We start from the raw sequence: 53677 nt of genomic DNA, 5'->3' as shown, positions 1-53677 counted from the left end.
GGTAATTTTCTACCAAGAAAGCCACGCTTGAGATAGCTCCTGAAGCGATTCCCTCAGTAGCCTTGCCTATCTCGTTGAGCATATTGTCAAAGTTATCCTCCAAGTTGGACAGCTGACCGCTTAGGGTTTTGCTCTGCTCTGCCATTAGGTTATAGAATAGCCCGCCCTCGTCTGTCATACCCTTGATAACGGCTTGCACTTCAGCAAAGCCTATCTTTCCTGCTGAAACCATGTCTTTAATCTCGGTTTCACTCTTACCCACGACCTTACTCAATTCGGCAATGATAGGAATACCTGCATTCATGAACTGATACAAGTCATTCGTCATTAGCTTGCCTTGTGCTTTGACTTGCCCGTATACGTGAATGAGTTGTCCCATAGGTACCCCTAATCCCGCAGCTACATCACCCATACGGCGGAGGGTCTCGGTTACTTCCTCGGCAGGAACCTGAAAAGCAAGCAAACGCTTAGCCCCTTCAGATACTTCTTGTAGTCCAAAGGGGGTTTTAGCTGCTAAATCAGTCATTTGTGCCATTAGAGCATTGGCTTTCTCTTTGCTCTTTAGCATGGTGCCAAAGGCAATTTCAAGCTGTTGAAACTGGGAGCGGACGGCTATCACTTGTTTTATAAAGGCAGAGGCTCCCTGAAAGGTGAAATAAGCAGTTGCCCCTTTGATGAGGTTCTGCCATACTTGCGCCTGCTTCTCTCCCTCTTCTTGGGTTTTCTTGGTTAAGCTCTCAAATTGCTTTTTGATAGCTTCTATCTTTTCCTTAATATCGCTCTGGTCTGCGCTTATTTTAAAGAGCAACGCTCCGTCATTTGTTTGCATAATATTAATGATTAGTGGTTAGTGATTAATGATTAGCTGCCATAGTCTAACAGCTAATCGCTAACCACTACTGAAGTGCTTTTAATTTTGAAAGAAAACCCGCAAAGTCCGTTTGTGTTTCCTTTTTAGGGTCTTCCTTTTTGTCTTTCTTGTCATTATCATACGAGGGTATCACTGAGCTATATAACATTACATTGGCATAACTCATATTCAGGACATACTCAAAGGTCAGTCTGTACTGCTTGGCAAACGAACCTACGAGCCCCCAGATACTATCGTTTCGTTCTCCACTTCCTTCGTTGGCTTTGTGATCATCATTCCTTTGAGGGAAGTGGAAATGACGAAAAAAGAGCGTATATCCATTTGTCCTAATGCCTTAAAAAAGGCTTCGGAGAGTTCAGATATAGGGGCTTTGGTGAGCTTTTGGGCTAATACCTCCCCTTGGGTAATATGCTTCTTTCGTTTCCAAAACTGCCAAAAAGGCGGGTGTGCTGTCTCTGTGAAGCGGTTACCTAAGAGAATAACAGCCACAGCCCATGCTATATTCTCATAATCTTCCGCCTTATGAACAATAGAGCCGAATATATGCTTCTCATCAATAGTATCGGCGGGTATCTTGCTGATGTACTTTGAAGCCCTTACCAGTGTAATAATAGAGGGCGGAGCGACTTTATACGCTTCGCCCCCAATGATTATTGTGGTTGGTTCTTCAAGTAGTGTTTGTGCTACTTTCTCTTCCATGGGTTATGCTACTATTTCTGATGAAAAATATCCCTTACCACCATTGAGCATAGTGATTTCAATTTCTATATCGTAACCACTCTCCTCATTATAGACAAGTGTCCCTGTCATAGTACAGTAGAATATATCTACCTTTTCAGCCCCTGACATCTTAGGAATGATAGATACTGAAAACTTCTTAGTGGAAACAAAAGACTTGATAATAATTTTGTCTCCTACTTCTTCAATGTCCCAAATCTCAGAAAGCAAATCCTTTTTAATATTCTTAACAGTGAGTTTTGCCTTGTAGGTAGGCTCTCCTTTCATTTGGTCAATGACTTTTCCGCCAATAGCGGTGTATTTGTACTCCTTTCCGTCTTCTTTTTCAATGGAGTAGCTACCTTCCTTGACAATTCCTAATGTCTTAAGGACTGTACCCATGGCGCCTCCTGCTCCTGGTGCTCCATACTTAAATTCTACTTCGCCCCAAGCGGTGCCGTTACTATTTGTATATGCCATGATATAAAAGATTAATTGTTAATGATTAATGATTAATTGCCTACGGGTGCTACCCGTTAAAGGTGTTATATCTGAATTTTACTTTTGCGTTGATGAAAAACTGCTTTATATCCGTCTCCTCAAAGGTCTGTATCATCTGATGAAGCTCTAATCTGTAATTGCGTAGATCCGTTTTTGCTTCCTCTATGATTGGCATTAAAGCCTGCTCGATAGTATCACACCTTACAAAGTTTTTCCTATACTGATTATCATTGTTCTTTACCAAGGGGACAAAGATATTGATGTTAATTACCCCCGTTTGGTATTGCCCATCTAACCCAGTAAGGAACGATATTACACAATCCTCTTTTTGTGAGTTCAAAGGACGTACCCCTGAGCGGTATGTTTGCCCATTGATAAGCGGGTTTATCTTATCCTTAAAGTACTTATATAGGTCGGCTTCTATTTGTGAGGCTGTCTTTTTCATTGAGATAATGCTTTTAAGAGTTTCGGAACTTTCCGCTCGGCTAAGAGTTCAGCTGATGTTAGTACATTGTAGTTGCGGGCTTCTACATAGCTTGCGTACTTCATTCCTGCAACCACGACAAGTACAAACCTTTTTGGATATTGAGATATTACCTTATTGATGAATGCTTCACCCTCTTTTTGTCCGCTTTTTCCTCCTTCTGTCCCTCTTTCAGTAGGGGCAAACCCTCCCTTTTCAATAGGTTTGCCGTCTTTCAATACAATATACCCAATGGACGAACGGAGGTTGCCCGTTTGGTCTTGATAACTACCATATTCACGAGCTTCATTGATACACTTTTCACCTACAAAGCGTAGGATACGAACGATTTTCTCTTCGTATTTGGCTATCTTTTCTTGAAGCATACGCTCTATATCTGCGGGTGTGAATTGTGGTGTTATCATACGAATATACGGCAATGGAAATAATCAGTGGAAAAACGAATTACCTGCTTTTCAAGGCGAATATTACCCTCGGTATCTACTACCTGAACCGTGGTGCCTGCTGTTATGGTAGGCGTTCCTTTCGGGGCATAGATAGTAGCAGTACAATCAAAGATTTGCCCATCTGTTTTACTTATCTTTTGTCCTGCTCCTGCTATCTCATCACGACATGCGCCTACTTCCTCCCAAGTTATAGGGTCTGTGGGGTAGGTAGGTATGCCGTCTTCATTGATAGTTGGCTGTTGGGACACTTTTTTTCTAAGCAAATAAGGGTATATTTTCATCTTTAAAACATATTGGTAATATCTCTTACAGTGGCTTTTTCCTCTAACAAATTGACCCTACCGAGCTGTCTACAAAGCAAATTGTAAAAGGCAGTAATAGCCGATTTGTCATAAGAAAAGGATAAACCACCTTCAGAAAAGGATACTGGGCGTAATAAGAGCTCAGGAATGAGATTGTAGAAAAACAATTTTGTCTTTCTCTCGTTCTCCTCGTTGAACTCATCAGAAAGCCCCAATCCTACTCGCTGCATTTCTGCAATGAGTAGGGTCGTGGGGTATTCTACATTCCAGAGTTTGAGTTTTTCATCTATGTACGCTTGCGCTGTCATTAGAACTTCGTTTTGATGATTAGTTTGCGCTTAGTGTCGTTCAATACAGGAGTAGCGAAAGCCGTTGCTTTGGTAGATACCGATATAGGATCTTGATGTCCAAAGGTTTTTACCAAAATGAAGTTATCCTTAATAGATTTGCTCATCACATCGGCAAAGTCCATTGTGAACTCTGGAGTAGTGGTATATTGAGTGTTACCCAATTGAGCAGAGTTAGATAATAGGATATTTCCTTCTTCCCAACCACTGGCCACGGTTACCTCTCCGTTTTTACCTTCCACACTGACATAAGACTCCCACACCTTGATAATAGGCAATCCACGTTCTGCAAGCTCGGCGTTAAGTTGTTCCAAACGCACATCAGGCAAAATGGTAGTAGCATTAATAGGAACGCCCAACACAAAGGCGCGGGTATTTTTGTTCTTCAATACCTGATTGAGGGTAGCGCGGGTCATAGTGATAGTAGTATAGCTATACCCCTTGCCTTTGGCCTCCTCTTGGTATTTCTCAATCTCTTCTACTGGGTTCGCATCGGCATCCGTCCATTTCTTGAGTGCGTTTTGCGTTTTTACCTTGAAATCTACTGTTACATTCACCACTCCGTTATTGTTTGCGGTAGTAGTCTTATATTTACCAGTAGACACAAGTTGTTTAGCCATCCACTCCATACGAGCATTTACCCCATCAATACAGAATTGAGGGTCTTCATATATCTTATCGATAAGTTGCGCTTTAATACCTGCATTGGTAGGATATGCAGCTACCGAATTACGGAGTTGCTGAATGGTAAGGAGATCCTTTTCGTTCAAATCACGAGCGATTTCTACTTTTGGTATTTCGCCTTTGCTATTTTCCACGAACTCACGACTTTTGCGTGGTGCTTTTGAGCCAATAGCCACGATGTCTGCCATTATTTTAGCTCCAACAGTCCCCTCCATACTTGAGAAAGTAAGGTTAGGATTGAACAACAATGGGAAAAAGTCACGATAAAGCAACGCTCCCAAAGGATAGGCTTGAATAATAGCATTCATATTAGCCTGAGAGAACTCAGGAATAATGTTGTTTGCATTGATATTCATCTGCTTTTAGTTTTTAAGGTTATTAAATAAATGAAATACGAGGCAAGGCTGTACGCAAGAAAGCTACCCCTGCCTTTTCTTTGTCAGGTAGTGCCTCTTTGCGGGCTGTTCCTGCCATTACGACAGCCACCAAAGGAATATCGTCAATAACCACATCGTGAGCAGTAAGTCCTACAGCTCCTGCGGTATTGGCAGCTGATAGGGTCTCATTGACGATTTTAAAAGTGCCATCGGTGTCAGGCATTACAAGCGTACCCGCAGGGATAACCCCATCGGTAAAGCGTGCCTTGGCTGTGGTAGGGTCTATATATACCCCTCCTGGATAGGTAACATCCAATTGGTCAAATACGACTATTTGGCGACCTGCTTTGTCTGAAATTTTAACTTCGTTCATGGGTTTTACTCTTTTTTGAATTTTTCGTTGATATAGGCTTGTACATCAGCTGATACACCGTTAGCATCTGTGCCTCCCCCAAACACATTGCCTGAATGAGAGGAAAGCCCTGTATTGGCCTGGGTCTGCAAAAACGCTTGTTCATCGGCTTTTAGTTCACTGACAAAGGCATCCATTTCGGTATCGTCTTTGAAAGTACGCCCTAAGTGATGCTTGTAGAACGGTTCCGATACCCCCTGCGCTTTGAGTTGGCCGAGGAAACGCTCCTTAGCGGTTTGTTGTTGCTTTTCTGCTTGAAAGGCAGCAATGGTCTCATTTTGTTTATTGACAGCTTCCAAAAGACCCTTTGCCCACTCTGGCATTTCGTTAGGTTTAGGTTCAGTGTGTGGAGTAGGAGGATTTGGATTAGATTTAGCCCTCATTTCTTCGAGTTCTTTCTCTAATTTCTTGCGAGCTTCCTCTGCCTTTGTAAGGCTGGTACGCCCTTTGTCTGCTACTGATTGCAATAGCTTGACTTCTTCCTCTACGCCCTTGACTGCGTTTTCTATTTCCGTATCGTCTTTAACCGCAGCCGCTAATCGGGTAGCGATTGCTTTTAAAACTGATTCCTCTAACCCCAAGTGCGCATACTTGGTTTTGAGAGCTTGTAGGATTTTTTCCATAAGATGTACAATATTTGTTTTACCGCAAAGGTACGCAAGGGCTTGTAAATAAGCGCTATAGTGATTTGTGTAAAGTTTGTATTTTCTTTGTGTTTTTTTTGTTTTTTGTTTGTCTTTTTCTATTAAGAAAAGTTTAACTACATCAAAGAGTAAAAAAATAATGATTTTCATTGCGCAATGAAAAATAATGCATATCTTTGCAGTGTCAAAAAGAAAGAAGTATAACAAATAAAATTCAAAAAAATGAGAACTATTACAATTAAGGACATCTATAATGATGTAAGTTACATTAACCCAAGTGTATCTACTATTAGTTCAATAGGTGATTACATAGAAGAGAGTAACAGACAGGTTGCTCAATCAGAGAGAAATAGAATATCAGAATATTTACCACAAGGTTCATTAGCTCATAAGATCATCACTGAGAACTTAAATGATTTCTTCTCAGATAAGCAACTATGGGTAATAGCATACGAATTACAAAAGAATGAAGCGTATGTAACCAATCTTTCTAATGAGATAGAGAGAAGAGAGCAGGCAGCAGAGCGCAAGGCAGCAGCAAGTAAGGCTAAGTTATCAGCCAATAAAGAGGGCAGCCAAGAAGTGCTTGACTTTGTGAAGTCAAACAAGAAGCTATTAAAAGACTATTATGTTTTTTTAAAATCAAACAAAAAGTACTCAAAAGAGTTTTATTCTAAGAAATTCACTTTTGAAAGCGCAAAAGAATTTATCAATAAAGTATAACAACTAAAATTCAAGAATAATGAAATTAGATTTTTACACAACAAAAAGCTACACTTACATTGTAGCTGATAATGTTACTTTTAGAAAGAGAGAGCAAGGTTACCCACGAGTTAATGAGGTACCATTTGAAAGGGTAGAATCACAGAACTTTACATCTCTCCCTATATTCAGTATTGATATAGAAGGAGATGTTACCGAGCAGAACATAATTGAAGCTTATACTAAGTATTGCGAGTTCTGCAAAAATGCACACCAAGAGAAAAAAAAGCAGAACGAGCAAGCCAAACAAAGCCTTGAAGCCGATTTTCGTGTACTCGAAAACGAAATTAAAGAGGGCAAAGTTTTTGATGCAAATCTAGAGAATATCAGAAGAATATTATTGTATCTCAATTCTATGAATTGGGGGGTATGGCAACTCCCTAAGATGACATGTGGGTATAGTGCTCATCAGTACGATTGCGACGGGCATCAAGCATCTACAATAACACTTGACAAACCTATTGATTATTATGGTGAGAAAGTCAGTAAGTTCAAAGTCGGGGGGGGTAGATTACATTTGACAAAATATAAATTTGTTTAACATCAGGCAATTTTTATGAATACAGACGACATTTTTAGTCAAAAATATGAGGTAGCCAACATGGTTATACCTAAGTTCTTATTAGCGTGCAATCCCATTGTACCTAATTATGACCTTACCTACATATATTCCCCTCATTATATGAGCCTAATAATGGTAATAGAGGAGAACAGCGAGATTGTAAGGCTCAATGATACCTACAGAGCCATGCCCCAGCGGTTATATGTGTATGATATGTTGGAGCAATTTAGATTAGTGGTTGTTCAGAATAACGTAATAAGCACAGGGGGTATATACGCCCCTATTATATCTGTTGAGCAATTCATAGAGGATGCGTGGCAATGGTACAAGGAATATCTTGATTGGGAACTAACACAAATGCAAGGATTATGACAGCACAAGAAAAAGTACTCTATATCATTGAGCTATTAGAGCTATCAGATAGGCAGGTTGCGGCTGCCATAGGTAAGGCCTTATCTACTACTACCCATAAAAGGTTACAATTAGGTCGCAATAAATTCACAGATGAAGATTTGGTAAACCTCAAGAATTATTACCTTGAAAAGTTGAAACAGATAGAAAATGTATAATAAAAAAGCCCTCACTACGAGGGCTTACTTATTTACCGAAATAACTTCAATCTCCACAAGAGCAAGGCAATCACCCCTATCAGCAAAATGCCAATAATAAGGGTAAAGGGAATTGTTCTAACTTCTTTCTGCACCCGCTTAGTGGCTTGTGTATATTGGCTTTGTATCTCGGATTTTTGGCTTATCTTATTGTCTATATAAAGAGTAGTATCAGCTTGTTGCAAGCTCTTAGAAAGGTTGTCTATGGTTTTAAGGGTAACCTTTCCGCCCTGTACTCTTATGGTCTCCTTGTCGCCGTCCCTGATACGATAATATACTACTTCCTTGGCGTTACCTACGCTGTCCTTATCACTTTCAAGGGTGATTTCATAGGTTTGGGACTGCTGAATGTCAAAAGTGCTTACCTTTTGGGCTTTTTCTACTCGTGTGGAGCTGTCTTTTACCTCCTTCCTTTCGCTCTTTTGCTCTTCTCTGTGCTCGGTTCGGTTTGATTTCTTGCTCCTGCAACCGAAAAGCACCATAAGAGCTAAGAGTAAGTACAATTTCTTTCTCATACATTGCTTTGACTTTTTTTGATTGATTTTTCAAGCCACATAAGACCTTCTTCCAACTTCGTAATAACAAGGGATAGTTCTCTTGTACGTGGCAATTGTTCTACTTTAACGAGTAGGTTTTCATACTCTTTTTTTAATTCATTTACTTCTGTCATAATTAACAATTTACAATTAGATATTTTGGTACTCCTCCTTTGCATTGAAGCAAGGACAAGCCTTTTTTACTCCTGCAAAGTCTCGGTGCCCTTGTATTACGGCATCAGGATATAGCGCTCTTAGTTCTTTGAGGAGCTTGCCGAGTGCTTCCTTTTGAGCTTTTGTTCGGGTGTCTTTAGGTTGGAGAGTATTCTTGTCGATTCCACCTATGTAACAGATCCCTATACTGTCCTTGTTGTGCCCCTCCACGTGAGCGGGTATCTTGTCGACATCACGCCCAAGCTCTACTGTGCCGTCCAAGAGGATTACATAGTTGTAGCCTATCTCATTGAATCCTCGCTGGCGATGCCATAGGTCTATGTCTTTCGCATTGTGCGAACGCCCATCAGGCGTAGCTGAACAATGGATAACGAGGTAATGAATGGTACGTTTGCTTTTTTTCATGATGGTTTGGTTTTAAATATTAATAAAAATCGCTAAAATACCCGTCTTTCGCTCGCTTTCAAGGGCTACGGGCTTGTAGGTTTTGATAAAATTAAGCTGTGTTTGGTTCATGGTCTTCTGTTTTAGGATTGTCACTTTCTTTCATATAGTCGGATATAGCCTTAACTACGACTTCTAAATTGTCTCTATTGACTACAATTTTACTAATGGTTTGCCCTGCTTGGTCTAATCTCACCTTGTCTTCTGCTTTCTCGTATATACTTTTGACCTCGATAAGGCAAAGGGCTATAGCGCCTATAAGGGTGATAAAAGGAAATAGCCATAGGGAATATTGGTAGTAGGCTTCCAAATACCAAATCGTACTCATCTGCATACAATCCACTATTGAGAGGGCAATCAGTACATTGTAATACTGGGCGAGCTTGCTCACGGTGCGCTTATAGCCGTAGGAAGTGCGCATAACTCCCATTCGATGAGCCTTACGAACACCGCTCCACAAGTCCGCCAAGATCATAACAAGTACTAAAGTGTAGATACCAAAGAGTATCCATAGGGTTACAAATATTTTTTCCATTTACTTTCTGTTATTAATTATTTTTAAAATAAGCGGTGAACCACCATATACCCCTTACCTTGAGGTAGTCGAGGTTGCTTTGGTTAGCATAGGCTTCCCTTTCAAAGATGATATTGCGGTAAGCCTTATCCCAATTGCGATAGCGTATCAGCTTGATAAGAAAATCAAGGAAATACCAAATGGCAAAGAGGAGTATCAGGGTCTCTACCTGCTGTCGCAAGTGAATACGTTCGTGGTTGATAAGCTCTTTATCGTACTTATCACTATCGTTACGAACGAAGATGAAAGGATATAGGGTGATTGCCCTATACCCTTTTGGCACGAGAAACCTATTTTTCCTTACCATTGTCTTTTGGTTTTTCGTTGCTTTCTCCTTTGATTAGGCCTAAACAAACATCGTAAATATGTCTGTACAGCTCAATATCCGAGGGTTGAGAGTTGGAGTTGTTTATGTTAAAACTACTCTCGGTTACTGTCCCTTGAATGGGAACACCATAAGGATTATCCACGCCCTTACGAGAGGCTGTGAATGTTATCACATAAGGGTTTTGTCCTTTCTCAAATTCGTAGGAGTACATCACGATTGTGCCTTGTACTTCTTCTTGCGCATTGATACGCGTTGTTTGTTGAATGATTTGCATTTTATAAAGTTTTTGAGTTGTTGATTTTTAGTTAGTTTAATGACTTGGGTATATATATTCTTGGTCTTTATTACTATCCCTATAGATAATTCTATGCTTTATAGGGGTATTTTTTCCAGCTGGATATACCCAAAATCCTATGAAATAATATCCATATGTTGTAAATTCAAGTACTTTCATGTCATATTCTCTGCTATATTGCCGCTTCCAAACACACATCCCTCCTATATCCATAAAACACCCATAGTCATCATGTAGGTCATAAAAATTATATTTTTTCCCTATATAGTCTGAGTTTATAGTAAATCCTCCTATCAGGCCACTTGTAGCATTGATTTGACCCGTAAAACTCCCACTTGTAGCATTAACCTCTCCTGATATATTCGCCTTAGTAGCATATACGGTTCCGTCTTGTAACACCATAAAAGGGGCGTCATACCTACCACCAAACTCACTACCTGCCCAAAAGCGTACTTCATTAGTAGCATTTCCTACCCCAGTGATACCCGCTTGTGTGCCCAATGTGTTACCTACAATCATCGTACCAGTGGCTACCACATTGCCTGCTATCTGTGTATCATCAAGGAAAGCAGTCTTTTGGTTAAGTTTGCCGATACGCTGGTCTGTGTTAGCCTTATTCTGATTTTCTAAGGCTTCAATTCGTGCAGCGTTTTGTCTGATAATCTCTAAATCGGAGTTGATATTAGCGATTTGGTTTTCTACATCCTCAGGAGCAGGAGACCAGTCAGTAGGTTTATTGCCACGTTCGAGTTTGATATTTCTTACCCATAGTTTAGATGTTACATTACCCAAATCACTACCATTGTTATCAATGCGAATGTGTCCTCTTGGTGTTAAATTAGGGTCTGTAGTAAAAGTCATTATTTCTCTCCTCCATTCACCATTTGTATTTGGAATATCTCTATTCCTAACGAAAGATGTGTTTTCGTTTATAAAAAACATTTCTACACTTCTAACATTTTCACTTTTGTATTCCAAAGACAATGTATAAGTAGTATTCTTTTCCAAAGTACCTCCCACTATATCATAATAGATATAATCTTCTACCATACCCCTATACTCTTTATAGCGCTCATTCTTACTATTAAGAATGAGATTACGACCCCCAATATCTAATTCATTCACCTTTTGTTGGGCAAATGTTTTAGCTTGTTGCAAATTCAATTGAAGTTGTAATATACGAGCTTGTTGCTCTGCTGTTAACGCTATACCCGCTCGTCTATTTGCCTCTGCTATGGCTTGTGCTTTAGTTAATTCTGATTGTGCTCGTGCATAAGCTTCATTAGCATTTTTAGCTATAGCAATAGCTTGCTCGCGAGCTTGTTGTTCTTTTTGTATTAAGGATTCTAAGTCTTCAGGAGCGGGAGACCAATCAGTAGAAATATTTCCTTTTTCAAGTTTAACAAACCTTACCCATAGTTTAGATGTTACATTACCCAAATCACTACCATTGTTATCAATGCGAATATATCCTTTTGGTGACTTGTCATTCGTGGTAAAAGTGAATGATTCTTTTTTCCATTCACCATTTGTATTTGGTACGCTTTTATTAGGTGCTTGTGAATAATCATTAGCAATAAAAAACAAATCTACACCTCGTAAATCTTGACTCTTGTATTCTAATGTTAGCGTATATGTGGTATTCTTTTCTAATGTTCCTCCTGCTAATTGATAAATAATATAATCTTCTGAAATACCTTTATACTCTTTATATCGTTCCTCTTTACTATTGAGAATTAAGTTCCGCCCCCCTACTCGTATATTGTTCGTCTGCTCATTAGAGTACTGCTTTAACCTATTCTCCAATGACTGCAAATCAGGATTAACGAGCTGTTTAAACTCTAATTTGTTGCTGTCTGAGATTTGGAGGTGTGCGTTTATCTCTATTCGGTCGTCGTAGAGTGCTATAAACTGCTGTCCGTTACCTGAAGCTATACGATTGGTTACCATTTGCCCACCTGTAATCTCGGTAAAGCCATTGAATTGAGCTATTCCTCGCTCTCCGTCGTACTCTGAATTGACTGTGGCATATAGGAAGTGGTAATAACCGGCTTCTTGCTCCATGCCAATCTTGGTTTCGGAGAGGACAAATTCGGCTGTCTCTATAGCCTTATTGGCCTTGATGTAGAGGTAATAGCTCTTTGCCTTATCGTCCAACCTGCCTGATACAAAGGAGGAAACATACCAATACTTATAATCAGCGGCGGAGTGGCTTGGTTTGATGTCAGTGGTGCCAATGGTGTAATGCTTAATCCAACCACTGCCTGCATTGATTTGCTTGTTGTTCCTATCAAAATACAAGGTATGAGGTACGGTGATAGGGTTGGTCTTATTGGCAACAAAAGCAAATTGTCCTGCCTTGTTACCTACTAGGGCCATCATCGTTTGCACTGTGGCAGGAATGATACTTTGGGTATATTCAGGAAAGGCTTCTTCTACCTGCTTGATCGTCTCTAAGGCATTGCGCCAACTGCGTTTGGTTAGTGATTGTGTCTGTTTGTTCATCTCCCCAAAATACACCTCTTGATTTTGGAGTTTGCGTATTTCAGAGGAAAAGGATTGCCCTTGTACCTTGTTGGATAACTCTATTTGAGGGCTGTATGGGTTATTAACATACTCTTTAAGCCCTACGATACGAATAGCCACAGGGGTACGCTGAAACTCATTGTCTGAAAAGTTGATATATCCCCCCATTTTAAGCCGCCCACCTACATTGACCCATCGCTTTTTTGCCCATATTCCGTCCAAATCACCAGTAAAGGTAAATAGGTCTGCTCGGTTTTCATACAGATACTTACACGCTTCCTTCATCATCTCCCAACTGGCGCCCGTCTTAGTGTTATCATCACAAATATAGGCAGCAGGTAAGTGCATGTTATATACAGAATATTGGTCTCCTATAGCAGGTTTAAATATATCATTAGGCATGGTCGTGCCGTCCTCTTCCTTGGGGACTATCTCAAAACGGCGTGTGCTATGGTTGTAGCCGCTGCCATGCTCGTAACGGCTAATCTCAAACTCACGCCCTGATAACATACCGCTTTCAAAGTATATCACCATTTTTTCTCCCTTGATTTGGAGGTCTGCAAAGTTCAGCGCTTGAGGTATGGAGGTGTCGGCAAAGTCGTAGAAGTGTTTATCTCTATCCACTTCAAATATGGCCGATATAGTCCCTTTGCGACTTGGGTATATATGGGAAAGGTCAAGGCTTTGTTCGTTAATAAAGCCGTTATTTTGGGCGTTTTTGATAGCTATAGACAGCCCTTTGTCGTCTGAAACAAAGGTTACCCCCTCATATACGTACTCTTGTGATTTGGGTAACAATAATTCCTTGTTACCATACTTAGAGCGGTCAATATTGCGTTCCCCTCCTTGTACATAGAGGCGGGTAATACGACTTTGCTCGGTAGTACGGCTTACACCTGTCTTAAAGCCTTTGCCTTTGCCGTATTGGAGCGGCAAGGGATTGTCTTTGAAATATTCTACCTTGTGGAGGTGTATGGTCTTACCTATAATCTCGTATTCTGTCTCAAAAGCCTTAGCTATCATGTCCAAGGCCTCCAAGCAGTTGTTATGGTTATAGCTGATAAGTTTCTCATTAGCTTCAATCGTGGTGCCTACCTGCCAACCGCTATCTATCATATTAAGGCAATCTACCAATATCTGAATATGGTAGCGAGGAGATGCTGTGAAAGGAAATTTGAGGGTCTTATCATTTGGATTACGAAACTTGTAATTCTTCAGGTTTGCCCCCTCACTGTCCATGGTAAGGGTATATTCAAAGTGTCTGCTGTTATGCTTCACTACTTTAGCAGGCTGATTGAGTGTATAGCGTTCCCCTTGAAACTCACACCATGCCCCAGTAGGGATTTCGGTGTAAGTAGATAGGGCAAAGTATAGGTTCAGCGTATGCTCCCCCATAATGGATCGGTATCTGTAGCTCTCATCAGTGGGGAGGACGTCTATATAGGTGCTGTTAAAGTGTAGTTGCATAGTTGTCAGATTTCAAGGCAAAGGTACGTTTTGGAGCAAAAATACACTCTATTACAGTTTGTTTATTCTTTGTATTTTCTTTGTGTATTTTTTATATTATCACCAAGTAAAGGGTAAATTCTACCCTCAAAGTGTCTTTTGTGAGTATCACTTCTTTTACATTGGCCTTTTGATAGATAGCCTTAAAGGTACTACCCAAAGCATTAATGGTACGTTCTCCTCGCAGAGAAAGGTTGTATAATAGTGCTTCATACAATTCCCAAAAGCGATTGATAGGCTGTTTGATATAGCAAAGAAGCTCAAGGGTGCGTTCCTTAAACACGTTGGGATATTCGGCATATTGTACCCCCGCAATGGTGCTACTGGTAGTGGTTAGGTGCTCTTTGACCTCGTAGCTCTTTAGTAGGTTGCTTTCGTTCTCCTCCAATAGGTAAATACCATACTTGGATAGGTCTATGGTGTCAATCGTAAAACCTGAAGAGGGCAAGGTGTCATTAGGGGCAATATAGGTATAACCTTGCAAGGGGGTATCATTCGCAAAAGTAGCCTCATAGGTGATATAACCTTGTTCTTTCTTTGCTTTTCTCACTCCAACAAAGCGCAATCGGAAAGACTTGCCCAGCTCCTCAAAGTGAAAATCATTATAGGTTTGAGCAGATAGAAAGGTTATAAAGGTATCGTATTGGTCGCTTTTGGTAACAAAAGACAAGGATATAGAGAGGTTGTCCAATTGAGGATCGTCTGTGTCGTACTCTTTGCCGTAATACTCTGCCCAGTCATTGGAGGGTAGTTTCTTGAGAGGAGGAAAACAAAGCAGATCCTTGTAATTACCCTCTAAAAGGTAGGTATGATAAGTAGTTTGTATGTCAATAGTGTTAATTTTCATTTCTTTATTGCTTTTTTATTTTCCTCGATAAAATAAGGCTTTGTTTTCCAATTCTTGAACCTATCTTTGTTATCTGTTACCCATTGCTTATAATTACTTGGCACATCACCCACATAATTAGAGGAGCTTTCAGGAGGTAGGGTTTCATCGGCTTTGAGTTCTTTGATAAGTTCTTCGTCAGTCTTAAGAATAGTAATAATATGACACTTACAGCCTACATGCCAGCCGTGAAAGTGAAAAGATTTCGGATATTTACCCTTGAGCTGGTCGCACATGTCATATACTTTGTGCTGTGGTGATAGACGTACCTCGAAGCCTACAATATCAGGGTTTTGCTGTATACGTAACCAATCAGCGGACTTATAGGCTACATTGATTTCATTACTGGCAAGGCGCAAAGCATTTTTGTAGGCGCTTCTATAAACTCCTTGCCCAGGGTGATAGTTTTGCGCGTTCTTGCTTAGTACTAGGTTGCCGTATTTGTCCCTTACCCTGCGAAATAGAGCCGTTGGGTTGTTCAAAAGGTTGCGTACCTCACGGCTTAGCTGGACAGCACTTTTGCCCTCCTCCAAGGAAACAGATAAGGCAAGCTCTATTTCACTTTGTGCTTTTTTAGCAATATCCCATACCCGATTGGAGACTGTAAAATCTTTAATCTTACGCGTTTTGAATGTTTCAAGGGCTTCTAAGTTCTGATATTTGGTTAGTCCTTCCCTTAGTAGCTTATCCTGCTTGAGGTTCGCAAAAGCCCATTCTTTGGTAATGCCTTGCTTTATGATTTGGTCTAATTGGTTGCTGAAATTAGCTAATTCCTTTTCAAAGGCTTTTCCTTTCTTGGTAGTTGCAAAGGCAAATAGGGTGCTTGTTACAAGCTCTCGGAAATCTGTTTTGAGAGCCAAGGACACAGAAAAGCCTACCCACTGATAGAATAATCGTTCTATCTGTTGTAGGTAGTCTATTAGGTGCTTTCTATGTTGCTCATCGTAGTTCATTAGATACTTGCTTCATTGAGGCTGCTATTTTCCTCGTCTTTGATTTGCTGTAATTGGGCTTCAGGGTCTGTAATGCCAAAGCGTTGCATGGCTTCTCGTTGAGAGAGTAGCGGTTTTCCTCCATTGGCTTCCATAAGGGTACGTATCATCTCGGTATCATCGTCAATATCAAATGGGGTGATGATAGGGGTGATGTCTATGGTTTTGAGTTCTTTCTCAAAGGGGATATACATCTTGGAAAGGAAAGCCAAAATGATATTGATACGCCTTTGTAGAGCAGGGATAAATATAGCTTCGTTATCCTTTACCTTGAGGTGAGCGGGTAGCCATGCGAGTTTGCGCCCTACTCCTGACAGCATATTGCCTTTGCCTGCATAGAACTCATCGGAAAGGTCTGGAGTATGGGTGAACTCGTGTATATCACGCCTATTCATACTCATTTCACGGTCAAAATTTTCATTAGCATTAGGAGGTACCACGAATTGTACATTACCCCCGTCCTTGACTTCATAGACCTTGCCCCCTGTATTATTGACAGCCATTTTACCCTCTACCTTTCCTGCGATCATTAGTATAGGCTCTCCGAACTTCTTGTTACTTTCAGAAAAATAGGTGCGCTGTACCTCGGCTATCTCTATGAGGTGCTGTACAGCATTCCATTCTGTTTCTTCTTGACGATAGAGTACTACTGGTATTTTGCCAATTATATTAGGTTTTACCTCTGTGGTAGTGGTGCCGTTCTCTGTGGTAAAAGCGTATATCTCATCAGCGGTGAAGCCTTGGAATATGGTTTTTTTATTGTCCTTGGTAGTGCTTTCAATAGCAAAAGAGATAAGGTTGTCATTATCATCAAAGCGTGGATATAGCTTGTACTTGAGCGGGGATAGCACCTTATGGCGCAATAGGTATTGAGTAGGTACGCCATACTGTTCGTTAGGCTGCTCCTCCAAATACCAAAGCTCGGCTACAAGGGTGTAGCGCTTGACCTCTGTACAAATAGCACTATCAGAGAAGCTCATTTTGTTAGCTTTGATAACCTCTTGAAAAGCAGCAAAGAGCGGACTATCCTCTGCGGTATATTTGTAGGGGATAGCCGTTTGAAACATGGTAGCGATTTCAACGATACGCTTTTGATAAGGTAGTCCTATACGATTGAGGGAACGAGTACGCTTTTCAAATCGTGGTTTTTTCTGACTATCTAATAAGGGGTTACCTACCTCGTCCGTAAGAGGTATTACGATTTCAGGATCTGGGAACTTATGCTTATTGGTGAATATCTCATGCTTTTTGACATCATACTGCCTTTGATAGGTAGTGGTATCAATCAGAGATACGTCTTGTTTAAATTCTTCTTGGGTCATCGTTTTAGGTGTTAGGTCTTTGGTTTTTATGGGATAGCCTCCGCTAAATCATTGAGGCGAGTTGATATAAGTTGTTATTAGTGCCACTTAGCAGCTTCATAGTGATATAACGAATAGCATCTATAGCGTGGTTGTGGTTATCTATGGGGATACCTGCTTTCTTGTCATTCCAAGCGTAATTTTTTAACTCCTTCATCACATTGAAACTATCAGGTGTTACCACTAACTTGTAATTGAGCATTGTGGTTATACCTGCTGAGACGCTTCCTGCTCCTTTTTCGCAAGGCTCTATGTTTAGCCCTTTGTCTCTAAGGTCTGCAATCAGTCGAGGCTCGGCACTATCAGCAACGATAAGGTCGTCAGGGTGATCTATCAAAGTGCTATTGAGCTGATAAAGTCCGTCAGAGGATAATTGCTTGTTGTTATAATACTTTTCGTCAATGTAAATAATTTTGCGGCGATTATCCACTGCTACTTTGATGAGTGTATCAGGGTCAATAGAAAAGCCGTAATCTTGTCCATACCCATAAGGGAGTGAGGTGTCAAAATAACCAATCTCCCAATCTGTAAATATTACCCCTTCTGACACATCAGCCCATCGTCCTATGATTTTTTGAGCGTATTTGGTTTTATTGAACAAAGATTGAGAGAAATTGCCTTGTTCATCGGTTGCTTGTGTGAGGCTTTGGGTTTTTATCTCCTCAATCTGCTTAAAAAACTGCTCATTGAGGTTTTCTATATTATCAAAGTAGGTAGTATGAATATGCAATACATCGGGATGGGTAGATATTTGCACCTCTACTCCGTCAATCTTTACTATTTTATGCGTTTTTTCGATGTACTTCTTATAAATGAAATGCTCAGCATTGGAGGGGTTCAGAATAAGGATAACCCGCAATTGCACCCCCTTTTGACGAATAGAAAGGATTAGTTTCTCATAATCCTCCTCTGATAGCCATTCTTCCATTTCATCGCCTACGAAAGTGGTAATACCGTGCAAAGACTTAAGGTTAGCCGTTTGGTTACCTGATGAGGTCTTAATCCCTTTAAAGAGAATTTCAGAGCCTGAAAAGGTGTTTTTGATAGCTGTTTTGGTGATACTGAAATACGCCTGTGTGCCCTCTGCTTCTATCTTTTCCTCAAACTCAGGAATAATAGAACTATGAGCTGATACCATGGTATAGCGGCTGAAAAGGATCTTATGCCCTGCCTCAAAAGATAAGCGTTCCAAGAAGGTAGAGGCGTTGTACGACTTACCCGACCCTCTTCCTCCTGAAAGGATTATAATAAACTTATCTTTGTTCAAGTACAAAGGATCATATACAGGTTGGGTCTTAATCATTGTTCTTGTTGTTATTCTTGAGCCATTGGGCAATGTCTATGCTGCCTGATAATTCTACTTGATTTACATTGATATAATCCCCTTCCATTTTGGATATTTCAGACTGCAACTCACGAATGGTACGGTTATAGGCTGTTATCTCCGAGGGCGTGAGGGTTCGTTCGTATCTTTGTATTTGTCCTTCATGGGATCGTATCTCTTGTGGGTGAGTACCTTTTTCCAATCGCTCTAAAAGGTTGTCAATCTGATTTTGCAAAATAGTGATACGGTCTATTTTGGTTTTAAGCCCCTTTTTTACTGCTTCTTTTTCAGTAGCGAGGGATTGCTTTAACTTGACCTGCTGGGCTTGTTTTTGATATTCTTGGTGCTGTATTTGAGCTTGTTTCCAATCTTTATCAAAGGTAGTTTTACCCTTACCCCACTTTACCTCATATTTACCCCACACTTCCGAATATGACAAACTCGGCTCGCTTTTCAGAGAGTCAAGTATCCATGTTTGTCTATTTTTCGGAGTGTTTGTCATTATTCGTCTGTTTCCTCTTCTAATTCGTTTTTATAGTCAATACCTGCTGATAGTTGTTCTTGTTCCTTTTCAGAATAGATGTGAGAGATGAAAAGCCCTTGTTCGTTTTCTTCCTCCTCTGCCTGAATAATGTTAAGCCCTGCTACTACTAATTTCGCAAATGCTTCTACAGATTTTGCTTTTCCTCCCATTTGGGTATGTCTTTGATAGGCTCTGTTTAAGATGTCTTTTTTTAAAATCATTGTTTGTTCTATTTAAGGGATTACATATAGCGAGTGTATTACAACTTATACTTTTTGGTGATTTCCAATAGCTTTTTAGAGTAGGGGTCTTTTTTGCCTAATATAGCTTTGCTCATTCCTTCAGCATAAAACTCATTGACATTTTGGCGTGCATACCCTCCTAATACATTAGATTTTGTTTTGGTGTATTGTTTATAGAGGGCTTTTATCTCCTTACCCGCTTTCTTGTGTTTGTCTCCTGTATGTCTATTTGTCCAAGTGGTATGAGCCAGTTCGTGTATAGTGGTATGCTGAATGGCTTTGTTGGTTTTAACCTTTAGCCCTGCTTTGTATTCTTCCTTCTTGGATTTTACCATGGCTTTGCTGTTGTTGAATGATTTACGATTGAGGTACACCGTACCTGAATTATTGGATATAACAGCGATCCCATAAGCATTTTTTAGGTCTGCCAGTTTGACTTCACGAGTATTAAGCCCTATTCGTGAGTGATACTTTGATATAGCACGCTTTACCTCACGATTAGCTTTTTTGTCGGTAATATCTTTGATACTACCTATATTCTTAACGCTGGAGGGTGTACCTCCTCCTTTTTGCATTATGATGTCGTTACGGCTATCATTTCTTATGCCTCCTGATGATTTTCCCATTTTATTTAAAAAAATATTTGTGGTTAGAAAAATATTTTGTATCTTTGTGCCGTAATAGGCTATCCTTTACAAGCCGCGGGGGGAGGGCGCTCCTGCCGCTACCACTAAAGCTCTAATGAGATGATTAAACCCTCTTATTAGAGCTTTTTTATTGCAATTTTTCAATCTTATTAACTACTGAACTATAGTTATCTAATATATCTTGTTTAGCAAACGAAACAGCTTTTGAGCTATTGACAAAAAACACTTCTTTTAAAAAATCAGCTCCTTTATAGTTTAAGATCTTACCTTTTAAATTTCTTGCAATATCATTAGGTGTCCATTCCTTAAACTTTGTAATATCATAAACAATAGCTTCTATCCCTTGTGCTTTTGCATATTCTAAGTTTTTCTTTATTCCGTTATAGGAACTGGTATCTTTTCTATCTGCTTTAAGCCCTTTTATCTCATATTCTGGATTTTTATAACCTTCTAAAATCAAGTGTGGGCGTATCTTTACACTTACTCCTAATTCGTCGGCTATTACCTTAGCGGTTGTGATATTCTCTTGTAAGTCCTTTCTATCTGCATAAGGGCTTACCGATACTGAGGCTCCGTTCTTTGCTTTGTATATCTCCCTGTAGGGTGCGTTGAGCTTTTGTAATTCTCGTTCTCTTGCCTCCTCCTTACTCTCTTTACTTATTTTTGATTTAGGCTTGTTAGCATTCCTAATTCCGCCTGATGATTTGCCCATAGGATCATATATCTAAGGTGGTTTCACTGATACAAGTTAGGTTCTTCTTGTAACAAAACTCTTTGGCTTTTTTACCCCCTCCATATACAACAAGGTTCGGATTGTCAAGTCCTGATATTTCCTGAGCGATGACAAGTTCCTTTTCTAAGTTATTAAGGCGTGATTCGTAACCACGAGTAAAAAAAGCGTTGTAACCTTCAGGAATGCCCATTCTGTTATAAGAGGCAAATTTCTCTGTTACGTTCAAATCAACGAATATATTTATATTGTAATCCTGTAAGAAACGAGCAATCCAACGCTTTTTGTAGATTTGGAATATCCCATAACTGATAGGGGTAGTTTCGTATAAACTACAATTAGGCTCAACGATATTCTTACACCCTGATTCTATGATAGCTGAGGGATTGTCCCAAATAGCCTCAAAACGGTAATCATCAACGTAAAAATGATAAGTACCCACGCCTTGCTTACTCCTTTTTTCAGCTCCGTATGGGCGCAAAGGGACATCTACATAAATAGGCTGTGTATGAGGTAACAATGTAGGAATATCATAGGGATTGTTAGAGGGAAAAAGGCAATCAGGTACCCAAACTTTCTTTTCTTGTTTGATATTTATATCGTTAGGGTCTTGCTCTGATAGGGTCTCTACATGAAGGCTTTCAATATTGACCTGTACCTCCTCTACCTTTACCCACTCTGTAAGAGTGTCTTTGACAAAAGGATTGTGTTTTTGGTTATAGACTTCAAGGAGTATTTCTACTGCTTCTTTGCGGTCTTTGGCTAATATCTCAAAGGCTTTTAGATGAGTAGGGACACTTACCCTCTCACTGACAAGTTCGGATAGTACTTGTTTGCGTGTATGTCCGTCAATGCAATAATATTTGCCTTGGTCGTTCCATACAGCAAAAGGCAAGGCAAAGCCATGTTTTACGAGGCTTTCCTTGAGAAAATTTAAGTTGGTGGGAGTTTTTATATTTTCAGGTTGGAGGTCGTGTAGGTTATTTCTCCAATCAATATCAATGAGGTTACCTATTCTGCTTTCCATGCCATTTTGCCTTAATTATCAAGGCAAAGGTACGATATAGGTCGCAAAGGGCTGTTATCGTCGTTTGTTTTTTCTTTGTATTTTCTTTGTGTTTTTTTTGTTCTGATACTTTGCAACAAAAGGAGCAGTACGAGCAAGACAAGAATAAAAAAACACCACTCCTGATTTAGGAGTGGTGCAATGAATAACACATCAAAAATACGAATGAAGAACGTTATAATATCTTCTTTTCCACGGCTTGGTATAGCTTTTGGTACTCGGTAACCATTAGCATACTGCTATGTTCCTTGCGGTAATAACCCACGCTTGCGGGGGAAATCCCTAAGAAAGCGGCTATATCCTTTTGTGAGGATAGGGAGTGCTTACACGCCAAGCCGCAAAATAGCTTGAGGTAAATTGTGCGGCTCTTTATAGCCTCGTCCGTGGTGTCTTCTATGGCTGTTTTTATCTTTTCAAGCATGGTATATCAGTTATCAGTTGTTAGTTGTCAGTGGTGGTTAGTTCCTCTTCTATGATCGCCTTGAACTGGTCAAAGCTGTAGCATACATAGTACTTATATCCGAGTTCCTCGGCTTTTTGTTGAAAGGCTTTTTGGTGCTCTGTCTGTTTATTCCCTTTGATTTTCATCTCGATATACAGGCTTTTACCTTGGGGGAGCATTACTACTAAATCAGCCACTCCCGCCAGAACACCTTCTTCTTTGAGGCGTTTGGCTTCTGCACTGTTGCGCAATCCACCATTAGGAACGGCATAGATAAGGTACTGCGGGTATTTGTATCGGAAATAGCGCACGCACATTTGTTGAAGTTGGCTTTCTTGGTACATGGTTAGGTGATTTTTATTGTCCATTTAATTTTTTTGCCTTTGTACTCTTTTTTGCTTTGTCTTATATTTCTTTTTAAAAAGACAAACCCAAAGGCGGATTCTACTTGAATTACTATCTTACGAGTTACCATAGATAAGTTTTTAGGAGCAAATTCAAACCCTTTAAGGTGCTTTATATTTTCTAAGGCTCCATCTTTGGTTATCATTCCTAAGTCATAATCCTCTATATATCTCACTACATACATAGCAATTTGCCCGTAACATCTGAATAATGGTACTGAGTTGTTGTACTCTACATCAGCACAAAAAGCATATACATCTTGTGGATCAATGTTTAGTGTTTTTAGTACCCCTTCGTATGATTTCATCTCCTCTGTTAGGTTAATACACTTATCTGCTATCTCATTCTTATCACATATAAAATCTTGAGGGGAGGTTTGACCTCCGAATATATCATTTATCATATTGGATATATTCTCGGCTGTGTGATAGTCATTCTTTGACTTCATCAGGGATTGATATAGGCATCGCTGACTATATAAGTGAGCAAACTTAATAAGGAGAAAGGCTCTCATTATACGAAAACTCCTTGTTAGCTGCCTGCTGTTTTTGTTCTTTATCTTAGGTGTTATTACATTTGTTGTCATTAGGCGGCTTTGTAGTTAGTTTATTAAGGCTTTAGGGGTGTATTTTCTTCCGTATAGCTTACGGAGGTAGGTTATCAATTCGTCAAAGGACTTTATAAACTCGTCTCCTATAAGGTCTGCAACTTTCTGTTGTAGTTGGAAAAGCTCCAATTGTTTTGTTTCTTCTCCTACCTCGTTGCGCATAGCGTGCTTGTGGTCCCCAAAAACAATAAAGTTCAATCCTTGCGCTATCTTTTTCATTGCCATAGGCATAAGAGGCTTAGGAACGATGGTTGCCACGTGCGAAGCTAATGTTTTGTAGCTATCTCCTGCAAGGTTTCGGTACTTAATCATTTCATCAGATACAAATCGTAATACATCATATTTGAAATAAGGATTAAGCCACATAGCAAAGTCTATGAACAACATAGGGTGCATCCAAGTACCTCCACTATATTTGCCTCGCGATTTTAAATACACAGATGCTTCAGTGTTTAAGTTTTCTTTTTGTATTATTACTTGAATGTATTCTTGTGTAGATTTGTTTAAAAAGAAATCGTCAATATCTTTCTTTTTTACATAGGGGAAATTCTGGGTATTTAAAACTTGTTGATTTTCAGTGCTATTTTTTAAATACCCAGAATTCTGGGTATTTAAAACCTTCTGATTTTCAACGGCATTATTCCATTGTTTTAATAATGCGGTTGCATTAAAAAATCCGTCTTTGGTGCGTTGGATAACCTCAAAGTTTCCCATTTTACGGATCATGTTTTGATTGGTTTTCATAATCTGAAATACAATGTATAATTGTTAATATTAATTAAAATGCAAAGGTACAAAATATATTTGAATTATCCATGCAAATTATCAACTTAATTTATTGAAAACGTGTGACAAATGTCACACGATTTTAATTTTTTGACCATACAAAAAGAGGTATAAAATGCACGTTCAAAAGCAAGTATATTTTGTTAATTTAAGGATTAGCGACTAGTGATTACAAGGAAAGCACTGGCCGCTAATGATTATTCATACATCACTTTTAGCCCTATTTCTTTAGCTACAGCATGCTCAATTCTTGCTCCTTGGCTATCCTCCCAACCTTGTAGCATATAGATCCCCTCGCAATCCATAAGGTTGATGATGTCTTTGGCTATATGCTCCTCCCATGGGTCTGTTTCAGAAAGTCCGTTACAGAGAGGGTTGGTAACCTCGTGACCTAATGCTCGGAGGGTTGTGGCTACCTTGTCAAATAGTCGACGTACATAGTCAAGGTCTGTCCCGCTGATTTTGCCTGATAGATATATTTTCATATTCTCAACTTTTTGACTATTGCTTGTATTTGCTCCTTGAGTTGGGTACGTGTGCATGTATTGTCTATGATAAAGTGAAAATCACTATCAGGCACATCGTCAAGGTCTATTTCGGAGGGGTGGGTATCCATATTGCCCATTCTGCATTTCACACGGATAAATACAGGGTCAAGTAGTTTCATTTGTTCGTATTCTACCTTAAAGCGCATGTCTGTGATAATCACCCTTGGAAATTCGTAATTCTCATAAGCCAATCGTCTAAACATCAGCTTAGCGAATATATTCTCTCCGAGGAGTTCTTTGTAAAAGTCGGCTGTCTTTCGGTACAGCTCCCTTATGGTTAGGTTGCTCGATATACCATTGACATCTACTAATCGGCTTTCTTTGAAAAGGTCTAATCTGTATGAGTTTGTTCCTACTGCTTGAGATACTATCTCTTTGACAGGCTCGGCAAATGCTCTTAGTTCGTATTTGCGCTGGGTGTAGTCATTGAAAAGGTTGGCCACGGTGTCCTTGCCTACTCGTTTCTTTCCTGAAAGGACGATAAGTTTCTTATTCATAGTTGTTCGTTTTTATAGGTTTGTATGAGTGCTTTTACTAGGGCTTCTCGGGCTTCTTCATAGCTATTATATTCATCTGTACTATTGTTTTCAGAACTATATATTAGCTCCCGATTAATCTTTCTAATCTCAAAAGAGAATGTTTCTCTTTCTGAATTAGGATAAGTATTGTCAAAAAGAATAAAACCATACAAGCCCTCTTCTCTGAACCACTCAAAGACTTGCTCCCAAGGGTATAATTCTTTTCTAATTGCTGTAATACCTGTACCTACAGAATAAGAGATTACACTTCCTTTATCGAATCCTATTGCTTTTAATTCTTTGATAATATTCAAGGGAATGTGCCAAGTGGGGCGCTTGTTATTTTCCATTTTCTTGTTATTAGTGTTGTTTTTTAACAAATCATCAATATCCAAATTATCAATGTCGCCTAAGTTAATTTGCTCTTTAATTACGGCGCCTGTATTATTTATAAATTGCATCATTTTCTTTTTTAATTAATCTTTCACAAATTTACCGTTAATCATTTTTCCAGTTCTGTTCTTGATTTCGTTGTAGGCAATGTTTATACACTCCTCAAGAGAGGTGTTCTCTAAGAAAGCTATATCATCTAAACAACCAGTCATAGTAATGATTTCATAAAAATATAAAAAGGGCGTTTCTCCTCCTATCCCTAATAATCTAAAATTAGCGTTCATTAGGCGAGTTAAACTATCTTGAATGCTTAATGCTAACACTACTTTGCTATCTGCTCGCTTTCTTTCAAAATTCAAAACATCATTGATTTGCTCTAATACATCTATTCTTTCCTTATAGCAGTAGTTAATCAGGGTAACCAGTACATCACCTATCGCATCTTGGATAGCTGGCTTGTCATTGTCATAACAGGCTTTGATAAGCTCGCCAACCTCCTCGTGTGTCTTAAGGAGTTGGTCAAAAGGCGTTAGCTCTTCATAGATTTTTCTTTCTTTTGCCCACTCTTGAATAAGTGGGACGAGTTCTTGGATTGTTTTCATTTGTCAATATTTTTAATGTTAATAATTTCCCCTAAACTAAGTACAAAGTATGTTTTGCCTTCTTCTGCGCCCCATTCGCTCTTTCCTATGCCTTGGGTGATACTTTTTAGTTTCATTGTAAATTGTGGGGCATTGGTAGTATACCCATTGCGAAAGATGATCCTATCATATTTCTTTCCCATAAGCCGCTTTTCCCAATAGGGCTTAATCTCTCGGTATTCTTCCTTCTTCTCTCCTGAGAGAATAAGGTCAAACCAGTTTTTCTTGAGTGTAAGGTGTAAATTCATCTACTATAAATTTTAATCGTTTTGCATTTTACTTAATTGCTCCTTTCTCAAGCCCATGCAATAGTGATAGTAGTTAATCTTCAATTCATTCTCAAGGATATAATCGTACCACTCTATGATTTTACCATTGGGTTGATTGCTCTTGAGGTCAAAGTATATATCCGAGAGGCTGAAGAAGAAATGAGATATACTAAATACGTCAATACTATCATTACCTACGGAAAATTCATAGGTTAAATCGTGCTTTTCACAAAATTCCATAAGCAGCCTATCTACGGCTACCTCAAAGGCTCTTAATGGGGTGTTAGTTTGTTTTTTCATTTGCTTTTTGTTCTCTTTTCTCTTTATTAATGTCGTCCATGTGTAAATACATTATCTCAGTTAAATCATTTGCGTATGCATTGAAAGCATTGAGTAGCTGCGGGTCTATCTTATTGACCTTTTCAAACTCTTCTACTACTTCGTTGTTTTTCTTCTTGCATTCCATAAATACCTGTTTAAGTCTAAACCTTGGATAGCTTTCATCAATCATGTGAAGTAATTCACTGGTAGCTTTGCAATAGGATAATGCCATAATCATATAATGCGCCATATACTCCCGCTTTAGAATTGGTTTTACTTGATTTTCACGATAATCAGCAACGGCTATCTCCATGAGGTATTTGGCTTCCTTCTCTGTGATTTGCAAGCCCCTTGCTCTTAGTTCTGTTATAAATTTTGTGCTTTTCATTTTAAAAAGGTGTGTTACTTTTAGGATCTATTTTTGGCAAATTATTTTCTTGTTGTAAGAACGAGTTATATTGCCCTCCTCTTTCAAAAAATCGCATGTATTGTAGCTGACATCCCGTAATTATTCCTCCTGTTGTGCCGTTTCTAAATTTAGAAATGATAACTTCCACTTCATTAGTGGTAGGTGATCCGTCCTCCCATTGTGGTATGCCATAGTATTCAGGACGATAGAGGAATAGTACATTGTCGGCATCCTGCTCTATGGCTCCTGATTCTCTGAGGTCTGAAAGCATGGGTCGCTTATCTGCTCGTGTCTCGACCCCGCGGGATAGCTGGGATAAGGCAATGATTGGTATGTCTAACTCTTTAGCCAACCCCTTGAGGGTACGGGATATTTCACTAATTTCTTGGTCTCGTGTGCGGCCCTTTTGGTTGTTACTAATGAGTTGTAGGTAGTCAATGTAAATGATTTTTACTTTTCTTTCCCTTACCCACTTCTTTGCTTTGATTTTTAGAGATAGTAGTGTAAGAAAGGGTTCATCATCAATATACAAGGGCAGTTTATTGAAAGAAGGACGGAGGCTTACTGCGACATCCATCTCACTTTGTGTAAGTGAGCCAAAAGCCAACTTGTTGCTATCTATCCCTGAGTAATTGGCAAAGAGCCTTGCCGTTAGTTGTCTTGCACTCATTTCAAGGGAGAATATCCCTACAGGGTAGCCTAATCGTGCTTGATGCAGAGCATCACTAAGAGCGTATGCTGTCTTTCCCATGGCAGGGCGCCCTGCTATAATGACAAGATCACTCGGTTGGTAGCCGTTGAGTTTAAGGTTTATGTCTCGTACAGCAGTAGGAACGCCTGCACGCTCAGATTTGGGTTTAAGGACTTCTGTTAAGTAATCTCCTATATCCTTGGGTTGTTTGATAGACAACCAATCAGACACTTTATCAAGCTCTTTGTAGGAATAATCCAATAACTCAAAAATATCAGTATCATCTTCATAGGATTGCTCTATAAGCTGACAACCTACATCAATACTCTTTCTCTTCACATACAACTGCATAAGAATCAACGCGTGATATTGCATGTTTGCTGATGATGATACTCTTTCCGTAAGAGCAATAAGATAAGCACTCCCTCCTACGTCTTTAAGTTTACCTATTTTCTTTAATGCATCACTAACAGTCATTAAATCCGCTACTTGAGACGATTTGTATAAAGATAGGATTGCATCATAGATTATTGCGTTTTTTTGATTGTAAAAAACATTTGTGTCTTTTACTACCTCGACAAATTCAGTAACTCCTCTCTGCTCCATGAGCATGCCGCCAATTACAACTTCTTCCAATTCAGGGTTGTTAGGTATTTGTTTATTTTGCATTTCAAATATTTTTTAATAAATGATTTCATTACCATTCTCATCAAAGCGAATGCGTTTAGGAGCTGTGGTTACAGGGGTATTTTTTGCCACTTCTTGCCTTTTTTTAAGCCAGTTTTTAAAGTGTGACCTGTAATCTCTCACTTCTTTTAACCGTTCTCCTTGTAACTCCAAATGCTGATTAAAAGCCTCCAATTGCTCAGAAATCATGTTTTTATCAATTACTTTTAGGTTTTTGATTATTGCATTACAAAGATTCTCGTCGTTTAAATAATCACGTTTTAATTCGCTGATTGATTTTATCACTCCGTTATCAGATGAGTAATATTTTTTCTCATCAGTGATGGCGGAGGCGTCTTTATCATCATCATTTACATTTACATTATCATTTACATTTACATTAGGGGTTTGGTTGGGGTTTTCTTGGGGTTTTTTAGGGGTTAGGTTGGGGTTTTCTTGGGGTTTTTTAGGGGTTAGGTTGGGGTTTTCTTGGGGTTTTTCTTTTCTTGGTCTTCCTCCTTTTTTACCGTGCTCTGCTCCTAATCTGCCATTCTCAAACCTTTGATTATTAGCGTCTAATTGAGGTTTTATAAGGGCAAACATCGCTTTTGTTATCGGCTTCTGATTTTCAGTTGTTACTCCGTTTAAGCCATACTCCATTATGGCTGTAAGCACTTCTCCCTGAATATCTCTCGGCAGTTCCTTTATCCCTTCATAAAAACTCCTATAAAAGACGAAACTTTCTCTTTCCATAGGTTTCTATATTTTAATGAACGTAATTGTTTTTTAAACTTTGCCCTAAGCCCTCTCCTAAACATTACACGTCAAGTACAAGCGAGGGCAGAGGTCAAAGAATGAATGAGTATCTATGATATTTTTTGCAATTCCTTTTCTTGTTGCTCTTTCTCCATTATCTCTATGAAGTCAAACAAAGTAGGCATGCCTACTTCTTCATCGGCAGCCTTGCAATAAGATGCCCCATCTAAAAAGTATTGAGGATTGAGTTCAAAACCTATCCCATAACGACCCTTGAGGATTGCTCGATAAGGCACTGTCATTAGTCCTCCAAAGGGGTCTAATACTACATCTCCCTTATTGCTCATCTGCTCAATTACCCTGTCTGCTATATCGAACTGCATCGGGCAAAGGTGCATCTCTTTTCCCTTACTCCATTGGGAACCATTGAGGGTAAGCATACGAGTAATATCCGTCCAAACTTCTTCGCTCCAGCTTTGTGGCTGTAAGAGCATAAAGGAAGTAGGGAGTTTGCCATATAGGTCTAATGTTTCCGCAATCTTTACATTATGCTCGTGGTTATACACTTCATTAAGAGAGAAGTTTTTGTACTCCTGGAAAATAACATTGTGTGGTAGTTTGGCTAACTCTTCAGGGGTCAAACAACGATTACCAGAGGAGCGTGTAAATCCGTGTGCATCTATCTGCCATTTTGCACGTGTATACTCTTTTTTATCCTTTATTACAGGTTCATCTGCATAAGCATTTGTTTTGTCTGTAGCAGGCTTTCTAAATAGTAAGAGATACTCAGGCATACCTACTCCCATCTTTGTTCCGTCCTTACATTGTTCACTCCAACCCAAGCGATAGGTTTGGTTGTTCTCACGAACCACATCAGTAACAATGGTTTTCATACCCATATAAGCAAATCCATGCTTGGTGTAGTGCTGTATGCAATCCACATGAAAAGGATATACTGTTTGCACTCCCATTCCTGATAGTCCCATGGGTACAATACGGTCTTTTACGTGTATGGCAGCTATCCTGCCAGGCTGTAACACTCGAAATAAATTAGGGGTAAGATAGTCCATTTGTTTGAAAAACTCCTCATTGCTTTCAGAGTGCCCAAAATCAGCGTAATTAGGGGAGTACTCATATTGGGTGCTGAAGGGTATTGAGGTTAGAATAAGTCCCACACTATTATCTTTCAAAGCATGTGGGTTTTCTTTAGGGTCGAGTTCTAAAACATTATCGTTATTTACGATCTTGTAATTTCTCCCCACTATCTCTATACGCTCTACCCCTATTTTGCGGGTGAGTACTTGTGCCATTTCAGAATGAGATAGCCCGTATTTCTTGATTATTTCCGTCATATTCTTTACGAGTTTGTTATGGTTTTTCCACTTGTTTTCTAAGGTTTTACGCACGTTGCGTTCGGCTTCGGTATAGATTAAATCTACTCGCACCACGTTCTTCTGTAGGAAGCGTTGTAAGCGGTGTATAGATTGGATAAAATCGTTGAACTTATAGCCTATTCCTAAGTATATAGCCCAGCTGCAATACCGCTGAAAGTTACACCCTGAACCTGCTATCACGGGCTTTGCTCCTAACTCTTGTAACTCGCCATAAGAGAATTGCTTTATTATCTCCTCACGCTTTTCAAAGTCCTGAGACCCATATATTGATTTAAGGGTTGGGATAGCCTTTTCAATTGCTTTGCGTTCACTCTCTAAGTCGTGCCATATTACACGATGCGCTTCAGGGTCTTCTGCTCGGAGTTCTAACATCTTTTGGATACGATCCTCCAATGAGTCTCTTTTCTCCTTGGCCGAGGCTTGCAAGCCTAATGCTACATCTTTAAACAAAAGCCCTTGCCCATGCTTATCAAACCCTGCGTCTAAGTGATTGGTAGGTATTTCATGCCAACGCAAATCTAATTCAGGGAGGATATACCCTATATCGTCTGCCTCATTTTGGGTAATATCAGAAGGCTTTGTTACAAAAAGCCCCCAAGAGGATACCCATAACCAAAATTCCTCTTCTTTATGAGCATGTAGGGTGAGTTTGTCTGCTTTTGTGCTATCACGCTTAAAGAAACGTGTTTTAGCTTGTGACACATCCATCACCCCTAAGAAATCAGCATAAGCCAATAACTCAATATAATCATTAGGAGAAGGCGTGGCCGTGGCTACAAATCGATATTTGATATTGTCTGCTCCTCTGCGTTGTTGCATTGGGCCGGCATCACCTGTAAATAACCTCATAAACTCACGAAACGTTTTAGAACCTCCCAAACCTCTGAGGATACTTGCCTCGTCAAGGCTTGCTACCTGAAAGTGTCGAGGGTCTAATTTGCCGTCTCTGATACTTTCATAGTTGGTAAGGTATATCCCATCCTTGTCCTCTGTTTCCTCGATACGTCGAATAAACTTAGGGGCTACCTCCCAACCAAGGATATTTTTAGCATCCTCGATAAACTCTTGTCGTACAGATAGCGGGCAAACTATTAGCCCTTTGCCACCTCCTGCCTTTTGAAGGACTACTCGTACTGCTTCCAGCTGGGTAACGGTCTTATGTAGCCCAAAAGAAGCAAAGCAGGCACGCCTACCCCCCTCTACCATCCACTTTACCATTAATCGGTTGTGGGGCTTCATTCGTGGGTTAATCTCATCAAGGCTACAAGGAAACCCTTGCTTAGGGGCTATCTTGATTTTGTTCTTTAAAAACTCTTGATACTCGTTCATTTTTGATTTGAAATTAGAGATTTGATAAAGATTGCCGCGCGCTCAATCTCCTTTCAAATCGGTTGTTAATTATTTTCTTTGTAATTGTGTAACTTCTCTCGTCTTATAAAGCGATTAACAGTGCCTTTTGATACACCTAATTTTTCGCTTATTTCTCGCTGGGACATTCCTTGTTTTATGTATTTCAGTATGTCCTTTTCTTTGCCTGTAAGTTTCACCTTTTTTGAAAGGCTACCCTTAGGACGACCTATAAAAATGCCTTCTGCCTTTTTGCGAGCCAATGCCTCCTTGGTACGTTGGCTGATAAGTTGGCGTTCTATTTGAGCAGAAAGCCCATAGGCAAAAGCTATCACAGCACTACTTATATCATTATCCAATCGGTAATTATCCTTGATTGTCCAAATATTTACCTTTTTCTTTGTGCATTCGTTTAGAATAGCCATAATCATCATTAGACTTCTACCTAATCGTGATAGCTCTGAACAAAGGATATAATCTCCTGCCTTAGCTTTCTCTAAGAGTTTTCCTAACTCTCGTTTTTCAGGGTCTTTCGTTCCTGATATTCCCTCGTCTGAAATCCAACCATCTATTTTCATGTCATTCTTTTTACAGAAGTTCTTTATCTCATAGCGTTGGTTTTCTACGGTTTGCCTATCTGTACTCACCCTTATATATCCATATACCATAACTCATTCATTTTATAATTTTGCCCCGCTCACGGCTCGAAAGTGAGTGCTTGCCAATCGGGGGTCACCATGTCTTAGACATGAGATACATAACTTTCCAATGTTAGGTTTGTTAGTCGTTATCGGCTGTTTGTTCTCCTTTGCCTTTGCTTCTATCTATATAGACATGGCAAAATAGATGGTCAATCACAGCTTCTACTTTCATTATCTTTGCCGATAATAGTGTCATTGTATAAGGTTCAGGATTGTCCTTATCCTGCATATACTTATCAAAGAACGCAATACATAGAGGTTTGGTTTCCTCAGCATTGATAGCCTTTACTAAGAATTTATTACGAGTTGTGTAACGCTCATATTTCATCTCCATCTCAGCAATATAACAATTGACCTTTTCATCTTCTCCATTATCCTTGGTTAAGGTTACTATGTACAAATATTCTTGTTCCTTGAGTGATAACACTTCAAAATATCCTTGGTAATGCTGTTCTATGTAGTCCGTGAGGATCTGCATAGCTACTTCTACACTATTAGCATATAGGAAGAAAGTTTGTTTCTTTCCCATTACCTTTGCTACAGCTACCCATGTGGCAGCACATCCATTGACTAAGGTTGCTTGTCTTTGTATAGTGCTAACTTTTACCTCGGTAATATCTCCACTTTGTAGGAAGAAATTAATCTCCTCTAAGCTGTGATGGTCTAAGAATGTACCACGTTCAAAGATTATCTCTTTGCGCTCTATATTAACCAGCTCCCCAGTGCTTTCATCTACGAAGTTCTCAGGCCATTTTCGGTAAAGTGTATCGGCCAAGTACTTATCCTTCATCTCAGATAGGTTGGAGGTTGTGATGATCTCCTCCTCAAAACGATTAACGGTTTCTTTCATTGCTTATTTTCTTTTAAATCTTGCTTATTTACTTTTTTGCATTGGTTTTTAGACAGTTAGAAATGATTTTTTGCCTTGCTTAACGAGGGTGAAAATTGCTTATTCCTCATCGCTTGTTGGTTCAGGCAAATCTAATCCGAAAAAGTCCATACATAGCTGCCTGATTTGCTGTTTAAACTCCTTCTCCCATTCGTAAGTGGTCAGCTTGGTGCTGCTCTTCGGCACTCTTACCACTTCTCCAGTGGCAGGATTAACACGCTCTTCATAGTTACAAGTTGTCTTTAACAGCGTATGCACTTCATCAGGATTATATAACTCCCCCCACTCGTTATAGATAGCGGTCTGTATGAGTGGTATCCAGCAAGCCCAATAGAAGGCATTTTGCTCATTGCTCCTTTTCTTGCTACGCCTTTCAATGGTTAGGTTGATAGGCAAGCCCTCAAAGGAGCCAATCGCACGAGTTACCATCTCTCGGTTACCTACCAGCTTGCCGTCTTTAACGGTAGTGGGGATTGTTATCTTCTTCATTGTCTTTGAGTAATAGATAGAGGAATATAGCCGTTACCATGGCATGGGTAGCTTTGGTATAATCTCTTAGAATTATCAAGCTAAGGATGTTAAGGGCTAACAACAGTACAATCATTACTTTTGTCATAATAAAGGTTTAGCTATTTCTAAAAGTTCTTTTTGTTCTTCAAGAAATTTGTCTCTTATTGTATAATCGCTAAAAACTAATACAGCATTAAATTCATTTATGTCAGAATTACTATCTTTAGTTATTTTATTGTTTCTAACTCTTATACAGAAATGCATTCTATTTTTCTTACTCCAATCAGGCTGCCAACCTTCATTATAGTAGTCTCTAAGAACAATAAGCTTTCTAAGGGCTTCAAGGGCTTCAAAAACATCTCTCATCATTAGACATATACTCCCTTTTACATACTCTTTTTTCATCCATTCTTCAGCTTCCTCATACGTTGGCGTAGGTGCTTTTTGCTCAAAGCCTTGAAAAGTATATGGTGATGTAGATAGTGTAGGAACAGCTTCATTGTGAGTGGAAGTTAGTCGTCCTTGTTCTGTATATGAAAGCTTATAGTCCAAACAATCAAATTGAACAATAACTCTTTCACAATCAACACGTTTGTCTATCTCAACTACTTTCCCCTCTGATTTAGGAAAGAAGACTGAATCGTAAACCTTCATTCCTTTTTTAAATACTGTTTTCATGTTTTTTTGTTATTATCTTTTTTACTTTATCCAAAATATCTAAATGACTTTGTTTGCTGTCTAATAAATTACCTTCTAAGTCCCTATACATAAGTAAATTTTCATCATAAACAATAAATCTATGTAGTAGATTATGGTCTTTTATTGACAACTCTATTACATCTAACCAATAATCTTCATTATAGTTCCAATGATGTAAATGAAATCCTTTTTTCCTCTTTAGTCGTTGGGTTTTATTTTTTGCAAGTTGTTTTTCAGGATATTTTTCCTTATATTTTAAACGATATTTCTTTTTTGTTTCAGGGTCTTTTTTTAATAATCTATAATTTAACCTATAGTATTTATCACGCCCTCTTTTTCGTTCTTTATCTCTCCATTCTTCGTCATTAGATAATTTATTATACCTATTAATAACGTTCCTCTTTACACATTCCTTACATTTATTAATATGCCCATCTTTCATTCCCGAGTGGGTATAAAATTCACTTATAGATTTTTCTATCCCACATTCAATACATGTTTTTGTCTTCATAACTAAAAAGGTAAATTATCTCCTTCCTGATTGTCAAATATTGCAGGGTTCGGCTCTCTTCCATGGTTATCAAAGAGCTGCGGTTGTTGTACCTGCTGTGGTGCTCTCTGCGGAGGAGGTGCAGGTGCTGCTTGTGCTACTGGCTGCTGTGGTGTCTGCTGTACGGGTTGCTGATTGGCTACATTAGTAGTTTGTATCACCTCAATCTTCCATCCTTCAATCGTGTTAAAGTACTTAATCTCTCCGTATGGGCTTCTCCATTCACGTCCTCGAATATTGATATATACCTTTACAACTTGACCCACTTGCAAGCTGTCTAAGAGGTCACAACGCTGCTGGGTAAATTGAATGATGATCGTTTGTGGGTATTGCTCCTCCGTTACTATCACCAAATCCCGTTTCTCAAAGCCGTTTTGTCCTATCACCTGAGAGGGGAATATCTGTTTTATTCGTCCTTGTATTTCCATTGTTTTACTATGTTAGCTGTTTCCAAACTATTTTTTCAATTATTTTTACTTCAGCCTTATACACTTCAGTTGGTTGAAAGTCAAAATTATCTTCCACACTTTCTGTTAGTCCTAAATCTGCATCTAAACGAAAGTATCTATCATCTATTTTCAATACTTTATAATTATAGCAAGACCATCTTCTATTTTCATCTCTCCATTTATCAACAACATAATCATCATACTCCCAAAATAGATCATGTAATTCTCTCTCTGTGAACTTTTCTTTGTTCAACAATTTACTTAATAATTCATCCATATTTCTTCAATTTTACTTATAAAAACTTCTACTTTTATGCAGCTCCAAAACCTCACTGCTTTCCTTTCTGTTTGCCTCAATAAACGCCCTCGCTTGCTGTATGCTAAGGTGTGTTTTGATACTTCCGTAAGCGTGGGTATATTCTCCGTTGGCTCGTGCTTCTTCTATTGCTTCTTGTATGTACTCCTCGCAATAGTTATGCTCAATAGCATAGAGGTCATAACCCTTAGCTGTGATACCCTCCAAATGTACTGTATCGGTAGCATGGAATATTTTTTGTCCGTTGGGTAGGAATATCCGCCAACCGAAATTAGGTACATCGTGGTACAGCTTAACAGGTGACACCTTGAACGCCCCGTAATCGTATATCTTACCCACTTGCAATACATCTATATTCTTGATACATGGTAATTCTTCTAAGAGGAAATTGCCGCAAGCAATTCGCAAGGCTGGTCTTTCAGCTTGTAACCGCTGCAAGGTGCGTATTTTTAAGTGATCTCCGTGCTTGTGAGTAAGGAGTACTATTTTTAAAGAACGTTTTACTTCTTGTAAGGATTTGAGAGAAACGCCGCAATCTACCATTATTGCATTGTTGTATATCACGGCATTACCCTCACTACCAGAACTAATTACTTGTGTTTGTATCATTTTCAAATTCTACTACAGCTATTCCATTGACAAATAAGGTTTCACCATAGAGTACTGTTTGCTTTTTTGATTTTGCTTTATACTCTTCTATATTTTTTTTAAATATATCTATAGCCTCGTCTTCTGTTACAGCTTCTATTTCTATTATAAAGACTTTAGAATAGTGCTTTCTAAGTGTAATCTGGTGTTTCATACTGTCTCCCATTTATTTTCTGTTAGGTTATATACCCCTCGTGGGAAATATCTCATTTCAGGGCGTTCATCATATTCAAAAGCCCACTCTAAGCCAAAATACTCAACCATTACATCTCTTGGATTTTCGGCTGTTATCTTAATCACACAATCGCGGTCTAAGGTTTGCCCATTAAGACGATATACATGTGATTGTCCAAGGGTAAAATAACTTGTACTCATACTTACAAGGTTTTAAAATCAACTTGTTTAGGACTTTCTGAAGGAGCAGGAGCAGGTGTAGGAGCTACTGGCTCTTCTTGGGCAACAACCTCAGTAGGTTCGTTTTGTTCTACGATAACAGCATCTTGTACATACCTACCTGTTTGCGGATTATCTATATAACGCCCCTCGCTATCTGCTTGGTCTTTCTCTATAGCATTCTGCATCTCTACTGATAACACCCCGTAGCGATTAAGTAGGAGCTTGAGTACTGTCTTTTTTGCCATAGCGTCAAATTCATTTTTCCACACCCCTTTAAATTCTTTGGTGTTTTTGTCAATTCCACTTTGTGAGTACTTGCTTACATGCTCTTTAACCTGCTCAAGGCTCATATATAGCGATTGCTGAAAGCCGTTTTGTAGCTCAATGTATGCCAAATAACCTATGACTTTGCCTTCTGGATTTTCTCCTAAAAACTCAGTATGTCCTGTGAACTTGTTACGCTTAATCTCGCCTTCTCGTACCTCGCAAGTGTTAATTGTTCTATATTGACCGCTGCGGATCGCCAATTGGATAAAACCTTTATATCCCATTTGAAATTGAGGATGTACTTCTTGTGTTTTCCAATCTTTGTAAGCGATAACATACGCATACCCCAAGTTCTTGTTAAGTGGCAGATTTAGGGCTGTGGCATTCAATGCACACTTCATAAGCTCTGTATTATCACATTGCAACAGCTCTTTGTTGCTGTCAGAAAGGGCTAAGAGGTTTGACACAAATTCTGATTTTCTTGACCCTAATGTCTTTGTTAGGAAATCGGCTGTGTTAGCTTGATTAAGGAAGTTTCCTAATGTTAATTTCTTCTCTGTAGTGGTGATTGTTGTACTCATTTTGAATTGTATTTAATGTTATTCGTTTCTAAGAATTGGCGCAATGCTCTAAGTTGCGCCCTTGTACCTATTACCTCAAGTGTAAAGTGTAGTATTTCTTCTTGAGGTGCTGGAGCAGGGACTTCTTGAGGGGGGGCGGGTGCTTCTTGAATTGCTGGAGCTGGTACTTCTTCAGGTGCTTGCAAAGGAGCCACTTCTTTTGCCCTTGCCTCGGCTGCTAACCTTGCTTGCTCGGCTCGTGCCTTTTGTGCTTCAAGGCGTTGTAGTTCAGCTTCTCGTTGCTGTTTGCGATACTTTGCATTGTTAATAGACCTCATTACATCAAGTGTTTGCTTGTAGTCTGTAAGGATTTCCGCCTTATATTCGTCAGGGTCTGTTAGGCTCTCAATAAATTTAAGGCTCTTAACCACGTTTTCAATATTGGTATTTACAAGGTCTTTCAAGCTCTTGTCACTATCACTCAAACCTATCTTTAAACCAAGCCTTTCAAAAGGGAGGAAGTCAATGTTATTCGCCTGGCATAACTCTGTAAAATAAGCCCTGATACGTGCTTCTTTGTCTGCTTTTAAGCGCCTATCGAACTCGTCAATTTTCATCTTAAGAATGCCATCGGCTTTCTCATACTTTTCTTTGATAAAGGAGTTGTACGCCTTTTCAAAAACCATATAAGGTGCTACTACCTGCTCTTTGATACGTTTGCGCTGCTCTTCAAAGTTATCCAACTCTTTCTTAAGCATTACCTTGGTGTCCTTAACGGCCTTCTTAGTGTCCTCTGTTACGAGTTGCTTATCCAAGTCAAGCGCTGCGATACGCTTGTCAATTTCTTGCCCCACACTTTCTAATCGCTCATAGACGATCACGGGGAGTTGTTGTACGGTGATTATGTTCTCATTCATTTTTAATAAATTTTATTTGTTACTTATTCTTCGTATTGGCTTAGTCTCTCACGAAATTCAGCCGCTATATTCTGCCTTGCTACGTCAATGTAGTTGATGTAGTCATTAATCGGCACTTCACGGGTTACTTGGCTATCAATAGGGAGGGCTAAAAAACCTATCACTCTATCACTATCAGCCCCAAAGCCCCATATATGATGCTCGTCTATTCTGTCTATCTGTACGAGCCAATCGCCTATCTCATAGCATTTGCCCTTTTCTACTGATGTTTTCATTGTTCTTGTTTTTTATCGTTTTTAATTAGCTGGAGGACTTCACCATCATACAGCCCATAGCAATCATTGCTAAACCTTACCTTGACTATCTCAAGGCCTTCCTTATTGACTATCTCTACAATTACCCCTTCTTTGCCTTTTTGGTTTGCGGGGTCTTTTGGAATAAAGGGGCTTACCCTTACTTTATCACCTACTTTCATATTACCATGTTTTAGAAGTTGCATAATCGGGGTATATATCAGTATCTTTAAACTGAAATTCTTCATTGGCTCGGTTGGTGAGTACCGTTGTTAATACGCTTTCTTGCATCTCAGTAGCCTTAATCTCTTGGAAGTTGATGTATATATGCTGTATCTCTACACTGTGGGAACTTGCATTATTGCTACCCTCGCAATGAGTGGTTACATCATAATAGATAGCACAGTACCAATCATCAGGGTAATCGTCTTCTGTGATAAACTCACAGCTGAAAGACCTATTATCATCTTCGTGTAAGTCCAATAAATCACTGTAATAATAGTGTTGCTTGCGTTCTTCACTGAGCACGCGCTCAAATTCGGTATTAGTCATTGTTCTCATCGTAGTACGTATCTAAGTTGTGATTCTCTAAGGAGTTCTTGTAAGGAGTGTAGTGCCAAGCAGTCGCTATATGCTTCTTTCTGCTTGCTTGTTAGCTCATTGTAACGGCGCTTTTCATAGCACAAATAGCCGTCAATCACTTGTAGTTGCTGGTCTTGCACTTTTTTTGTCTTTTGCTTGCAAGAGAAAATTTTTTGAAGTATCTTTGCCATTGAAAAAAAATTTTATTTGTTATCATTATGCCTCGCATGCCAGCGGGGCTTTTTCTATTAATACTATATAGTACTCACCTTTATCTGTACGTATCTGTATTTTGCCATTTACTAATAGCTGCTGTACAGTGTCTATATAAGTACGAGGGTACATATACTTCTTTCCAATCATAAAGAATTTAACCAATGCTAAATCTCTAAGCTGCTGCATTATATCGTATCTCTTAGGTAAGCCCAAGGCTACACAAAATTGATCGCCTGTAACGTTTAATGGTTCTATTACTCGTGTCATAGCTTATTTGTTAAATCTTTTTCGTCAATTCCAAATTCTTTATAAACAGGTACAAGCGTTATGTTTAGCAGTTTGTTACTACACCTCTTCGCTAATCCTAATATAGCCACTTGTTTTATGTCCAAAGCCATCGCTAACCTTAAACTAAGTTGATTAGACTTTCTTATAGCATCAGATACATTCTTTGATAAATCGCCAGTGATATTATTTCTGTAATCTTTGGGCTTTTTTTTCACTTTATCTTCTTTTCTCATTGTTATTTACTTTTTTATTATTACTTTTGTAGTGTCAAAAAGAGGTGTATTTTTTATTTCATTTTGACAGTGCAAAGATACGACTATTTGTCGTATAAACAAATTTTTATACGAGAAAATGTCGTATTAAAAGTGTTAAAGTTTATAAGTATTTGATTTTTAAAAAGATACAATAATGAATTTAGAAGAATTTATCAAAGAGAGTATAAGTAATATTATTAGAGGTGTAGAATGTAGTCAAAAAGAATTAGAAAATACCAATGCTGTAATTAATCCATCAACAATCAATGAAAAGGGGTTTATTGATTATAGTGGAAAAAGGAAGGTTATTGATGTTCGGTTTGACGTAGCTGTTACGGTTAAAGATATAGAAGAAGGCAAGAAAGGTTTTAGAATAGCAGTTGCAGATATTATTTCCTTAGGGGCTAATAGCCAAGAAAAAACGGCTAATCAAGTAATTAGCCGCATAGCATTTGAAATACCTTTATTACTTCCTATAAAAGACAAACTAACAGAGGAAGCAAATGAAGCAAGTAATAGAGATTTAAATATTTATGCAAGTATGGTTTAGAAAGTAGTGTTTGAAACCTCTTCAAAATCAGATTTTAAATTAAGGTTATTTTCCATTACCAGATTATTAGTATTGTGTAATAGTTTTTGTTTAAAATCAAAGGAAAGATTATTATTAACGATTTGTTCAACTACCTGCCAGCTCACTTTGTCTCTGCTTGTCAAAAAAAGGGCTGTTTCAAGCTCCTTAATATAGGAATGTAATTCTTTTTCTGTCATAACAAACGAATTTTTAATTAAAGCACAAAGGTATGAAAAATAATTCTTATACGACAAAAAGTAGTATAAAAAAAATTGATGTTAATAGGCTAAACGAAGCTCTTGGCTACATTCAATATAAGAAAGGGTATAAAACCCAAACAGCTATTGCTGGTAAAATAGATTTCTCAAGAAACAACCTGTCTTCTGCTACAAAAGGAGATGAAAAATATTTAACAGAGGGATTGGCTGATAAAATAGTTGCTGTCTTTCCTGAAATCAATAAAGACTGGCTCCTAACAGGTAATGGCTCCATGCTTGTACCACAGATAGAAGAAGTTGTGCCAGAGGAGGAAGAGGAAGAAGACGATTTAGTATTATTCCTAAGAGACGAGCGCAAAGGGTATGATATTACCCTGACTGATATTTATGAAAAAACACGTATCCCTGTAAAAACGCTCAAAGAGGTACAACAAGGTATATCCGAGCTATCCACAAAGCAAAGGAATGCTTTATCTAAGTACATAGAGGAAGCAAGGGAATACTTTCAAGAAGATGCAATAGGAAATCCTATTGGGAAGCCTACTGGTTACTACTACCCTGAAGTATATGCAAAAGCTGGGTTTGATATTGCTAATTTTAACGATGAAATGCAGCGTATCCCTGTGTATATACCTAATTTTGGAGATGATGTTACCTTTATAAATGTGTATGGGGATAGTATGTATCCAAAATACAAAGCAGGAGATGTAATAGGAATTAAAGCTGTTGATTTCGTATATTTAGTATTCGGACATCCTTACGTGGTAGTGTTTGATAATGGAGATGTTAATATAAAGTATGTGCGCAAAGGTTCAGATGACCTTCATGTGAGTTTAGAAAGTGAGAATCCGAAATACGATCCTCGTGAGTATCCACTTAGAATTATTCGTGCTTTTTATGCCGTAAAAGGAAGTGTAAAGAAAGAGCGAATGTAAAAATGAACCAATAGTGAACCAAAACAAGGATAAATACAATATAACTAACTGAAAATAAATAACATACAAACAAATAATGACACACAAAACGTGTACCACACCATGAAAGAAAGTGAGGAGTAAAATACAAAAAGAGCTGTCCAAAAGACAGCTCTTTTTGTATTATAGCCAAATTTAGATTGCAAATAAATAGAATAAGTAACTCATTCTTATTTGCTTTTTCAAGGGCTAATTGCCATTAGCCCCTACACCTGCTCACGCTAATTTTTCGCAAACCATTTATGTTTGACTATAAGTTATACCGATGGAGGGTGCTTGCTGACCTTGTGGAAGGATTTTGTTACAACGAACTCCTATTATTTTAGGTACAAACCGATGATCATAAGGGCAAGGGTAACAAAGAGACTTACAAGCCATTTGATAAGGTCAAATTTGACTTGATATATTTCTTTTCTGAGATCTTCTTTCATCAGAAACATGTCTTTTCGTATGAGGTATAAATCGTCCTTAACCTCGGATTTATAGCGTGCTATATCTTCTTTATTGACAAATGTAGCTGCCTTAGTATCTACTTCTCTTTTTACATTTTCAGTTACAGAAGTAGCTATATAAGAAGTAAGTGCTTCAGCGGTTTCTTGGTTGAGCTTCTTACTTAATAGCTGGTATAATTGTGTTACAGTGATAGTCATTCTGTTTGTTTTATTGCTTGCGCAAAAATACGAAAAATATTTTAAAAACTCTCGCTTTTGAGGGGCTTTTTTATAGTCTATCATATTTAGAATACGGAATAGATAAGGTAAGAGACGCTTTCTTATTTGCTTTTTTAAGGGCTAATTGCCATTAGCCCCTACACCTGCTCACGCTAATTTTTCGCAAACTATTTCTGTTTGACCATAGAATACGGAATAGATAAGGCAAGGGACGCTTTCTTATTTGCTTTTTTAAGGGCTAATTACCATTAGCCCCTACAGCTGCTCACGCTAATTTTTCGCAAACCATTTCTGTTTGACTATAAAAACCTCCTCATCTCTAAAAGGATTTTTTTAAGGCCAAGGATAATTATCTATACTAACACAGCTTTTCGTCAAAAAACAAAAAAATAAACTTTACTTATTAAGAAATTACCACTATTTTTTGGTATGTTCTAAAAAATGATGTAAATTTGCGGTGTCTTATCTCAATAAGCCGAAAAGTCCTATTTTTTGAAACGAATAACTACCCAAGAAATCAATCGCTTAGCGCTTCCTGCTATCGTCTCAGGGGTGATAGAACCTGTTATCTCCCTTACTGATACGGTAATGGCAGGGCATATCGCCCTTAATACCAAGGAGGTACTGGGAGCGGTAGGGGTCGTTACGTCCTTTCTTTCGGCGCTATTATGGATTTTCATTCAGTCCAGTAGGGCGATCACCACTCAGGTGGCTTATGCCTACGGACAAGGGCGGTTGTCACAGGTCAAAGGTTTGGTGGCTCAAATCCTTCTTTTAAGCCTGGGTATCTCGTTATTTTCTTCTATTTTTTCCTTTGCCTGTAGTGAATTTATTTTAGAACGTTTTTATGATGCAGAGGGGACATTTTTAGACTATTGTTTGGATTATTTTCACATTCGCGTATGGGGATTCCCTTTTACGCTGCTCACCCTCACCATACATAGTATCTTTAGAGGCTTTCAGAACACCTCTTGGAGTATGTACATCAGTATCTTGGGAGGTGTTATTAACCTGGTATTCAACTATATATTTGTATATATTTTCCACTGGGACATCAAGGGGCTGGCCTGGGCGAGTCTTTTGGCACAAGGAACTATGTTTGTCGTCTCGGTGGTTGTTATGTATAGGAGGACACCCTTCAAATTCTTATGGGTCAATGGATTACACCCCAAGTTCATGGAGAGCATTCGTATGAGTGCCGACTTGCTCATACGTTCGTCACTGCTACAGGCTGTACTCTATTTTTCTTTCTCAAGGGCAACCCTCCTGGGGGCTAATGGAGACCATACCATTGTAGCTACTCATACACTACTGAATCAGGTATGGAGCTTTTCTACCTTTCTTTTTGATGGTTATTGCAATGCAGGGGGGCTACTCTCGGGCAGGCTCTATAGTACGCGCCAATACCAGACTATTAGGAAATTGGTAAGGCAACTCTTTTATGTCGTTTTGGGAATAGGCTGTGGTATAGCTCTTACATATCTGCTTTTGTATTATTGGATAGGTTCTTTGATGACTAAAAATGAGGATATCGCTTTGCTTTTCTACAAAAATTTTTGGATTGTGGTACTGATGCAGCCTATTACGGCTGTTACTTTTCTATTTTCGGGTATCTATAAGGGTATGGGCTTTACTCGAGTACTTCGCAATGCCTTTATTATTGCCACTATCTTAGGATTTTTCCCTACCTTCTATCTAACCCAAAATATACTGGAATGGGGCTTATCGGGGATATGGGTAGCCTTTTATATTTGGATGGTATTCAGGGGCGGTATCCTCTTTATTCACTACTTAAGTTTCTTCTATAATAGGTCTATGTGGCCAAGTATTTGATAATATTTTTTTTTAGAATAAAAAAATATTTGTATCTTTGTAGGGATTTTTGCAAAATATCTAATTACCTGATTTTGAAGAGAATACCTATAAAAGAAATTAATCGACTGGCCTTTCCTGCCCTTGTCTCTGGCATTATAGAACCTATCATCTCCCTTACTGATACTATAATGGCCGGACATATAAAAGAGAACACAAAGGATATACTAGGAGCGGTAGGTATAGTTTCCTCCTTTATCACGGCCTTGGTATGGATTTTCATTCAAGGGAGCAAAGCCATTTCGGCACAGATTTCTTATGCTTATGGGCAAAATCGACTTCAACAGATGCGAGGATTGGTAGCTCAAGTGCTCTCTTTGTCCTTAGTGATCTCGGTTGGTTGTGCGCTGATTACGTATCTCTTTACCGATTTTGTATTGAAGGATTTGTACAAAGCAGAAAAAGGGCTTTTGGAGAATGGTCTTATCTATTTTCGTATTCGTGTATGGGGGCTACCCTTGATCTTTTTGACTTTGGCCATACACAACATCTTTAGAGGCTTGCAAAACACCTCCTGGGCTATGTATACGGGAATTTTGAGTGGGGTTACGAACTTGGTTTTAGATTATCTGTTTGTTTTTGTCTTTGACTGGAATATTCGCGGATTGGCCTGGGCGAGTCTTTTGGCACAAGCCATCATGTTGGCCACTTCGGTATATCTGTTATATACAAAAACACCTTTTCGCTTTCAGCGCACCAGGAGATGGCACCCCGATTTCATGAAAAACACCCGTATGAGTTTAGACCTATTCTTGCGTTCGCTGATGATGCAAGCCACTCTGTATTTCTCTTACTATGTTGCGACAAGGCTAGGAGGAGGTAAGGAAAGTACCATTGTGGCTACTCATACAGTCCTGAACCAAGTGTGGCTGTTTTCCGTATTTCTTTTTGATGGTTTTTGTTCGGCAGGAGGGGTGCTTTCAGGCAGACTCTATAGCAGTGAGCAGTTTGCCTCTATTCGGTATATGATACGGGATTTGTTCTTTATCGTAACGGGGATAGGGTTGGGAATTGCTTTGGTATATTTCACCCTCTACATTCAAATCGGGGAATGGCTCACCAAGGATGCCGATATCCGTAGGCTCTTCTACCAGACATTTTGGATTGTGGTACTGATGCAGCCAATCAATGCGGTAACTTTTCTTTTTGATGGGTTCTATAAGGGGTTGGGTTTTACTAAAACCCTGCGTAATGCCTTCTTGATAGCCACTTTTTTAGGCTTTTTTCCCATCTATTACTTTGTAGAATACGCCTATCACTGGGGGCTTATGGGGATCTGGATTGCACTACTGATATGGATGGTCTTCCGTGGAGGTATCCTTATTATCCACTATAAGACCTTTTTTGTTACTTATAAAGGCTCGTTCTTTAGGATCAGATAAAAATTAAAACACATGAAAAATATAGCTATACTTATGGGGGGCTATTCCTCAGAAGCGGATGTCTCCCTCAAGAGTGCTGCCACTGTGGTGGAGTGCTTGGACAAGAACAAATATCGTCCCTACCCTATCCTTATTGCTAAGGATCGCTGGGTCTATACCGATGCACAGGGGCAGGAGTTTGCTATAGACAAGAATGATTTTTCCCTTACTCTCGCTGGTGAGAAGATCACCTTTGCCTGTGCTTTCAACGCCATTCATGGTACCCCTGGGGAGGACGGCCACTTGCAGGCTTATTTCTCCTTTGTCGGAGTTCCTATCACTGGTTGTAGTATGTATGCTTCCGCACTGACCTTCAACAAGCGCGATATGCTCTCAGTGCTAAAACCCTATGGAATTGCTCGTGCCAAGGCCTATTACCTGAATCGTGGCGATCACTTCTCCACTCGTGAAATTATCAAGTCTGTAGGCTTGCCCTGTTTTGTCAAGGCCAATCGCTCAGGCAGTAGCATAGGTGTTTTCAAGGCATATAACGAAAAAGATATAGATGAGGCTATAGAAAAGGCCTTTGAGGTGGATAATGAAGTCATCATTGAGGAATTTCTCAAGGGAATGGAAGTCTCTGTAGGGGTGATTACCTATCGTGGTAAAAAGCGGGTGCTCCCTATCACTGAGATTGTCTCCGAGAATGATTTCTTTGACCACGAGGCCAAGTACGAGGGCAAATCGCAAGAGATTACCCCCGCGCGCTTGAGCGAAGAGGAACGCAAGAGAGTAGAGGAAGTCGCCCTAAGGGTGTATAACCTCTTGCAAATGAAAGGCTTTAGCCGTAGCGAATATATCTTAGTCAAGGGAGAACCACATCTGCTGGAGATGAACACTACCCCTGGGCTTACCAAAGCCAGTATTCTCCCCCAACAAGCCAAAGCGGCAGGTATCACCCTAGCTAACCTCTTTGATAATGCGATTGAAGAAGCGATTAATAATGACTAGTGACTAGTGACTAATGACTAGTGACTAGTGACTAGTGACTAATGACTAGTGACTAGTGACTAATGACTAGTGACTAGTGACTAATGACTAATGACTGCTGATAATGAGTAAGAAGAGAAAGGCCAATAGAGCTAAGAAGATAGGGTTGCCCCCTGGGAGCTTGGTGTATTTCGGAGAGAAGGAAAAACTCTTGGATATAGATGTGATTTCCTACTCCGATACGGCTGTCTATGAACAAAAAGTAGGTAGTGCCCAAGAGGCGCTATCCCTTATCAAGGACAACCAAATCACTTGGATTAATATCAATGGACTGAATAACATAGAGGAGATACGCAAAATAGGGAACTATACCCAGCTGAACAACCTACTCCTGGAGGACGTACTCGATACCCAACACCGCCCCAAAGTGGAGCTGCTGGACGAACATCTGCTGGTGATTATCAAGATGCTCTACTACCAAAATGGTGAACTCATCGCTGAGCACTTAGCACTGCTGCTGGGGGAAAACTACCTCTTTTCCTTCCAAGAATCGGAAGGAGGCGATGTCTTTGATCCTATCCGCAAACTTCTACAAGCTCCAGAGAGCCTACTGAGGAAATCCTCCGCGGACTATTTGCTTTTTGCGCTTTTAGATAGTATTGTGGATAACTACTTGGCTATAGTGGATCGGATGAGTGATGCGATAGAGAGTATAGAGGATGAGATCATCGCTCACCCACGAGAGGATATGATTTCGGAAATACAAATGCTGAAAAAGAAAGCTACCTTTCTACAGAAATCCATCACTCCAGCTCGTGAGGTTATCAGCCGTATAGAGCGAAACAACCACTCCCTCATTCAGGGAAATTGTAAGCCCTATTTCAGGGATTTGCACGACCATATCGTACAAATAGCCGAAACGCTCGCCTCCTATAGGGATATCCTCTGGGGGCTTACAGATACCTATATGGGGGCGATGAGTAACCGAATGAATAACATCATGCGGCTTTTGACACTCATCTCTACCATATTTATCCCGCTGACCTTTATCGTAGGAGTGTATGGCATGAATTTTGAGCACATGCCAGAGCTGCACTACAAGTGGGCTTACCCTGCTTGCTGGGGGGTGATGCTACTGATTACCATAGGAATGATTATCTATTTCAGAAGGAAAAAGTGGCTGTAGATAGTGACTAATGACTAATGACTAGTGACTAGTGACCAATGACTAGTGACTAGTGACTAATGACTAGTGACTCATTCAAAACTTAAAACTTAAAACTTAAAACTCCATGAGTCGTACTTTTTACATTAAAAATCCTGAGGCGCCTAAGGTGATGAGTACTCAGGAGCTATTAGACCTCGTAGGAGGTAATTTCAGACAATTTGCGGTTAGAGATAATGACGAAGACCTTGATGAGATTATGCAAATGCCCTTAAACGAATTTGGCTATATGCTATTGGGACAGGATGGCATCAGCGGGCGAGGCTTTGAGTGTAGCTATTCAGCGGATGAGCATACTTACGATGTGCGTGTCTTTACCCCTAGTACCTCCGCCGACTGGCATGGGGCACTCTCCTTTATAGAGAAATTGGCCACTACCTTTGGCGTTTCGGTAACTGATGAGGAAGGAGAGACCTATGAGGGCAACAACATCACCTATGATTTTCGCCATGACATAGCCTTTGGTATCGCATCTATGGAGAAAGGCGATGAGGGTTACTTTATCTTTGGCACTATGCGTCCCATCTGCTTTTCAGATGAAGATATAGACCGAATCCTCGCGGCGGAGGATAAGGTAAAGGCTTTTGATGACTTTATCGCCGCACAGCGCCAGCATGAAGATCTCTATATAGCTCACCCCATTTTTGTCAAGAATGACCAAGATGAGATTATCGGCATTTATGCGCTGACAAAAACCGTCCATAGCGTACTTCCTTATAAGTATCCTCCGTTTATAGATATTACCAAGTATAACCTCTCCCAAGAAGACGTCAAGGAGTGGCGTGTGCATTTTGCTGATTATGATGCGCGTCTTTCTGACGAGGAGCAGTTTCCTACCATAGGCGAGATGGACTATCAGACTTTCTTAGAGCGCCTTCCTGAGGAGAAAATCCAAAAATTGGACGGACACTATATGTGTCTCTGCTTAGAAACTAAAGCCGAAATAGAAGCCTTATTGGGAAAGAAAACAAGCCTGTGGGGTAAAATAAAGAAGCTGTTTTAAAGAAAAACCTACAAATATTTTATTCTCTTCCAATAGAAGGTAAATGTGTAAAAAATACTTACAAATCATTGACTTTTCATCTTTATTTTTGTATTTTTGCGGTTCTATATATACTAACTTGATAAAAACATTTTCAAATGAAAGATAATAATCATAAGAAAAACACGGATGCCCTTGACTATCACGAGTTCCCACAACCAGGGAAGATAGCCGTGGTACCGACCAAGAAACACGCCTCCCAGTATGACCTCTCTTTGGCCTACTCTCCTGGAGTGGCAGAGCCTTGCTTGGCGATTGAAGAAAACAAAAACGATGCTTACCGATATACCAACAAAGGAAACCTCGTGGCAGTAATCTCCAATGGTACCGCCGTGCTTGGCTTGGGTAACATAGGTGCTGATGCAGCCAAACCTGTTATGGAGGGTAAAGGCTTGCTCTTTAAGATCTTTGCCGATATTGATGTATTTGACATAGAGGTCAATACCACTGATGTAGATGCCTTTGTCAACACGGTTAAGGCCATTGCGCCTACTTTCGGAGGAATCAACTTGGAAGACATCAAGTCACCAGAGGCTTTCGAGATTGAGCGTCGATTGAAGGAAGAATTGGACATTCCTGTGATGCACGATGACCAACACGGTACCGCCATTATCTCAGCCGCAGCACTTAAGAACGCTTTGGAGATCGTCGGCAAGGATATTCGTCAGATAAAGATGGTTGTCAATGGTGCAGGAGCTGCCGCTATTTCTTGTACTCGCCTGTATATTGCCTTGGGAGCTGACCCTAAAAATATCGTGATGTGCGATAGCAAGGGAGTCATTCGCAAGGACAATCCTAACTTGGACTACCTCAAGGCCGAGTTTGCCACTGACCGCGACCTACACACTCTTGAAGAAGCCATGAAAGATGCTGATGTCTTTATCGGTCTTTCCAAAGGGAATGTAGTAAGCCCAGAGATGCTCCTTAGCATGGCCAAAGACCCTATCGTGTTCGCCATGGCCAACCCTACCCCTGAGATTGCTTATGACTTGGCTACTCAAACCCGTTCGGACATCATCATGGCCACAGGCCGCTCCGATACCCCTAACCAAGTGAATAACGTACTTGGGTTCCCCTTTATCTTCCGTGGTGCCTTGGATGTACGCGCTACCAAGATCAATGAAGAAATGAAATTGGCCGCGGTACACGCCTTGGCCGAGTTGGCCAAGAAAACCGTACCAGACCAAGTGAATCTGGTATACGGAGGTGCCAATCTTAGTTTTGGCAAGGAATACATTATTCCTAAGCCTTTTGACCCACGCCTTATCTACGAAGTGCCGCCCGCTATTGCCAAAGCCGCTATAGAGACAGGTGTCGCACAGAAACCCATCACCGACTGGGACGCTTACCGTGAACAGCTGATGGATAGGCTTGGCGGTAGCAACCGAGAAATCCGTGTGCTTCAGGAACGTGCCCGCCAAAATCCTAAGCGAGTGGTATTCCCCGAAGCTGACCTTACGGATGTACTTAAGGCCGCCCAAAGGGTATACCAAGAAGGTATCGCTATTCCCGTACTGCTCGGCCCTAAGGATATTATCCAAAGCAAAATGGAAGAGCTCGGCTTTGAGGCCAACTTGCAGATCATAGATCCTAAAAGCCCAGAAGAGAGAGAACGTCGTCACCGCTTTGCCGACATCTACTGGAAGAAGCGTGAGCGCAAGGGCATCACTCAGATCAATGCCCGCCGCCTGATGCGTGAGCGCAACTACTTCGGTGCTATGCTGGTGAATACCGGTGAGGCCGATGCGATGATTACTGGTTACTCTCGCTCCTACCCACAGACCATTCGTCCTATCTTGGACTTGGTAGAGAAAGAAGAAGGCTTCCAGCGTATTGCAGCCACTAGTATCCTTATCACCAAGCGTGGCCCCTTGTTCCTTTCCGATACTACGATGAACCCTAATCCGTCTTCAGAAGACTTAACCGCTATCACTTTGGCGGTAGCCGAGAAAGCGAAGATGTTCGGTTTAGACCCTGCTATTGCCCTACTTTCTTACTCCAACTTTGGTTCTGCTCCTTCGGAAAGTACCAAAAAGCTCAGCAAGACAGTCTCCTACCTACACAAGAACTATCCAGAGCTTATTGTAGATGGAGAGGTACAGGTAGATGTTGCCCTTAACCCAGAGAAAATGGCAGCCATGTTCCCCTTCTCCAAGCTCAATGGCAAGGCCGCCAATGTGCTTATATTCCCTAACTTGGAATCGGCTAATATCACCTATAAGATCATGAAAGAGTCTGAAGGAATCAGCTCTATAGGACCTATCATCTTAGGACTCTCCAAGCCTATACACATCACTCTGATGAACGCTAGCGTAGATGAAATGGTAAATCTTACTACCTTCGCTGTAGTAGATGCCCAAGAGAGAGAAAGAAGGAAATAACGACAGCGTAATAATAAAAAAAGCAGCCCAAGGGCTGCTTTTTTTATTATATAGTCACATTACTCCACTACTTTGACAGGAGTACCATTATCTACATTGATCTGTCCGCTGGTAATCACCTGGTCGCCTGCGGCAAGGCCAGAGAGGATCTCTACTTTGTCTCCAAAGTTACGACCACTCTTTACGGTAACCAATTCTGCCATAGGCACCTGCTCACCTTTGTCGTTTTTGCCCTCTACAATCTTAAAGATTTTGTTTTGGCTTACACTTCCTACAAAGGCACTATGAGGCACTACCAAGGCAGTAGTTGACTGGCTTTGTCCAGCAAACTGAGCAGTGGCATACATACCAGCGCGGAGCTTTTTGTCCTTATTGGAAACCAATATCTCCACTGGGAACTTAAGAGCACCATCGGACTTAGGGGCTATAAATACGATTTTACCCTCTATCGTATCTGCTTCGGTGCTGGGTTTTACCTGCACCTTGTCCCCTACATGTAGGCGGCTTACTTGGGCTTCATCTACAGTGATTTTGAGCTTGAGGTTGTCTATATTCACCACATTGAAGAGGGCTTGTCCTGCCCCTACCATGGCGCCTTCTTCCACTAGCTTGCTGCTTATAATTCCGCTGATCTTGCTCTTTACAGCAGTGTCTCCAGAGACAATAGCTGCGGAGTTATAGTTGGCTTGGGCATTGCTAAGCTGTAGGCGTACTTGTTCCAATTGCTGGGCGGTAACCCCCCCTGTCTGGTAAGCACTCTCAAAGCGCTTGAGGTCTGCCTTAGCGTTCTCCAATACAGCCTTAGCGTTCTCCAACTGTACATTGGTACGGTCGGCTTTGGTGCGGGCAAGTACCTGTCCTTCATGGACAAAGTCACCTTCCTTTACATAAATCTGTACGATTTGCCCCCCCATTTCAGAGGAAACATTTAGGTCTTGTGCTGCTACGAAAGTTCCATTGGCAGAGAAGAGGTCGGATACATTCTCTTGAGCTACCTTAGCGGCACGTACAGCTACTTGTGCCTCCTGCTGAGCCACGATGGCCACTTCCTCGGCATTCTTCTGTTTGTTAGCATGTAAGCGATATGCTAAACCTCCCCCTAAAGCGAGTATCACAACAGCGATAAGTATTTTTTTCATTGTTTCTTAATTTTATATGTTATGAAGCTATCTTTCTTGATAAGGTCTTTTATATTCTTATTCAGGGCGCAAAGGTAAAACAAAAAACTTAATAAACAAAAAAAGTTTCCAACTTTTTTTGGTGATGCGTAAGAAATAATTTGTATCTTTGTTTTAGCTAACTGACATACAATGAAGACACTTTATCTTATCACCATTATAATAGTTATGGCATTGGGAGTGGTACACTCCGCATTGAGTTTTAAGAAGTTTGAGCATTTCACTGCTGAAGCTTTCTGGTTTTTTAGTGCAGGATTGGCGCTTATCTTTGCAGGAATAGCCAACTTGATGCACTACCAATTGCAACTGCCTCTTAGTTTCCGCTATTGCGCTGTTATAAATATACTTTTAGCTGCTTTTACGGTGCTACTAGCCGTAAAAACACACTTACCGACAGCACTATTAGTCGCTATTTTTTCGGTAATAATGACCTTTTTAATGTTTTTATAGTCAATCATATTTAGAATATGAATAAATACGAATAAATAAGGCAAGGAGTTCATTCCTAATTCACTCTCTTTCAAGGGCTAATTGCCATTAGCCCCTACAACTGCTCATGCTAATTTTTCGCAAACCATTTCTGTTTGACTATAAT

General features: G+C 39.7%; 75 protein-coding genes (1 of these 75 cut by a window edge). 13 read left to right on the top strand and 62 right to left on the bottom strand.

Going from position 1 to position 53677, the window contains the following annotated elements; all coding sequences use genetic code 11:
- The 10 genes from HMPREF1154_RS03830 to HMPREF1154_RS03785 form a co-directional block, all read right to left on the bottom strand.
- Positions 1-829, bottom strand: the start of a protein-coding gene (locus HMPREF1154_RS03830; protein ID WP_009641210.1) for a tape measure protein. 3440 nt of this gene lie to the left of the window's left edge; the window shows 829 of its 4269 coding nt (coding positions 1-829); its start codon is at positions 827-829; its stop codon lies beyond the left edge, outside the window.
- A gap of 255 nt (positions 830-1084) precedes the next feature.
- Positions 1085-1570, bottom strand: a complete 486-nt coding sequence (locus tag HMPREF1154_RS03825; RefSeq protein WP_009641248.1) for a hypothetical protein — start codon at positions 1568-1570, stop codon at positions 1085-1087.
- A 3-nt stretch (positions 1571-1573) separates the two neighbouring features.
- The gene (locus HMPREF1154_RS03820; RefSeq protein WP_009641224.1) at positions 1574-2068 is read right to left on the bottom strand and encodes a hypothetical protein; all 495 of its coding nucleotides are present in this window, start codon (positions 2066-2068) and stop codon (positions 1574-1576) included.
- Positions 2069-2117: 49 nt separating this feature from the next.
- Complete coding sequence (locus tag HMPREF1154_RS03815) at positions 2118-2534, bottom strand: hypothetical protein (RefSeq protein ID WP_009641254.1); 417 nt, start codon at positions 2532-2534, stop codon at positions 2118-2120.
- Positions 2531-2977 (bottom strand): hypothetical protein, encoded by a 447-nt coding sequence (locus tag HMPREF1154_RS03810; RefSeq protein WP_009641243.1) that lies wholly within the window; start codon positions 2975-2977, stop codon positions 2531-2533. Before HMPREF1154_RS03810 ends, HMPREF1154_RS03815 begins: the two co-directional genes overlap by 4 nt.
- Positions 2974-3300 carry a hypothetical protein gene (locus HMPREF1154_RS03805; RefSeq protein ID WP_009641240.1) on the bottom strand — a complete coding sequence of 109 codons (327 nt, stop codon included), beginning with the start codon at positions 3298-3300 and terminating at the stop codon, positions 2974-2976. Before HMPREF1154_RS03805 ends, HMPREF1154_RS03810 begins: the two co-directional genes overlap by 4 nt.
- A 2-nt stretch (positions 3301-3302) precedes the next feature.
- Positions 3303-3629, bottom strand: coding sequence for a DUF6706 family protein (locus HMPREF1154_RS03800; RefSeq protein ID WP_009641215.1), 327 nt, complete (start codon positions 3627-3629; stop codon positions 3303-3305).
- Positions 3629-4708: a major capsid protein gene (locus HMPREF1154_RS03795; RefSeq protein WP_009641252.1), complete on the bottom strand. Its 1080-nt coding sequence runs from the start codon at positions 4706-4708 to the stop codon at positions 3629-3631. Before HMPREF1154_RS03795 ends, HMPREF1154_RS03800 begins: the two co-directional genes overlap by 1 nt.
- A gap of 22 nt (positions 4709-4730) precedes the next feature.
- Complete coding sequence (locus tag HMPREF1154_RS03790) at positions 4731-5102, bottom strand: hypothetical protein (RefSeq protein WP_009641186.1); 372 nt, start codon at positions 5100-5102, stop codon at positions 4731-4733.
- A 5-nt stretch (positions 5103-5107) separates the two neighbouring features.
- Positions 5108-5764, bottom strand: a complete 657-nt coding sequence (locus tag HMPREF1154_RS03785) for a spindle pole body component Spc42p (RefSeq protein WP_034566896.1) — start codon at positions 5762-5764, stop codon at positions 5108-5110.
- A 243-nt stretch (positions 5765-6007) separates the two neighbouring features.
- Here HMPREF1154_RS03785 and HMPREF1154_RS03780 point away from each other — a divergent pair, with 243 nt between their 5' ends.
- From HMPREF1154_RS03780 to HMPREF1154_RS03765, 4 genes are read left to right on the top strand one after another with little or no spacing between them, the layout of a single operon-like run.
- On the top strand, positions 6008-6508 hold the full coding sequence (locus HMPREF1154_RS03780; protein ID WP_009641177.1) for a hypothetical protein: 501 nt from the start codon (positions 6008-6010) through the stop codon (positions 6506-6508).
- A 19-nt stretch (positions 6509-6527) separates the two neighbouring features.
- Positions 6528-7088, top strand: coding sequence for a hypothetical protein (locus tag HMPREF1154_RS03775; RefSeq protein ID WP_009641278.1), 561 nt, complete (start codon positions 6528-6530; stop codon positions 7086-7088).
- A gap of 15 nt (positions 7089-7103) precedes the next feature.
- Entirely contained in the window at positions 7104-7481 is a 378-nt protein-coding gene (locus HMPREF1154_RS03770; RefSeq protein ID WP_034566882.1) for a hypothetical protein, read from the top strand.
- Entirely contained in the window at positions 7478-7678 is a 201-nt protein-coding gene (locus HMPREF1154_RS03765; RefSeq protein ID WP_009641173.1) for a hypothetical protein, read from the top strand. The genes HMPREF1154_RS03770 and HMPREF1154_RS03765 overlap by 4 nt, the downstream gene beginning before the upstream one ends.
- A gap of 32 nt (positions 7679-7710) precedes the next feature.
- On the opposite strand, the gene HMPREF1154_RS03760 is transcribed toward HMPREF1154_RS03765, so the two are convergent.
- From HMPREF1154_RS03760 to HMPREF1154_RS03525, 49 genes are all read right to left on the bottom strand, one after another.
- Positions 7711-8232 (bottom strand): hypothetical protein, encoded by a 522-nt coding sequence (locus HMPREF1154_RS03760; protein WP_009641189.1) that lies wholly within the window; start codon positions 8230-8232, stop codon positions 7711-7713.
- Positions 8229-8387 carry an Acb2/Tad1 domain-containing protein gene (locus HMPREF1154_RS13480; RefSeq protein WP_009641214.1) on the bottom strand — a complete coding sequence of 53 codons (159 nt, stop codon included), beginning with the start codon at positions 8385-8387 and terminating at the stop codon, positions 8229-8231. Before HMPREF1154_RS13480 ends, HMPREF1154_RS03760 begins: the two co-directional genes overlap by 4 nt.
- Positions 8388-8403: 16 nt before the next feature.
- Positions 8404-8832, bottom strand: coding sequence for an N-acetylmuramoyl-L-alanine amidase (locus tag HMPREF1154_RS03750; RefSeq protein WP_009641217.1), 429 nt, complete (start codon positions 8830-8832; stop codon positions 8404-8406).
- A gap of 91 nt (positions 8833-8923) precedes the next feature.
- Positions 8924-9406 carry a phage holin family protein gene (locus HMPREF1154_RS03745; protein WP_009641242.1) on the bottom strand — a complete coding sequence of 161 codons (483 nt, stop codon included), beginning with the start codon at positions 9404-9406 and terminating at the stop codon, positions 8924-8926.
- Positions 9407-9419: 13 nt separating this feature from the next.
- A complete protein-coding gene (locus HMPREF1154_RS03740; protein ID WP_034566875.1) occupies positions 9420-9752 on the bottom strand; it encodes a hypothetical protein in 333 nt (110 codons plus the stop codon).
- Positions 9736-10047, bottom strand: a complete 312-nt coding sequence (locus HMPREF1154_RS03735; protein WP_009641271.1) for a hypothetical protein — start codon at positions 10045-10047, stop codon at positions 9736-9738. Before HMPREF1154_RS03735 ends, HMPREF1154_RS03740 begins: the two co-directional genes overlap by 17 nt.
- A 36-nt stretch (positions 10048-10083) precedes the next feature.
- On the bottom strand, positions 10084-13989 hold the full coding sequence (locus HMPREF1154_RS12975) for a cell envelope integrity protein TolA (RefSeq protein WP_009641203.1): 3906 nt from the start codon (positions 13987-13989) through the stop codon (positions 10084-10086).
- A 163-nt stretch (positions 13990-14152) separates the two neighbouring features.
- Positions 14153-14947, bottom strand: a complete 795-nt coding sequence (locus tag HMPREF1154_RS03725; RefSeq protein WP_009641199.1) for a hypothetical protein — start codon at positions 14945-14947, stop codon at positions 14153-14155.
- Entirely contained in the window at positions 14944-15939 is a 996-nt protein-coding gene (locus HMPREF1154_RS03720; protein ID WP_009641170.1) for a hypothetical protein, read from the bottom strand. Before HMPREF1154_RS03720 ends, HMPREF1154_RS03725 begins: the two co-directional genes overlap by 4 nt.
- Positions 15939-17300: a phage portal protein gene (locus tag HMPREF1154_RS03715; protein ID WP_009641190.1), complete on the bottom strand. Its 1362-nt coding sequence runs from the start codon at positions 17298-17300 to the stop codon at positions 15939-15941. The genes HMPREF1154_RS03720 and HMPREF1154_RS03715 overlap by 1 nt, the downstream gene beginning before the upstream one ends.
- A 43-nt stretch (positions 17301-17343) precedes the next feature.
- Positions 17344-18642, bottom strand: coding sequence for a PBSX family phage terminase large subunit (locus tag HMPREF1154_RS03710; RefSeq protein WP_009641260.1), 1299 nt, complete (start codon positions 18640-18642; stop codon positions 17344-17346).
- Positions 18635-19102: a hypothetical protein gene (locus HMPREF1154_RS03705; RefSeq protein WP_009641255.1), complete on the bottom strand. Its 468-nt coding sequence runs from the start codon at positions 19100-19102 to the stop codon at positions 18635-18637. Before HMPREF1154_RS03705 ends, HMPREF1154_RS03710 begins: the two co-directional genes overlap by 8 nt.
- A gap of 62 nt (positions 19103-19164) precedes the next feature.
- Positions 19165-19407, bottom strand: a complete 243-nt coding sequence (locus HMPREF1154_RS03700; RefSeq protein ID WP_034566872.1) for a hypothetical protein — start codon at positions 19405-19407, stop codon at positions 19165-19167.
- 38 nt (positions 19408-19445) lie between these two features.
- Complete coding sequence (locus tag HMPREF1154_RS03695) at positions 19446-20054, bottom strand: hypothetical protein (protein ID WP_009641178.1); 609 nt, start codon at positions 20052-20054, stop codon at positions 19446-19448.
- A gap of 148 nt (positions 20055-20202) precedes the next feature.
- On the bottom strand, positions 20203-20787 hold the full coding sequence (locus HMPREF1154_RS03690) for a hypothetical protein (RefSeq protein WP_009641241.1): 585 nt from the start codon (positions 20785-20787) through the stop codon (positions 20203-20205).
- A 4-nt stretch (positions 20788-20791) separates the two neighbouring features.
- Positions 20792-21832, bottom strand: a complete 1041-nt coding sequence (locus HMPREF1154_RS03685; RefSeq protein ID WP_009641273.1) for a DUF4417 domain-containing protein — start codon at positions 21830-21832, stop codon at positions 20792-20794.
- A gap of 214 nt (positions 21833-22046) precedes the next feature.
- Positions 22047-22292, bottom strand: a complete 246-nt coding sequence (locus HMPREF1154_RS03680) for a hypothetical protein (protein ID WP_009641236.1) — start codon at positions 22290-22292, stop codon at positions 22047-22049.
- Positions 22293-22312: 20 nt separating this feature from the next.
- Positions 22313-22657: a VRR-NUC domain-containing protein gene (locus HMPREF1154_RS03675; RefSeq protein WP_009641246.1), complete on the bottom strand. Its 345-nt coding sequence runs from the start codon at positions 22655-22657 to the stop codon at positions 22313-22315.
- Between the two features lie 2 nt (positions 22658-22659).
- Positions 22660-23166 (bottom strand): hypothetical protein, encoded by a 507-nt coding sequence (locus tag HMPREF1154_RS03670; protein ID WP_009641174.1) that lies wholly within the window; start codon positions 23164-23166, stop codon positions 22660-22662.
- A gap of 153 nt (positions 23167-23319) precedes the next feature.
- Entirely contained in the window at positions 23320-24039 is a 720-nt protein-coding gene (locus HMPREF1154_RS03665; RefSeq protein WP_232211965.1) for a KilA-N domain-containing protein, read from the bottom strand.
- Between the two features lie 269 nt (positions 24040-24308).
- The gene (locus HMPREF1154_RS03660) at positions 24309-24596 is read right to left on the bottom strand and encodes a DUF4406 domain-containing protein (RefSeq protein WP_009641206.1); all 288 of its coding nucleotides are present in this window, start codon (positions 24594-24596) and stop codon (positions 24309-24311) included.
- Positions 24593-25156: a deoxynucleotide monophosphate kinase family protein gene (locus tag HMPREF1154_RS03655; protein WP_009641192.1), complete on the bottom strand. Its 564-nt coding sequence runs from the start codon at positions 25154-25156 to the stop codon at positions 24593-24595. Before HMPREF1154_RS03655 ends, HMPREF1154_RS03660 begins: the two co-directional genes overlap by 4 nt.
- Positions 25153-25641 carry a hypothetical protein gene (locus tag HMPREF1154_RS03650; protein WP_009641191.1) on the bottom strand — a complete coding sequence of 163 codons (489 nt, stop codon included), beginning with the start codon at positions 25639-25641 and terminating at the stop codon, positions 25153-25155. The genes HMPREF1154_RS03655 and HMPREF1154_RS03650 overlap by 4 nt, the downstream gene beginning before the upstream one ends.
- A 12-nt stretch (positions 25642-25653) precedes the next feature.
- Positions 25654-26172 (bottom strand): MazG-like family protein, encoded by a 519-nt coding sequence (locus HMPREF1154_RS03645; RefSeq protein ID WP_009641209.1) that lies wholly within the window; start codon positions 26170-26172, stop codon positions 25654-25656.
- Positions 26169-26459, bottom strand: coding sequence for a hypothetical protein (locus tag HMPREF1154_RS03640; RefSeq protein ID WP_009641218.1), 291 nt, complete (start codon positions 26457-26459; stop codon positions 26169-26171). Before HMPREF1154_RS03640 ends, HMPREF1154_RS03645 begins: the two co-directional genes overlap by 4 nt.
- Before the next feature lie 12 nt (positions 26460-26471).
- Positions 26472-26780 (bottom strand): hypothetical protein, encoded by a 309-nt coding sequence (locus tag HMPREF1154_RS03635; protein ID WP_009641250.1) that lies wholly within the window; start codon positions 26778-26780, stop codon positions 26472-26474.
- Positions 26764-27189: a hypothetical protein gene (locus tag HMPREF1154_RS03630; protein WP_009641216.1), complete on the bottom strand. Its 426-nt coding sequence runs from the start codon at positions 27187-27189 to the stop codon at positions 26764-26766. Before HMPREF1154_RS03630 ends, HMPREF1154_RS03635 begins: the two co-directional genes overlap by 17 nt.
- Before the next feature lies 1 nt (position 27190).
- Entirely contained in the window at positions 27191-28570 is a 1380-nt protein-coding gene (gene dnaB, locus HMPREF1154_RS03625) for a replicative DNA helicase (protein ID WP_009641197.1), read from the bottom strand.
- A gap of 12 nt (positions 28571-28582) precedes the next feature.
- Positions 28583-29320 carry a DUF6291 domain-containing protein gene (locus tag HMPREF1154_RS12970; RefSeq protein WP_050999698.1) on the bottom strand — a complete coding sequence of 246 codons (738 nt, stop codon included), beginning with the start codon at positions 29318-29320 and terminating at the stop codon, positions 28583-28585.
- Between the two features lie 113 nt (positions 29321-29433).
- Positions 29434-32046, bottom strand: coding sequence for a DNA methyltransferase (locus HMPREF1154_RS03615; RefSeq protein ID WP_009641175.1), 2613 nt, complete (start codon positions 32044-32046; stop codon positions 29434-29436).
- Positions 32047-32111: 65 nt separating this feature from the next.
- On the bottom strand, positions 32112-32732 hold the full coding sequence (locus HMPREF1154_RS03610; protein WP_009641225.1) for a master DNA invertase Mpi family serine-type recombinase: 621 nt from the start codon (positions 32730-32732) through the stop codon (positions 32112-32114).
- Between the two features lie 112 nt (positions 32733-32844).
- Positions 32845-33615: a hypothetical protein gene (locus tag HMPREF1154_RS03605; RefSeq protein ID WP_009641194.1), complete on the bottom strand. Its 771-nt coding sequence runs from the start codon at positions 33613-33615 to the stop codon at positions 32845-32847.
- A 99-nt stretch (positions 33616-33714) separates the two neighbouring features.
- Entirely contained in the window at positions 33715-34143 is a 429-nt protein-coding gene (locus HMPREF1154_RS03600; protein ID WP_009641258.1) for a hypothetical protein, read from the bottom strand.
- Positions 34112-34270 carry a hypothetical protein gene (locus tag HMPREF1154_RS13475; RefSeq protein WP_009641201.1) on the bottom strand — a complete coding sequence of 53 codons (159 nt, stop codon included), beginning with the start codon at positions 34268-34270 and terminating at the stop codon, positions 34112-34114. The genes HMPREF1154_RS03600 and HMPREF1154_RS13475 overlap by 32 nt, the downstream gene beginning before the upstream one ends.
- Positions 34267-34842: a hypothetical protein gene (locus HMPREF1154_RS03595; protein WP_034566867.1), complete on the bottom strand. Its 576-nt coding sequence runs from the start codon at positions 34840-34842 to the stop codon at positions 34267-34269. Before HMPREF1154_RS03595 ends, HMPREF1154_RS13475 begins: the two co-directional genes overlap by 4 nt.
- On the bottom strand, positions 34826-35374 hold the full coding sequence (locus tag HMPREF1154_RS03590; protein ID WP_034566864.1) for a hypothetical protein: 549 nt from the start codon (positions 35372-35374) through the stop codon (positions 34826-34828). Before HMPREF1154_RS03590 ends, HMPREF1154_RS03595 begins: the two co-directional genes overlap by 17 nt.
- 2 nt (positions 35375-35376) lie before the next feature.
- Positions 35377-35841: a DUF3127 domain-containing protein gene (locus tag HMPREF1154_RS03585; RefSeq protein ID WP_009641244.1), complete on the bottom strand. Its 465-nt coding sequence runs from the start codon at positions 35839-35841 to the stop codon at positions 35377-35379.
- 7 nt (positions 35842-35848) lie between these two features.
- On the bottom strand, positions 35849-36139 hold the full coding sequence (locus HMPREF1154_RS03580; RefSeq protein WP_034566863.1) for a hypothetical protein: 291 nt from the start codon (positions 36137-36139) through the stop codon (positions 35849-35851).
- 12 nt (positions 36140-36151) lie between these two features.
- Positions 36152-36787, bottom strand: a complete 636-nt coding sequence (locus tag HMPREF1154_RS03575) for an MBL fold metallo-hydrolase (RefSeq protein WP_034566861.1) — start codon at positions 36785-36787, stop codon at positions 36152-36154.
- A complete protein-coding gene (locus tag HMPREF1154_RS03570; RefSeq protein ID WP_009641188.1) occupies positions 36765-36980 on the bottom strand; it encodes a hypothetical protein in 216 nt (71 codons plus the stop codon). The genes HMPREF1154_RS03575 and HMPREF1154_RS03570 overlap by 23 nt, the downstream gene beginning before the upstream one ends.
- Positions 36977-37201, bottom strand: a complete 225-nt coding sequence (locus HMPREF1154_RS03565) for a hypothetical protein (RefSeq protein WP_009641212.1) — start codon at positions 37199-37201, stop codon at positions 36977-36979. Before HMPREF1154_RS03565 ends, HMPREF1154_RS03570 begins: the two co-directional genes overlap by 4 nt.
- A 2-nt stretch (positions 37202-37203) precedes the next feature.
- A complete protein-coding gene (locus HMPREF1154_RS03560; protein ID WP_009641262.1) occupies positions 37204-38070 on the bottom strand; it encodes a recombinase RecT in 867 nt (288 codons plus the stop codon).
- Entirely contained in the window at positions 38067-38966 is a 900-nt protein-coding gene (locus tag HMPREF1154_RS03555) for a DUF1351 domain-containing protein (RefSeq protein ID WP_009641249.1), read from the bottom strand. The genes HMPREF1154_RS03560 and HMPREF1154_RS03555 overlap by 4 nt, the downstream gene beginning before the upstream one ends.
- Before the next feature lie 23 nt (positions 38967-38989).
- A complete protein-coding gene (locus tag HMPREF1154_RS03550; protein WP_009641234.1) occupies positions 38990-39241 on the bottom strand; it encodes a hypothetical protein in 252 nt (83 codons plus the stop codon).
- Positions 39238-39441 carry a hypothetical protein gene (locus tag HMPREF1154_RS03545; protein ID WP_009641245.1) on the bottom strand — a complete coding sequence of 68 codons (204 nt, stop codon included), beginning with the start codon at positions 39439-39441 and terminating at the stop codon, positions 39238-39240. The genes HMPREF1154_RS03550 and HMPREF1154_RS03545 overlap by 4 nt, the downstream gene beginning before the upstream one ends.
- Position 39442: 1 nt before the next feature.
- Positions 39443-39820, bottom strand: coding sequence for a hypothetical protein (locus HMPREF1154_RS03540; RefSeq protein ID WP_009641247.1), 378 nt, complete (start codon positions 39818-39820; stop codon positions 39443-39445).
- Positions 39817-40032: a hypothetical protein gene (locus tag HMPREF1154_RS03535; RefSeq protein WP_009641232.1), complete on the bottom strand. Its 216-nt coding sequence runs from the start codon at positions 40030-40032 to the stop codon at positions 39817-39819. Before HMPREF1154_RS03535 ends, HMPREF1154_RS03540 begins: the two co-directional genes overlap by 4 nt.
- A 25-nt stretch (positions 40033-40057) precedes the next feature.
- On the bottom strand, positions 40058-40324 hold the full coding sequence (locus HMPREF1154_RS03530) for a hypothetical protein (RefSeq protein ID WP_034566858.1): 267 nt from the start codon (positions 40322-40324) through the stop codon (positions 40058-40060).
- A complete protein-coding gene (locus tag HMPREF1154_RS03525; RefSeq protein ID WP_034566855.1) occupies positions 40321-40578 on the bottom strand; it encodes a hypothetical protein in 258 nt (85 codons plus the stop codon). Before HMPREF1154_RS03525 ends, HMPREF1154_RS03530 begins: the two co-directional genes overlap by 4 nt.
- 175 nt (positions 40579-40753) lie before the next feature.
- On the opposite strand from HMPREF1154_RS03525, the gene HMPREF1154_RS03520 reads away from it, so the two are divergent.
- A complete protein-coding gene (locus HMPREF1154_RS03520) occupies positions 40754-41149 on the top strand; it encodes a hypothetical protein (protein WP_009641219.1) in 396 nt (131 codons plus the stop codon).
- Here HMPREF1154_RS03520 and HMPREF1154_RS03515 read toward each other — a convergent pair.
- Positions 41146-41367 carry a hypothetical protein gene (locus tag HMPREF1154_RS03515; protein ID WP_034566854.1) on the bottom strand — a complete coding sequence of 74 codons (222 nt, stop codon included), beginning with the start codon at positions 41365-41367 and terminating at the stop codon, positions 41146-41148. The genes HMPREF1154_RS03520 and HMPREF1154_RS03515 overlap by 4 nt on opposite strands.
- Positions 41368-41591: 224 nt before the next feature.
- Between HMPREF1154_RS03515 and HMPREF1154_RS03510 the strand changes: the two genes are divergently transcribed.
- The gene (locus HMPREF1154_RS03510) at positions 41592-42323 is read left to right on the top strand and encodes a S24 family peptidase (protein WP_232211962.1); all 732 of its coding nucleotides are present in this window, start codon (positions 41592-41594) and stop codon (positions 42321-42323) included.
- Between the two features lie 356 nt (positions 42324-42679).
- Here HMPREF1154_RS03510 and HMPREF1154_RS03505 read toward each other — a convergent pair whose 3' ends face one another.
- Positions 42680-43012: a hypothetical protein gene (locus tag HMPREF1154_RS03505; RefSeq protein WP_009641259.1), complete on the bottom strand. Its 333-nt coding sequence runs from the start codon at positions 43010-43012 to the stop codon at positions 42680-42682.
- Between the two features lie 513 nt (positions 43013-43525).
- Here HMPREF1154_RS03505 and HMPREF1154_RS03500 point away from each other — a divergent pair.
- The 6 genes from HMPREF1154_RS03500 to HMPREF1154_RS03475 all read left to right on the top strand — a co-directional run bounded on the left by HMPREF1154_RS03500 (position 43526) and on the right by HMPREF1154_RS03475 (position 51904).
- Complete coding sequence (locus tag HMPREF1154_RS03500; protein WP_009641184.1) at positions 43526-44866, top strand: MATE family efflux transporter; 1341 nt, start codon at positions 43526-43528, stop codon at positions 44864-44866.
- A gap of 74 nt (positions 44867-44940) precedes the next feature.
- The gene (locus HMPREF1154_RS03495; RefSeq protein ID WP_009641267.1) at positions 44941-46287 is read left to right on the top strand and encodes an MATE family efflux transporter; all 1347 of its coding nucleotides are present in this window, start codon (positions 44941-44943) and stop codon (positions 46285-46287) included.
- A 12-nt stretch (positions 46288-46299) separates the two neighbouring features.
- Positions 46300-47277, top strand: coding sequence for a D-alanine--D-alanine ligase (locus tag HMPREF1154_RS03490; protein ID WP_009641276.1), 978 nt, complete (start codon positions 46300-46302; stop codon positions 47275-47277).
- 103 nt (positions 47278-47380) lie between these two features.
- Complete coding sequence (gene corA, locus HMPREF1154_RS03485; RefSeq protein WP_009641207.1) at positions 47381-48442, top strand: magnesium/cobalt transporter CorA; 1062 nt, start codon at positions 47381-47383, stop codon at positions 48440-48442.
- A gap of 106 nt (positions 48443-48548) precedes the next feature.
- Complete coding sequence (locus HMPREF1154_RS03480) at positions 48549-49484, top strand: DUF4299 family protein (protein ID WP_009641176.1); 936 nt, start codon at positions 48549-48551, stop codon at positions 49482-49484.
- A 137-nt stretch (positions 49485-49621) separates the two neighbouring features.
- A complete protein-coding gene (locus tag HMPREF1154_RS03475; RefSeq protein WP_009641265.1) occupies positions 49622-51904 on the top strand; it encodes an NADP-dependent malic enzyme in 2283 nt (760 codons plus the stop codon).
- 59 nt (positions 51905-51963) lie between these two features.
- Here the strand turns inward: HMPREF1154_RS03475 and HMPREF1154_RS03470 are convergent, their stop codons facing one another.
- The gene (locus HMPREF1154_RS03470) at positions 51964-53043 is read right to left on the bottom strand and encodes an efflux RND transporter periplasmic adaptor subunit (RefSeq protein WP_009641275.1); all 1080 of its coding nucleotides are present in this window, start codon (positions 53041-53043) and stop codon (positions 51964-51966) included.
- A 171-nt stretch (positions 53044-53214) separates the two neighbouring features.
- Here HMPREF1154_RS03470 and HMPREF1154_RS03465 point away from each other — a divergent pair, with 171 nt between their 5' ends.
- On the top strand, positions 53215-53532 hold the full coding sequence (locus tag HMPREF1154_RS03465) for a hypothetical protein (protein ID WP_009641233.1): 318 nt from the start codon (positions 53215-53217) through the stop codon (positions 53530-53532).
- Positions 53533-53677: the final 145 nt, after the last annotated feature.

The sequence above is a fragment of the Capnocytophaga sp. CM59 genome, assembly GCF_000293175.1.
GTDB lineage: Bacteria > Bacteroidota > Bacteroidia > Flavobacteriales > Flavobacteriaceae > Capnocytophaga > Capnocytophaga granulosa.
Note: the sequence above shows the minus strand (reverse complement) of the source record. Positions and strands in the feature narration are given on the sequence as shown.

Coding starts and splice junctions, on each gene's coding strand:
- HMPREF1154_RS03665 (WP_232211965.1), bottom strand. CDS start 24,039: ATGGGAAACTTTGAGGTTATCCAACGCACCAAAGACGGATTTTTTAAT.
- HMPREF1154_RS03565 (WP_009641212.1), bottom strand. CDS start 37,201: ATGAGTACAAGTTATTTTACCCTTGGACAATCACATGTATATCGTCTT.
- HMPREF1154_RS03700 (WP_034566872.1), bottom strand. CDS start 19,407: ATGATTTTAAAAAAAGACATCTTAAACAGAGCCTATCAAAGACATACC.
- HMPREF1154_RS03690 (WP_009641241.1), bottom strand. CDS start 20,787: ATGGGCAAATCATCAGGCGGAATTAGGAATGCTAACAAGCCTAAATCA.
- HMPREF1154_RS03470 (WP_009641275.1), bottom strand. CDS start 53,043: ATGAAAAAAATACTTATCGCTGTTGTGATACTCGCTTTAGGGGGAGGT.
- HMPREF1154_RS03695 (WP_009641178.1), bottom strand. CDS start 20,054: ATGGGAAAATCATCAGGAGGCATAAGAAATGATAGCCGTAACGACATC.
- HMPREF1154_RS03790 (WP_009641186.1), bottom strand. CDS start 5,102: ATGAACGAAGTTAAAATTTCAGACAAAGCAGGTCGCCAAATAGTCGTA.
- HMPREF1154_RS03520 (WP_009641219.1), top strand. CDS start 40,754: ATGAATTTAGAAGAATTTATCAAAGAGAGTATAAGTAATATTATTAGA.
- HMPREF1154_RS03580 (WP_034566863.1), bottom strand. CDS start 36,139: ATGGATGAATTATTAAGTAAATTGTTGAACAAAGAAAAGTTCACAGAG.
- HMPREF1154_RS03535 (WP_009641232.1), bottom strand. CDS start 40,032: ATGGCAAAGATACTTCAAAAAATTTTCTCTTGCAAGCAAAAGACAAAA.
- HMPREF1154_RS03660 (WP_009641206.1), bottom strand. CDS start 24,596: ATGAAAATATATCTATCAGGCAAAATCAGCGGGACAGACCTTGACTAT.
- HMPREF1154_RS03735 (WP_009641271.1), bottom strand. CDS start 10,047: ATGCAAATCATTCAACAAACAACGCGTATCAATGCGCAAGAAGAAGTA.
- HMPREF1154_RS03560 (WP_009641262.1), bottom strand. CDS start 38,070: ATGAGTACAACAATCACCACTACAGAGAAGAAATTAACATTAGGAAAC.
- HMPREF1154_RS03770 (WP_034566882.1), top strand. CDS start 7,104: ATGAATACAGACGACATTTTTAGTCAAAAATATGAGGTAGCCAACATG.
- HMPREF1154_RS13480 (WP_009641214.1), bottom strand. CDS start 8,387: ATGACAGAAGTAAATGAATTAAAAAAAGAGTATGAAAACCTACTCGTT.
- HMPREF1154_RS12975 (WP_009641203.1), bottom strand. CDS start 13,989: ATGGGGGAGCATACGCTGAACCTATACTTTGCCCTATCTACTTACACC.
- HMPREF1154_RS03550 (WP_009641234.1), bottom strand. CDS start 39,241: ATGAAAACATCAGTAGAAAAGGGCAAATGCTATGAGATAGGCGATTGG.
- HMPREF1154_RS03715 (WP_009641190.1), bottom strand. CDS start 17,300: ATGACCCAAGAAGAATTTAAACAAGACGTATCTCTGATTGATACCACT.
- HMPREF1154_RS03555 (WP_009641249.1), bottom strand. CDS start 38,966: ATGAATGAGAACATAATCACCGTACAACAACTCCCCGTGATCGTCTAT.
- HMPREF1154_RS03720 (WP_009641170.1), bottom strand. CDS start 15,939: ATGAACTACGATGAGCAACATAGAAAGCACCTAATAGACTACCTACAA.
- HMPREF1154_RS03475 (WP_009641265.1), top strand. CDS start 49,622: ATGAAAGATAATAATCATAAGAAAAACACGGATGCCCTTGACTATCAC.
- HMPREF1154_RS03800 (WP_009641215.1), bottom strand. CDS start 3,629: ATGACAGCGCAAGCGTACATAGATGAAAAACTCAAACTCTGGAATGTA.
- corA (WP_009641207.1), top strand. CDS start 47,381: ATGAGTAAGAAGAGAAAGGCCAATAGAGCTAAGAAGATAGGGTTGCCC.
- HMPREF1154_RS03540 (WP_009641247.1), bottom strand. CDS start 39,820: ATGAGAACAATGACTAATACCGAATTTGAGCGCGTGCTCAGTGAAGAA.
- HMPREF1154_RS03600 (WP_009641258.1), bottom strand. CDS start 34,143: ATGAAGAAGATAACAATCCCCACTACCGTTAAAGACGGCAAGCTGGTA.
- HMPREF1154_RS03505 (WP_009641259.1), bottom strand. CDS start 43,012: ATGACTATCACTGTAACACAATTATACCAGCTATTAAGTAAGAAGCTC.
- HMPREF1154_RS03710 (WP_009641260.1), bottom strand. CDS start 18,642: ATGATTAAGACCCAACCTGTATATGATCCTTTGTACTTGAACAAAGAT.
- HMPREF1154_RS03745 (WP_009641242.1), bottom strand. CDS start 9,406: ATGGAAAAAATATTTGTAACCCTATGGATACTCTTTGGTATCTACACT.
- HMPREF1154_RS03525 (WP_034566855.1), bottom strand. CDS start 40,578: ATGAGAAAAGAAGATAAAGTGAAAAAAAAGCCCAAAGATTACAGAAAT.
- HMPREF1154_RS03655 (WP_009641192.1), bottom strand. CDS start 25,156: ATGAATAAGAAACTTATCGTCCTTTCAGGAAAGAAACGAGTAGGCAAG.
- HMPREF1154_RS03590 (WP_034566864.1), bottom strand. CDS start 35,374: ATGAAGACAAAAACATGTATTGAATGTGGGATAGAAAAATCTATAAGT.
- HMPREF1154_RS03750 (WP_009641217.1), bottom strand. CDS start 8,832: ATGAAAAAAAGCAAACGTACCATTCATTACCTCGTTATCCATTGTTCA.
- HMPREF1154_RS03815 (WP_009641254.1), bottom strand. CDS start 2,534: ATGAAAAAGACAGCCTCACAAATAGAAGCCGACCTATATAAGTACTTT.
- HMPREF1154_RS03740 (WP_034566875.1), bottom strand. CDS start 9,752: ATGGTAAGGAAAAATAGGTTTCTCGTGCCAAAAGGGTATAGGGCAATC.
- HMPREF1154_RS03785 (WP_034566896.1), bottom strand. CDS start 5,764: ATGGAAAAAATCCTACAAGCTCTCAAAACCAAGTATGCGCACTTGGGG.
- HMPREF1154_RS03680 (WP_009641236.1), bottom strand. CDS start 22,292: ATGCTTGAAAAGATAAAAACAGCCATAGAAGACACCACGGACGAGGCT.
- HMPREF1154_RS03635 (WP_009641250.1), bottom strand. CDS start 26,780: ATGAAAAAACAAACTAACACCCCATTAAGAGCCTTTGAGGTAGCCGTA.
- HMPREF1154_RS12970 (WP_050999698.1), bottom strand. CDS start 29,320: ATGGAAAGAGAAAGTTTCGTCTTTTATAGGAGTTTTTATGAAGGGATA.
- HMPREF1154_RS03545 (WP_009641245.1), bottom strand. CDS start 39,441: ATGAAAGTAGGTGATAAAGTAAGGGTAAGCCCCTTTATTCCAAAAGAC.
- HMPREF1154_RS03480 (WP_009641176.1), top strand. CDS start 48,549: ATGAGTCGTACTTTTTACATTAAAAATCCTGAGGCGCCTAAGGTGATG.
- HMPREF1154_RS03775 (WP_009641278.1), top strand. CDS start 6,528: ATGAAATTAGATTTTTACACAACAAAAAGCTACACTTACATTGTAGCT.
- HMPREF1154_RS03630 (WP_009641216.1), bottom strand. CDS start 27,189: ATGAAAAGCACAAAATTTATAACAGAACTAAGAGCAAGGGGCTTGCAA.
- dnaB (WP_009641197.1), bottom strand. CDS start 28,570: ATGCAAAATAAACAAATACCTAACAACCCTGAATTGGAAGAAGTTGTA.
- HMPREF1154_RS03585 (WP_009641244.1), bottom strand. CDS start 35,841: ATGGAAATACAAGGACGAATAAAACAGATATTCCCCTCTCAGGTGATA.
- HMPREF1154_RS03465 (WP_009641233.1), top strand. CDS start 53,215: ATGAAGACACTTTATCTTATCACCATTATAATAGTTATGGCATTGGGA.
- HMPREF1154_RS03670 (WP_009641174.1), bottom strand. CDS start 23,166: ATGAAGTCAAAGAATGACTATCACACAGCCGAGAATATATCCAATATG.
- HMPREF1154_RS03595 (WP_034566867.1), bottom strand. CDS start 34,842: ATGAAAACAGTATTTAAAAAAGGAATGAAGGTTTACGATTCAGTCTTC.
- HMPREF1154_RS03605 (WP_009641194.1), bottom strand. CDS start 33,615: ATGAAAGAAACCGTTAATCGTTTTGAGGAGGAGATCATCACAACCTCC.
- HMPREF1154_RS03570 (WP_009641188.1), bottom strand. CDS start 36,980: ATGAAACACCAGATTACACTTAGAAAGCACTATTCTAAAGTCTTTATA.
- HMPREF1154_RS03610 (WP_009641225.1), bottom strand. CDS start 32,732: ATGGTATATGGATATATAAGGGTGAGTACAGATAGGCAAACCGTAGAA.
- HMPREF1154_RS03805 (WP_009641240.1), bottom strand. CDS start 3,300: ATGAAAATATACCCTTATTTGCTTAGAAAAAAAGTGTCCCAACAGCCA.
- HMPREF1154_RS03825 (WP_009641248.1), bottom strand. CDS start 1,570: ATGGAAGAGAAAGTAGCACAAACACTACTTGAAGAACCAACCACAATA.
- HMPREF1154_RS03685 (WP_009641273.1), bottom strand. CDS start 21,832: ATGGAAAGCAGAATAGGTAACCTCATTGATATTGATTGGAGAAATAAC.
- HMPREF1154_RS03575 (WP_034566861.1), bottom strand. CDS start 36,787: ATGATACAAACACAAGTAATTAGTTCTGGTAGTGAGGGTAATGCCGTG.
- HMPREF1154_RS03490 (WP_009641276.1), top strand. CDS start 46,300: ATGAAAAATATAGCTATACTTATGGGGGGCTATTCCTCAGAAGCGGAT.
- HMPREF1154_RS03640 (WP_009641218.1), bottom strand. CDS start 26,459: ATGAATTTACACCTTACACTCAAGAAAAACTGGTTTGACCTTATTCTC.
- HMPREF1154_RS03645 (WP_009641209.1), bottom strand. CDS start 26,172: ATGAAAACAATCCAAGAACTCGTCCCACTTATTCAAGAGTGGGCAAAA.
- HMPREF1154_RS03615 (WP_009641175.1), bottom strand. CDS start 32,046: ATGAACGAGTATCAAGAGTTTTTAAAGAACAAAATCAAGATAGCCCCT.
- HMPREF1154_RS03780 (WP_009641177.1), top strand. CDS start 6,008: ATGAGAACTATTACAATTAAGGACATCTATAATGATGTAAGTTACATT.
- HMPREF1154_RS03725 (WP_009641199.1), bottom strand. CDS start 14,947: ATGAAAATTAACACTATTGACATACAAACTACTTATCATACCTACCTT.
- HMPREF1154_RS03515 (WP_034566854.1), bottom strand. CDS start 41,367: ATGACAGAAAAAGAATTACATTCCTATATTAAGGAGCTTGAAACAGCC.
- HMPREF1154_RS03675 (WP_009641246.1), bottom strand. CDS start 22,657: ATGTACCAAGAAAGCCAACTTCAACAAATGTGCGTGCGCTATTTCCGA.
- HMPREF1154_RS03530 (WP_034566858.1), bottom strand. CDS start 40,324: ATGACACGAGTAATAGAACCATTAAACGTTACAGGCGATCAATTTTGT.
- HMPREF1154_RS03795 (WP_009641252.1), bottom strand. CDS start 4,708: ATGAATATCAATGCAAACAACATTATTCCTGAGTTCTCTCAGGCTAAT.
- HMPREF1154_RS03765 (WP_009641173.1), top strand. CDS start 7,478: ATGACAGCACAAGAAAAAGTACTCTATATCATTGAGCTATTAGAGCTA.
- HMPREF1154_RS03820 (WP_009641224.1), bottom strand. CDS start 2,068: ATGGCATATACAAATAGTAACGGCACCGCTTGGGGCGAAGTAGAATTT.
- HMPREF1154_RS03810 (WP_009641243.1), bottom strand. CDS start 2,977: ATGATAACACCACAATTCACACCCGCAGATATAGAGCGTATGCTTCAA.
- HMPREF1154_RS03650 (WP_009641191.1), bottom strand. CDS start 25,641: ATGATGCAATTTATAAATAATACAGGCGCCGTAATTAAAGAGCAAATT.
- HMPREF1154_RS03760 (WP_009641189.1), bottom strand. CDS start 8,232: ATGAGAAAGAAATTGTACTTACTCTTAGCTCTTATGGTGCTTTTCGGT.
- HMPREF1154_RS13475 (WP_009641201.1), bottom strand. CDS start 34,270: ATGACAAAAGTAATGATTGTACTGTTGTTAGCCCTTAACATCCTTAGC.